Source organism: Pseudomonas sp. ICMP 8385, from assembly GCF_002699915.1.
Lineage (GTDB): Bacteria > Pseudomonadota > Gammaproteobacteria > Pseudomonadales > Pseudomonadaceae > Aquipseudomonas > Aquipseudomonas gessardii.
Window position 1 is genome coordinate 1 of sequence record NZ_LKBY01000093.1, and the last position, 56,849, is coordinate 56,849.

55 protein-coding genes and 3 pseudogenes (1 of these 58 running past the window's edge) are annotated in these 56,849 nt (G+C 61.5%); 31 read left to right on the top strand and 27 right to left on the bottom strand.

The features are described 5' to 3' along the window. Positions 1-187 (top strand): annotated as a pseudogene (locus tag AO268_RS33990) (IS110 family transposase); the annotation flags it as partial. Between the two features lie 8 nt (positions 188-195). Next, positions 196-329 (top strand): annotated as a pseudogene (locus AO268_RS33140) (IS110 family transposase); the annotation flags it as partial. A 198-nt stretch (positions 330-527) separates the two neighbouring features. Here AO268_RS33140 and fadD1 read toward each other — a convergent pair. Together fadD1 and fadD2 are read right to left on the bottom strand one after the other, a co-directional pair. Then, positions 528-2,219, bottom strand: a complete 1,692-nt coding sequence (gene fadD1 / locus AO268_RS11750) for a long-chain-fatty-acid--CoA ligase FadD1 (protein ID WP_099168789.1) — start codon at positions 2,217-2,219, stop codon at positions 528-530. A 397-nt stretch (positions 2,220-2,616) separates the two neighbouring features. Beyond that, positions 2,617-4,305 (bottom strand): long-chain-fatty-acid--CoA ligase FadD2, encoded by a 1,689-nt coding sequence (fadD2, locus tag AO268_RS11755; RefSeq protein ID WP_076962945.1) that lies wholly within the window; start codon positions 4,303-4,305, stop codon positions 2,617-2,619. Positions 4,306-4,514: 209 nt separating this feature from the next. On the opposite strand from fadD2, the gene AO268_RS11760 reads away from it, so the two are divergent. Then, on the top strand, positions 4,515-5,459 hold the full coding sequence (locus AO268_RS11760; protein ID WP_099168790.1) for an alpha/beta hydrolase: 945 nt from the start codon (positions 4,515-4,517) through the stop codon (positions 5,457-5,459). Between the two features lie 67 nt (positions 5,460-5,526). Next, complete coding sequence (locus tag AO268_RS11765; RefSeq protein WP_029296435.1) at positions 5,527-5,997, top strand: MaoC family dehydratase; 471 nt, start codon at positions 5,527-5,529, stop codon at positions 5,995-5,997. A 182-nt stretch (positions 5,998-6,179) separates the two neighbouring features. Here the strand turns inward: AO268_RS11765 and AO268_RS11775 are convergent, their stop codons facing one another. Next, a complete protein-coding gene (locus tag AO268_RS11775; protein ID WP_099168791.1) occupies positions 6,180-6,644 on the bottom strand; it encodes a ferritin-like domain-containing protein in 465 nt (154 codons plus the stop codon). A gap of 206 nt (positions 6,645-6,850) precedes the next feature. Between AO268_RS11775 and AO268_RS11780 the strand changes: the two genes are divergently transcribed. Further along, a complete protein-coding gene (locus tag AO268_RS11780; RefSeq protein WP_008056784.1) occupies positions 6,851-7,087 on the top strand; it encodes a DUF3820 family protein in 237 nt (78 codons plus the stop codon). A gap of 12 nt (positions 7,088-7,099) precedes the next feature. Then, positions 7,100-8,272: an aminotransferase class V-fold PLP-dependent enzyme gene (locus AO268_RS11785; protein WP_076962949.1), complete on the top strand. Its 1,173-nt coding sequence runs from the start codon at positions 7,100-7,102 to the stop codon at positions 8,270-8,272. A 153-nt stretch (positions 8,273-8,425) separates the two neighbouring features. Here AO268_RS11785 and AO268_RS11790 read toward each other — a convergent pair whose 3' ends face one another. From AO268_RS11790 to zwf, 3 genes are read right to left on the bottom strand one after another with little or no spacing between them, the layout of a single operon-like run. After that, positions 8,426-9,091, bottom strand: coding sequence for a bifunctional 4-hydroxy-2-oxoglutarate aldolase/2-dehydro-3-deoxy-phosphogluconate aldolase (locus AO268_RS11790; protein WP_076962950.1), 666 nt, complete (start codon positions 9,089-9,091; stop codon positions 8,426-8,428). 17 nt (positions 9,092-9,108) lie between these two features. Next, positions 9,109-9,822: a 6-phosphogluconolactonase gene (gene pgl / locus AO268_RS11795; protein ID WP_076962951.1), complete on the bottom strand. Its 714-nt coding sequence runs from the start codon at positions 9,820-9,822 to the stop codon at positions 9,109-9,111. Further along, the gene (gene zwf / locus AO268_RS11800; RefSeq protein ID WP_099168792.1) at positions 9,809-11,275 is read right to left on the bottom strand and encodes a glucose-6-phosphate dehydrogenase; all 1,467 of its coding nucleotides are present in this window, start codon (positions 11,273-11,275) and stop codon (positions 9,809-9,811) included. Before zwf ends, pgl begins: the two co-directional genes overlap by 14 nt. 219 nt (positions 11,276-11,494) lie before the next feature. On the opposite strand from zwf, the gene AO268_RS11805 reads away from it, so the two are divergent. Beyond that, on the top strand, positions 11,495-12,355 hold the full coding sequence (locus tag AO268_RS11805) for a MurR/RpiR family transcriptional regulator (protein WP_169866643.1): 861 nt from the start codon (positions 11,495-11,497) through the stop codon (positions 12,353-12,355). Between the two features lie 117 nt (positions 12,356-12,472). On the opposite strand, the gene AO268_RS11810 is transcribed toward AO268_RS11805, so the two are convergent. The 10 genes from AO268_RS11810 to AO268_RS11855 form a co-directional block, all read right to left on the bottom strand. Continuing rightward, positions 12,473-13,318, bottom strand: a complete 846-nt coding sequence (locus AO268_RS11810) for a D-hexose-6-phosphate mutarotase (RefSeq protein ID WP_076962953.1) — start codon at positions 13,316-13,318, stop codon at positions 12,473-12,475. A 102-nt stretch (positions 13,319-13,420) separates the two neighbouring features. Then, positions 13,421-14,767, bottom strand: a complete 1,347-nt coding sequence (locus AO268_RS11815; RefSeq protein ID WP_099168793.1) for a carbohydrate porin — start codon at positions 14,765-14,767, stop codon at positions 13,421-13,423. Between the two features lie 176 nt (positions 14,768-14,943). Continuing rightward, entirely contained in the window at positions 14,944-16,101 is a 1,158-nt protein-coding gene (locus AO268_RS11820; protein WP_076962955.1) for an ABC transporter ATP-binding protein, read from the bottom strand. A gap of 2 nt (positions 16,102-16,103) precedes the next feature. Beyond that, entirely contained in the window at positions 16,104-16,946 is an 843-nt protein-coding gene (locus tag AO268_RS11825) for a carbohydrate ABC transporter permease (RefSeq protein WP_076962956.1), read from the bottom strand. Beyond that, complete coding sequence (locus tag AO268_RS11830) at positions 16,939-17,847, bottom strand: carbohydrate ABC transporter permease (RefSeq protein ID WP_099168794.1); 909 nt, start codon at positions 17,845-17,847, stop codon at positions 16,939-16,941. Before AO268_RS11830 ends, AO268_RS11825 begins: the two co-directional genes overlap by 8 nt. Positions 17,848-18,016: 169 nt before the next feature. Continuing rightward, positions 18,017-19,303, bottom strand: a complete 1,287-nt coding sequence (locus tag AO268_RS11835; protein ID WP_099168795.1) for an ABC transporter substrate-binding protein — start codon at positions 19,301-19,303, stop codon at positions 18,017-18,019. A 105-nt stretch (positions 19,304-19,408) separates the two neighbouring features. Further along, positions 19,409-20,668, bottom strand: coding sequence for a D-mannose isomerase (locus AO268_RS11840; protein ID WP_099168796.1), 1,260 nt, complete (start codon positions 20,666-20,668; stop codon positions 19,409-19,411). Between the two features lie 141 nt (positions 20,669-20,809). After that, positions 20,810-21,652, bottom strand: a complete 843-nt coding sequence (locus tag AO268_RS11845; protein ID WP_099168797.1) for an ATPase — start codon at positions 21,650-21,652, stop codon at positions 20,810-20,812. Between the two features lie 111 nt (positions 21,653-21,763). Beyond that, entirely contained in the window at positions 21,764-22,762 is a 999-nt protein-coding gene (locus AO268_RS11850; RefSeq protein WP_099168798.1) for an NAD-dependent epimerase/dehydratase family protein, read from the bottom strand. A 52-nt stretch (positions 22,763-22,814) separates the two neighbouring features. Continuing rightward, on the bottom strand, positions 22,815-23,708 hold the full coding sequence (locus AO268_RS11855) for a LysR family transcriptional regulator ArgP (protein ID WP_076962962.1): 894 nt from the start codon (positions 23,706-23,708) through the stop codon (positions 22,815-22,817). Between the two features lie 102 nt (positions 23,709-23,810). On the opposite strand from AO268_RS11855, the gene AO268_RS11860 reads away from it, so the two are divergent. The 7 genes and pseudogenes from AO268_RS11860 (at position 23,811) to AO268_RS11890 (ending at position 31,458) form a co-directional block, all read left to right on the top strand. Then, the gene (locus AO268_RS11860) at positions 23,811-24,209 is read left to right on the top strand and encodes an ACT domain-containing protein (RefSeq protein ID WP_099168799.1); all 399 of its coding nucleotides are present in this window, start codon (positions 23,811-23,813) and stop codon (positions 24,207-24,209) included. A gap of 5 nt (positions 24,210-24,214) precedes the next feature. Beyond that, on the top strand, positions 24,215-24,814 hold the full coding sequence (locus tag AO268_RS11865) for a LysE/ArgO family amino acid transporter (protein WP_076962964.1): 600 nt from the start codon (positions 24,215-24,217) through the stop codon (positions 24,812-24,814). 178 nt (positions 24,815-24,992) lie between these two features. After that, positions 24,993-25,589: a superoxide dismutase gene (locus AO268_RS11870; protein WP_003212997.1), complete on the top strand. Its 597-nt coding sequence runs from the start codon at positions 24,993-24,995 to the stop codon at positions 25,587-25,589. Positions 25,590-25,745: 156 nt separating this feature from the next. Further along, positions 25,746-25,934, top strand: coding sequence for a hypothetical protein (locus AO268_RS11875; protein ID WP_099168800.1), 189 nt, complete (start codon positions 25,746-25,748; stop codon positions 25,932-25,934). Positions 25,935-26,151: 217 nt separating this feature from the next. Continuing rightward, positions 26,152-28,201, top strand: a pseudogene (locus AO268_RS11880) (putative bifunctional diguanylate cyclase/phosphodiesterase). 161 nt (positions 28,202-28,362) lie between these two features. Beyond that, positions 28,363-29,706, top strand: coding sequence for an imelysin family protein (locus AO268_RS11885; RefSeq protein WP_099168801.1), 1,344 nt, complete (start codon positions 28,363-28,365; stop codon positions 29,704-29,706). 297 nt (positions 29,707-30,003) lie between these two features. After that, complete coding sequence (locus tag AO268_RS11890; protein ID WP_076962968.1) at positions 30,004-31,458, top strand: TrkH family potassium uptake protein; 1,455 nt, start codon at positions 30,004-30,006, stop codon at positions 31,456-31,458. Here the strand turns inward: AO268_RS11890 and AO268_RS11895 are convergent. After that, the gene (locus AO268_RS11895; RefSeq protein ID WP_099168802.1) at positions 31,415-32,476 is read right to left on the bottom strand and encodes an AraC family transcriptional regulator; all 1,062 of its coding nucleotides are present in this window, start codon (positions 32,474-32,476) and stop codon (positions 31,415-31,417) included. The two genes, AO268_RS11890 and AO268_RS11895, sit on opposite strands and share 44 nt — an antisense overlap. A 172-nt stretch (positions 32,477-32,648) precedes the next feature. Here AO268_RS11895 and AO268_RS11900 point away from each other — a divergent pair, with 172 nt between their 5' ends. From AO268_RS11900 to AO268_RS11910, 4 genes are all read left to right on the top strand, one after another. Continuing rightward, the gene (locus tag AO268_RS11900) at positions 32,649-32,960 is read left to right on the top strand and encodes a DUF962 domain-containing protein (RefSeq protein ID WP_076962970.1); all 312 of its coding nucleotides are present in this window, start codon (positions 32,649-32,651) and stop codon (positions 32,958-32,960) included. Positions 32,961-33,140: 180 nt separating this feature from the next. Next, complete coding sequence (locus AO268_RS33145; RefSeq protein ID WP_257154369.1) at positions 33,141-33,269, top strand: hypothetical protein; 129 nt, start codon at positions 33,141-33,143, stop codon at positions 33,267-33,269. 74 nt (positions 33,270-33,343) lie between these two features. Further along, a complete protein-coding gene (locus tag AO268_RS11905; RefSeq protein WP_076962971.1) occupies positions 33,344-33,526 on the top strand; it encodes a hypothetical protein in 183 nt (60 codons plus the stop codon). Positions 33,527-33,631: 105 nt separating this feature from the next. Further along, on the top strand, positions 33,632-34,831 hold the full coding sequence (locus tag AO268_RS11910) for an MFS transporter (protein WP_099168803.1): 1,200 nt from the start codon (positions 33,632-33,634) through the stop codon (positions 34,829-34,831). Here the strand turns inward: AO268_RS11910 and arfB are convergent. From arfB to AO268_RS11950, 8 genes are all read right to left on the bottom strand, one after another. Continuing rightward, complete coding sequence (gene arfB, locus AO268_RS11915) at positions 34,828-35,241, bottom strand: alternative ribosome rescue aminoacyl-tRNA hydrolase ArfB (protein ID WP_029296355.1); 414 nt, start codon at positions 35,239-35,241, stop codon at positions 34,828-34,830. The genes AO268_RS11910 and arfB overlap by 4 nt on opposite strands. A 54-nt stretch (positions 35,242-35,295) precedes the next feature. Next, complete coding sequence (locus tag AO268_RS11920; RefSeq protein WP_099168804.1) at positions 35,296-36,717, bottom strand: amino acid permease; 1,422 nt, start codon at positions 36,715-36,717, stop codon at positions 35,296-35,298. 509 nt (positions 36,718-37,226) lie between these two features. Then, on the bottom strand, positions 37,227-38,465 hold the full coding sequence (gene rluB, locus AO268_RS11925; protein ID WP_076964731.1) for a 23S rRNA pseudouridine(2605) synthase RluB: 1,239 nt from the start codon (positions 38,463-38,465) through the stop codon (positions 37,227-37,229). A gap of 144 nt (positions 38,466-38,609) precedes the next feature. After that, the gene (locus tag AO268_RS11930) at positions 38,610-38,801 is read right to left on the bottom strand and encodes a DUF1289 domain-containing protein (RefSeq protein WP_076964730.1); all 192 of its coding nucleotides are present in this window, start codon (positions 38,799-38,801) and stop codon (positions 38,610-38,612) included. 130 nt (positions 38,802-38,931) lie between these two features. Beyond that, positions 38,932-39,840 (bottom strand): SMC-Scp complex subunit ScpB, encoded by a 909-nt coding sequence (scpB, locus tag AO268_RS11935; RefSeq protein WP_099168805.1) that lies wholly within the window; start codon positions 39,838-39,840, stop codon positions 38,932-38,934. 12 nt (positions 39,841-39,852) lie between these two features. Then, complete coding sequence (locus tag AO268_RS11940) at positions 39,853-40,551, bottom strand: segregation and condensation protein A (protein WP_169866642.1); 699 nt, start codon at positions 40,549-40,551, stop codon at positions 39,853-39,855. A gap of 120 nt (positions 40,552-40,671) precedes the next feature. After that, the gene (locus tag AO268_RS11945; protein ID WP_099168806.1) at positions 40,672-41,301 is read right to left on the bottom strand and encodes an L-threonylcarbamoyladenylate synthase; all 630 of its coding nucleotides are present in this window, start codon (positions 41,299-41,301) and stop codon (positions 40,672-40,674) included. A 13-nt stretch (positions 41,302-41,314) separates the two neighbouring features. Beyond that, positions 41,315-42,178, bottom strand: a complete 864-nt coding sequence (locus tag AO268_RS11950; protein ID WP_099168807.1) for a PHP domain-containing protein — start codon at positions 42,176-42,178, stop codon at positions 41,315-41,317. A gap of 87 nt (positions 42,179-42,265) precedes the next feature. Here AO268_RS11950 and AO268_RS11955 point away from each other — a divergent pair, with 87 nt between their 5' ends. From AO268_RS11955 to AO268_RS11985, 7 genes are all read left to right on the top strand, one after another. Then, positions 42,266-42,862, top strand: a complete 597-nt coding sequence (locus AO268_RS11955; protein WP_099168808.1) for a septation protein A — start codon at positions 42,266-42,268, stop codon at positions 42,860-42,862. Between the two features lies 1 nt (position 42,863). Further along, a complete protein-coding gene (locus tag AO268_RS11960; protein ID WP_076964724.1) occupies positions 42,864-43,163 on the top strand; it encodes a YciI family protein in 300 nt (99 codons plus the stop codon). A gap of 106 nt (positions 43,164-43,269) precedes the next feature. Then, positions 43,270-43,677: a translation initiation factor 2 gene (locus AO268_RS11965; protein ID WP_099168809.1), complete on the top strand. Its 408-nt coding sequence runs from the start codon at positions 43,270-43,272 to the stop codon at positions 43,675-43,677. Positions 43,678-43,684: 7 nt separating this feature from the next. After that, positions 43,685-44,362, top strand: coding sequence for a response regulator transcription factor (locus AO268_RS11970; protein ID WP_099168810.1), 678 nt, complete (start codon positions 43,685-43,687; stop codon positions 44,360-44,362). 160 nt (positions 44,363-44,522) lie between these two features. Next, on the top strand, positions 44,523-44,984 hold the full coding sequence (locus AO268_RS11975; RefSeq protein WP_099168811.1) for a Spy/CpxP family protein refolding chaperone: 462 nt from the start codon (positions 44,523-44,525) through the stop codon (positions 44,982-44,984). 64 nt (positions 44,985-45,048) lie between these two features. Next, positions 45,049-46,392 carry a sensor histidine kinase gene (locus AO268_RS11980; RefSeq protein WP_076964720.1) on the top strand — a complete coding sequence of 448 codons (1,344 nt, stop codon included), beginning with the start codon at positions 45,049-45,051 and terminating at the stop codon, positions 46,390-46,392. A gap of 40 nt (positions 46,393-46,432) precedes the next feature. Next, positions 46,433-47,782, top strand: coding sequence for a CoA transferase (locus tag AO268_RS11985; RefSeq protein WP_076964719.1), 1,350 nt, complete (start codon positions 46,433-46,435; stop codon positions 47,780-47,782). 119 nt (positions 47,783-47,901) lie between these two features. Here AO268_RS11985 and arcD (AO268_RS11990) read toward each other — a convergent pair whose 3' ends face one another. Next, a complete protein-coding gene (gene arcD, locus AO268_RS11990) occupies positions 47,902-49,329 on the bottom strand; it encodes an arginine-ornithine antiporter (protein WP_099168812.1) in 1,428 nt (475 codons plus the stop codon). 447 nt (positions 49,330-49,776) lie between these two features. Between arcD (AO268_RS11990) and arcD (AO268_RS11995) the strand changes: the two genes are divergently transcribed. The 6 genes from arcD (AO268_RS11995) to AO268_RS12025 all read left to right on the top strand — a co-directional run bounded on the left by arcD (AO268_RS11995) (position 49,777) and on the right by AO268_RS12025 (position 56,846). Then, the gene (gene arcD / locus AO268_RS11995) at positions 49,777-51,204 is read left to right on the top strand and encodes an arginine-ornithine antiporter (RefSeq protein WP_029296320.1); all 1,428 of its coding nucleotides are present in this window, start codon (positions 49,777-49,779) and stop codon (positions 51,202-51,204) included. 35 nt (positions 51,205-51,239) lie between these two features. Continuing rightward, positions 51,240-52,496: an arginine deiminase gene (arcA, locus tag AO268_RS12000; RefSeq protein ID WP_076964717.1), complete on the top strand. Its 1,257-nt coding sequence runs from the start codon at positions 51,240-51,242 to the stop codon at positions 52,494-52,496. A 69-nt stretch (positions 52,497-52,565) separates the two neighbouring features. Then, entirely contained in the window at positions 52,566-53,576 is a 1,011-nt protein-coding gene (locus AO268_RS12005; protein WP_032862522.1) for an ornithine carbamoyltransferase, read from the top strand. Positions 53,577-53,758: 182 nt separating this feature from the next. After that, the gene (arcC, locus tag AO268_RS12015) at positions 53,759-54,688 is read left to right on the top strand and encodes a carbamate kinase (protein WP_099168814.1); all 930 of its coding nucleotides are present in this window, start codon (positions 53,759-53,761) and stop codon (positions 54,686-54,688) included. A gap of 62 nt (positions 54,689-54,750) precedes the next feature. Beyond that, positions 54,751-55,113, top strand: coding sequence for a DUF5064 family protein (locus tag AO268_RS12020; RefSeq protein ID WP_076964716.1), 363 nt, complete (start codon positions 54,751-54,753; stop codon positions 55,111-55,113). A gap of 224 nt (positions 55,114-55,337) precedes the next feature. Next, on the top strand, positions 55,338-56,846 hold the full coding sequence (locus AO268_RS12025) for a sigma-54-dependent transcriptional regulator (protein WP_076964715.1): 1,509 nt from the start codon (positions 55,338-55,340) through the stop codon (positions 56,844-56,846). Here AO268_RS12025 and AO268_RS12030 read toward each other — a convergent pair whose 3' ends face one another. Beyond that, on the bottom strand, positions 56,847-56,849 hold the 3' portion of the coding sequence (locus tag AO268_RS12030) for a hypothetical protein (RefSeq protein ID WP_099168815.1). The gene runs 4,680 nt beyond the window's last position; 3 of the gene's 4,683 nt are visible here — the last part of the coding sequence; its start codon lies beyond the right edge, outside the window; the stop codon is at positions 56,847-56,849.

Here is a 56,849-nt window from a genome sequence, read left to right on the forward strand (position 1 = left end):
ACGGCAAATTTACGGAGGAAGAGGCCGCGTACGACATGCGTTGTACATGTCTAGCTGGGTTGTGATCCGCTATCAAGCTGACTTCAAAACCCGCTACGAGGCTCTGCGCGAGAGAGGCAAGAGCGCGAAAGTCGCGCTCATTGCCTGCATGCGGATACTGCTTATCAGACTGNTAGCTGGGTTGTGATCCGCTATCAAGCTGACTTCAAAACCCGCTACGAGGCTCTGCGCGAGAGAGGCAAGAGCGCGAAAGTCGCGCTCTTGCCTGCATGCGGATACTGCTTATCAGACTGAATGCCATGCTGCGTGACGGCACCGAATGGAGGTGACGAATGGCATGTTGAAGACAGTTGCTCATTGCCTGCATGCGGATACTGCTTATCAGACTGAATGCCATGCTGCGTGACGGCACCGAATGGAGGTGACGAATGGCATGTTGAAGACAGTTGCTCCCACATCAGCCCCACATTTGGATTGCATTCCAATCAGCGCCCAATAAAAAGCCCCGCATTCGCGGGGCTTTTTGTTTACTTCTTCAGGCCTAGCTTCTTCAGCTCTTCATCACGCAACTCGCGACGCAGGATCTTGCCCACGTTGGTGGTCGGCAGCGCTTCGCGGAACTCGACAGCCTTGGGTACTTTGTAGCCGGTGACATTGGCACGCATATGCTCCATTACCTGTTCCTTGGTCAGGGTCGCGCCCGGCTTGACCACGATGAACAGCTTGATGTGCTCGCCCGACTTCTCGTCCGGCACACCAATGGCCGCGCATTGCAGCACGCCTGGCAGGCTTGCCAGCACGTCTTCCAGCTCGTTGGGGTAGACGTTGAAACCGGAGACCAGAATCATGTCCTTTTTACGGTCGACGATGCGCATGTAGCCATCTGGCTGGATGATCGCGATATCACCGGTCTTCAACCAGCCTTCGCTGTCGAGGACTTCGGCGGTGGCGTCTTCACGCTGCCAGTAGCCTTTCATCACTTGCGGGCCCTTGACACACAGCTCGCCGATTTCGCCCAGGGGCAATTCGACGCCCTCATCCGAGATGACTTTGCACAGGGTCGAAGGCACCGGGATGCCGATAGTGCCGATCTGGATGTTCTGGATCGGGTTGACCGTGGCTACCGGGCTGGTTTCAGTCATGCCGTAGCCTTCACAGATGTTGCAGCCGGTCACGGCTTTCCAACGCTCGGCCGCCGCCAGTTGCAATGCCATGCCACCCGAGAGGGTAACCTTGAGCGCCGAGAAATCCAACTTGCGGAAGCCCTCGTTGTTGCACAGGGCCACAAACAGGGTGTTCAGGCCGACAAAGCCGCTGAACTTCCACTTCGACAACTCCTTGACCATCGCCGGCAGGTCGCGCGGGTTGCTGATCAGGATGTTGTGGTTGCCGATCAGCATCATCGCCATGCAATGAAAGGTGAAGGCATAGATGTGGTACAGCGGCAGCGGTGTGATCAGGATCTCGCAGCCCTCATTGAGGTTGGAGCCCATCAGCGCCTTGCACTGCAGCATGTTGGCCACCAGGTTGCGATGGGTCAGCATCGCACCCTTGGCCACGCCGGTGGTGCCACCGGTGTATTGCAGCACGGCCACGTCTTCGCTGGCAGGGCTGGCGTCGGTGACGGGTTGGCCATGGCCCTTGGCCAGGACGTCGTTGAACTTGATCGCCTGGGGCAAGTGATAGGCCGGGACCATTTTTTTCACGTACTTGATGACGCTGTTGATCAGCAGCCGCTTGAGCGGCGGCAACAGGTCAGCCACTTCGGTGACGATCACGTGCTTGACGCCCGTCTTGGGCACGACTTTTTCTGCCAGGTGCGCCATGTTGGCCAGGCAGACCAGGGCCTTGGCCCCGGAGTCGTTGAACTGGTGTTCCATTTCCCGCGCGGTGTACAGCGGGTTGGTGTTGACCACGATCAGGCCGGCGCGGATAGCCCCGAACACGGCGACCGGGTATTGCAGAAGGTTGGGCAATTGCACGGCGATTCGATCACCGGGCTGCAAGTCGGTATGCTGTTGCAGGTAGGCAGCAAAGGCACCGGACAATTCGTACAACTCACCGTAGGTGATTGTCTTGCCCAGGTTGCTGAAAGCCGGTTTGTCGGCGAAGCGTTGGCAGGACTGTTTCAGTACCGCCTGAATATTTTGATACTCGTCTGGATTGATGTCTGCAGCAATCCCGGCGGGGTACTTATCCTTCCAAAAGTCTTCGATCATGGAAGCCCACTCCTCAGCGACGCGAATTCATTCACCGCATTTGATGCGATTATTATTTGTGTGTGTTTTTTTAGGTGATTCTGGCTGTTTCAAGCAGGCCGAGAGGTCACAAAGCGCGCCGAGAGTAGCAGCTTTGCAAAGGGCCGCCTAGAGCCAAAAGAGGGCCCTACAGTCATAAAAATGACTCAAGAATATCCAATAGTCATTTTTAGAGCAAAGATTCTATAACACCTAAAACAGCTCTATTCCCAGGATGTACGCCGTCAAAATGTGGGAGCGGGCTTGCTCGCGATAGCGGTGGGTCAGGCAATCCATCTGGCACTGACACACTGCTATCGCGAGCAAGCCCGCTCCCACACAAGCCAGCTCCCACATTTGAATCGTATTTCAATTCAGGTCAGGCGATGTCGCGCAGCTCGCGCCGCAGGATCTTGCCCACCGGCGTCATCGGCAGCGAGTCCCGCAACACAATATGTTTGGGCACCTTGTAGCCGGTGAAGTTGGCCTTGCAGTAGCTCTTCAGCTCTTCAAGGCTGACGCCTTCGGCCCGTGCCACCACGAACAGTTTCACCGCCTCGCCGGTACGCTCGTCCGGCACGCCGATCACCGCGCAGTTGGCCACGTTGGGGTGGGCCATCACCACGTCTTCGATCTCGTTGGGGTACACGTTGAAGCCCGAGACGATGATCAGGTCCTTCTTGCGGTCGACAATGCGCACAAACCCATCCGGGTCGATCACCGCAATATCGCCGGTTTTGAGCCAGCCTTCGGCGTCCAGGGTCTCGGCAGTGGCTGCCGGTTGCTGCCAGTAGCCCTTCATGACCTGCGGGCCCTTGATGCACAACTCGCCCCGCTCGCCCAGCGGCAGCTCCTCGCCGGCGTCATCGATGACCTTCATCGCCGTACCCGGCACCGGAATGCCCACGGTGCCCAGGCGCGATTGATCACCGTAGGGGTTGGTGCTGGCCACCGGCGACGTCTCGGTCAGGCCGTAGCCTTCGCCGATGGAACAGCCGGTGACCTGCTTCCAGCGCTCGGCCGTGGCCTTGACCAGGGCGGTGCCGCCGGAGTTGGTGATCTTCAGGTGGGAGAAGTCCAGGGTCTTGAAGTCCGGGTGTTCCATCAGCGCGACAAACAGCGTGTTGAGCCCCAGCAGCCCGGTAAAGCGCCACTTCTTCAGTTCCTTGATAAAGCCGCCGATGTCCCGCGGATTGGTGATCAGCACGTTGTGGTTGCCGGTGACCATCATGCACATGCAGTTCGCGGTGAAGGCATAGATGTGGTACAGCGGCAGCGGCGCGATCATCACCTCCTGCCCTTCCTTGACCAGCGGATGCCCGTCTTCGCGCAGCTGGGACATGCACGCCCGCACCTGCTGCATGTTCGCCACCAGGTTGCCGTGGGTCAGCATCGCGCCCTTGGCCAGGCCGGTGGTGCCGCCGGTGTATTGCAGCACCGCGATATCATCGAGGGTCACCGGATGGCGGGTCACGGAAAGGCCCGCGCCCATGCGCAAGGCGCGCTTGAACGACACCGCCCGGGGCAGGCTGTAGGCCGGGACCATCTTCTTCACCTTGTCGACCACGGTATTGATCAGCCAGCCTTTGGCGGCGGGCATGAAGTCGCCCATTTTCGCTTCGATCAGGTATTCGATCTCGGTGTCGGCCGCCACTTCCTGGACCCTGGAACCGAACAAGTTGAGGTAGACCAGGGCACGAATGCCGGCGTCCTTGAACTGATGGCGCATTTCCCGCGGGGTGTACAGCGGGTTGGTGTTGACCACGATCAGCCCGGCGCGCAAGGCGCCGAACACGGCAATCGGGTAATGCAGGACGTTGGGCATCTGTACCGCAATACGGTCGCCCGGCTTGAGATCGGTGTGGTGTTGCAGGTAGCCGGCGAACGCCGCGCTCTGGCGCTCCAGGTCGGCGTAGGTCAGGGTGATCCCCATGTTGCTGAATGCCGGACGGTCGGCAAAGGCCTTGCAGGAACGCTCGAAGACTTCGATTACTGACTTGTACGCCGACAGGTCCAGCTCGTTGGGAACGCCTGCTGCGCGTTTGTCATTCCAGAAATCAGGTTGCATTATTCTTGTCCTCTACCTGAGTGTGCCCGACCGCTTCCAACAGCAGATGGGAAGCGGAGCTTCGGGGACGTTAGCAGTTATAGCCAAACTGGCAAATACACAAAAACGTGTCATTGATTGTATGAATCTTGTCCCTGAGGCCCGGGGTGATCAAACGCCGGCCTACAGATGAGCTATACACTGCAACGACCCTGAGCAAAGGAAGCGCCATGAACCACACCACTTTCTGGCTGACTGCCAATGACCACAGCCGCCTGTACGTCAACCAGTGGCTACCGGACGGGCCGCCCACGGCGCTGGTGATGCTGGCCCATGGCATGGCCGAGCACAGCGGCCGCTATGTGCGCCTGGCGCAGGCCTTGTGTGACGCCGGCTACGGGGTCTATGCCCCAGACCTGCGCGGCCATGGCCGCACCGCCGATGAAGGCACCCTGGGCCTGTTTGCCGAGCACGATGGCTGGAACAAAGTGGTGGGTGACCTGGCCGCGCTCAACCAGCACATCGGCCAGCAGGCCCCTGGCGTGCCGATCATCCTGCTGGGCCATAGCATGGGCAGCTACATCGCCCAGGCCTATCTGTTGCATCACAGTGCCAGCCTGCACGGGGCGATTCTCAGTGGTTCAAACTTCCAGCCGGTGGCCCTGTACCGCGCCGCCCGCCTGATCGCCCGCGCCGAACGCCTGCGCCAGGGCCTGCGGGGGCGCAGCGCGCTGATCGAATTCCTCTCGTTTGGTTCGTTCAACAAGGCCTTCAAGCCCAACCGTACGGCGTTCGACTGGCTGAGCCGCGACCCGGACGAAGTGGACAAGTACGTCAACGACCCGTTGTGCGGCTTTCGTTGCACCAACCAGCTGTGGATCGACTTGCTCGGTGGCTTGCAGCAAATCAGCAAAGCGTCCAATCTCAAACAGATTGATCCGGGCCTGCCGATTTTGGTGATGGGCGGCGAATGTGATCCGGTCAGCGAGGGCAAGCGTCTGACCCTTCTGGCCAATGCGCTGCGGGAGGCCGGCAGCCAGAACCTGCAATTGAATATTTACCCGCAGGCGCGCCACGAACTCTTCAATGAAACCAACCGCGACGCGGTCACCGCCGATGTACTGACCTGGATGGCACAGGCCGTGAACCATCACCGGCCGGCGCGCTGCGAGTAAACGCTTAACCATTTCGTTTAAAATCAACGAATCATGTTTATCGATTAGCCACAGGATGCAGGATTAGATGACCCAGGTTACCAACACTCCGTACGAAGCCCTTGAAGTCGGCCAGAAAGCCACCTACAGCAAAACCGTGGAAGAGCGCGATATCCAGTTGTTCGCAGCCATGTCCGGCGACCATAACCCGGTGCACCTGGATGCCGAATTCGCCAAGGCCACCATGTTCAAGGAGCGTATCGCCCACGGCATGTTCAGCGGCGCCTTGATCAGCGCGGCAGTCGCCTGTGAGTTGCCTGGGCCGGGCACCATCTATATCGGCCAGCAGATGAGCTTCCAGAAGCCGGTGAAAATCGGTGACACCCTGACCGTACGTCTGGAAATTCTCGAGAAGCTGCCCAAATTCCGCGTGCGGATTGCCACCCAGGTGTTCAACCAGCGTGATGAGTTGGTGGTGGATGGCGAAGCGGAGATCCTGGCGCCACGCAAGCAGCAGGTGGTGACTTTGACCCAGTTGCCGGCGATCAGCATCGGCTGATCAGGCATGTGAAATAAAAATGTGGGAGCAAGCCAGCTCCCACAGTGATTTATGGTGTATTCAAAATCGTCCTGCCGACGAGATCCCCTGTGGGAGCGGGCTTGCCCGCGATGGCGTCATGTCAGTCGGTATATCTGTCGACTGACACTCCGCTATCGCGGGCAAGCCCGCTCCCACATGTGTTACTGGGCGCGAGCCTGGTTACGCAGGGCTTTCACCTGGTCATGGTTGCGCTGCGCACCGTGGTACTGACGCTCAACCAGGTCACGAATACCCACCAGGTTGTGTTTGTTGATTTTCTCGAGGGCTTCCTTGTAAGCCTTCAGTGCGTGGTCTTCACCGCGCTCGGCTTCATTGAGGACGGCCTCTTCGTCCTTACCGGTGACCAGCGACTTCACATCGACCCAGCCACGGTGCAGTGCGCCGGCAACACTGCCGGAATCTTCCGGGTCACCACCCAAGGCACGCACGGCCGTCTGCAGTTCAGCAGCCGCAGACGCGCAGTCTGCCGAACGCTTGGTGAACAGCGCCTTGAGCTCTGGATGCTTGATGTCTTCTGCGCAGGTCTTGAAGCCTTCCTGGCCGTCTTTACTGGTTTCGATCAGGTCATTGAGTACGGAGATCGATTCTTTGTTGATATCAGTCATTGTTCAATTCCTTCGCGGGTTTAGAAACGTATTGGGGTAGTTGCAGTGCCCGTGCCAGGTCTTGAATCAAGTTTTAATACTTAAATTTCAATAACTTATAAAAATACCAAACATCTGTATCCGCTTTATTTGCATGATCTGTCATTTGGCCTTCATGCAGAATGCCTGTATTTTCCAAGGCATCCTCCTGATTGCCTGAAGCCCGTATGAACCCCGAAAAACTCGAACTGCTGATCACCCGCCAAATGCCGTTCGGCAAGTACAAGGGCCGGATCATTGCCGACCTGCCCGGCCCGTACCTGAACTGGTTTGCCCGCGAAGGCTTCCCCCACGGCGAGCTGGGTGGCCTGCTGGCCTTGATGCAGGAAATCGACCACAACGGCCTGTCCGAACTGCTCGAACCGCTGCGCGCCAAACACGGCAAGCCCGCCCCGCGCCACTAATCGAGCCCGACCATGCCCACTACCCGCGACGAAGCCTATTGGCAGGCCATTGCCCAGCGCTATGACCTTGAACCCGGCCCCATCAACCTGGAGAACGGCTATTTCGGCCGCATGAGCCGAACCGTGCTGGCGCAGTATCAGGAGCACGCGGCCTTTATCAACCGCAGCAACTCCGTGCACGTGCGCCAGCGCTTCGAGCAAGGGCAAAACATCGAGATTCGCCGGCATCTGGCCGAACTGATCAACGCCGACCCCGAGGCGGTGGCCTTCACCCGTAATGCCACCGAAGCCTTGCAGTCACTGATCCGCAACTACAACCGCCTGCAGCCGGGCGACCAGGTACTGATCAGCGACCTGGAATACGACACGGTCAAAAGTGCCATGCGCTGGCTGGCCAGCTACCGAGGGGTGGAGGTGATAGAAGTGTCCCACGCCCACCCGGCCAGTTTCGACAGCCTGGTGCAGACCTATCGCGACACCTTCAGCCGCTGTCCGCGCCTGAAGCTGATGGCGCTGACCTATGTCACCCACCGCACCGGCCTGGTCATGCCGGTCGAGGCCATTGCCCAGGCTGCACGGGAGCAGGGTGTCGATGTGATCCTCGATGGCGCCCATGCGCTGGGCCAGATCGACTTCGACCTGGCCCGGCTGGGCATCTCGTTTGCCGGCTTCAACCTGCACAAGTGGATCGGTGCGCCCCTGACCCTGGGCTTTCTCTATATAGCCCCGCAGCGGCTGGCAGACATTGACCCGGACATGGGCGAGTTCCACTACCCGCTCACCGATGTGCGGGCCCGTACACCCTACAGCACACCGAACTTTCCGGCGCTGATGACGTTGCCGCTGGTGCTCGAAGAGCACCGGGCCCTGGGTGGCGCGCAGGCCAAGGGGGCGCGGGTGAATTACCTGCGTGATCTTTGGGTGAGCCAGGTGCGGCCACTGCCGGGCGTCGAAGTGCTGACCTCGGATGATCCACGACTGTATTGCGGGATCACCGCGTTCAAATTCAGTGGGCGCGATCAGCAGGTGATGGCGGATCGATTGCTTGATGAGTACAACCTGTTTACTACCCTGCGCAGTGGGGCGGCGTTTGGCAGCTGCATTCGAGTGACGCCGGGGTTGGTGACGTCGGCGACGGACATCAGCGTGCTGGTCAACGCAATTACCCAACTGAACACGGATTAAAATGTGGGAGCAGGCAAGCCAGCTCCCACACAAGCCACCTACATTTGGATTGCGGTGATATTTCGCTTTTCTATAGGCAAAAAAAACGGCGCACCGACCAAGTGCACCGTAAACATGCCGTGAAGCACAGCAACAACGATTCGGTAAATCAGATCAATCCAGCAGCGCCAGCGCCTGGGCGGTGACGTCCTGGATGCGCGCCCAGTCGCCGTTCTTGATCCACTCGGGGTCAAGCATCCAGCTACCGCCCACGCACATCACGTTTTTCAACGCCATGTAGTGTTTGATGTTGGCCGGGCCAACGCCACCAGTGGGGCAGAATTTCACTTCGCCAAACGGGCCACCCAGGGCCTTGATGGCCGCCACGCCGCCGCTGACTTCCGCCGGGAACAGCTTGAAGCGGCGATAGCCCAGGCCATAGCCTTCCATGATGCCGGAGGCATTGCTGATGCCAGGCAACAGCGGGATCGGGCTGTCGACACTGGCTTGAAGCAGGTCGCGGGTAATGCCCGGGGTGACGATAAACTGCGAACCCGCCGCCTCGGCAGCCGCCAGCATGGTGCGATCAAGCACCGTGCCTGCACCGGTGACCAGCTCCGGGCGCTGCTCACGCAAGACCTGGATGGCCTTGAGACCGAACGGCGAACGCAGGGTCACCTCCAACGCGGTCAAGCCCCCCGCCGCCAAGGCATCGGCCAGGGGCAGAATGTCCTGTTCGCGGGCAATGGTGATCACCGGCAGGATCCGCGCCTTGGCGCAGAGGCTGTCGATCAGGGCAACTTTATCCGCCATGGACACGGTCGGGTGAGGGCTTTTCATAGCGGCTGATCCTTGGCTCATGGGCACCAGTAAATCTCTAGAGTAGGTTGCAAAAACGCGCGAATCGGCATGCCGGCAACATCGTCGCCAGCCAGCGCTTCGCTCAGGGTGTGGAGTTTTGAATCGCCGGCAATCGACAACACGGTGTAGCGGGCACTGGCCAACAGCGCACGGCTCATGGTCAGGCGCTGATGGGGCACGCTGGGCGCCAGCATCGGCCAGCAACGGCGGGTGCCATCGGGCTGCAGCGCTTGGGCCAGGTTCGGGCTGTTGGGGAACAGCGATGCGGTGTGCCCGTCATCGCCCATGCCCAACACCAGCACATCGATCGCCGGCAGTTCGGCCAACAGGCGATCCGCCTGCTCGGCAGCACCGTCCAGGTTCGCGGCGGCACTGTAGAGGCTCAAGAATCTGGCCTTGGCCGCCGGGCCTTGCAGCAGGTATTTCTTCAACAGGCCGGCGTTGCTGTCGGCATGCTCCACCGGCACCCAGCGCTCGTCGGCCAGGGTGATGGTGACCTTGGACCAGTCCAGGCCCTGCCTGGCCAGGTTCTGGAAAAACGCCACGGGGCTGCGGCCACCGGACACCACCAGGGTCGCCTCGCCACGGGCACTGATGGCCGCGCGCAGTTGTTCGGCCACGTCGTTGGCCAAGCCTTCGGCCAGCAGTACCGGCGTGCGGTACTCATGGGGTGTTACACCCTGGGGCAGTTTCAAATCAGATATCGCCATACCACGACCTCCCATCCCGCGTGATCAGTGCAATGGAGCTCATCGGCCCCCAGGAACCCGCCGCGTACGGCTTGGGTGCATCGCCGGACTTCTTCCACCCGGCAATCAACTGGTCACACCACTTCCACGCGGCTTCGATTTCATCTTTACGGACAAACAGGTTCTGATTGCCGCGCATCACTTCCAGCAACAACCGCTCGTAGGCATCGGGAATCCGCGCGCTACGGTAGGTGTCGGAAAAATTCAGTTGCAGTGGCCCGCTACGCAGTTGCATGCCTTTGTCCAGCCCCTGCTCCTTGGTCATCACGCGCAAGGAAATACCTTCGTCCGGTTGCAGGCGGATGATCAGCTTGTTGCTGATCTGCAGGCGCTGCTCGGGGGCGAAGATATAGTGGGACGGTTCCTTGAAATGGATGACGATCTGCGACAGCTTTTGCGGCATGCGCTTGCCGGTGCGCAAATAGAACGGCACCCCGGCCCAACGCCAGTTGCGGATATCGGCCCGCAGGGCGACGAAGGTTTCGGTGTCGCTCTGGGTGTTGGAGTTGTCTTCTTCCAGGTAACCCGGCACCGGCTTGCCGGCGCTGTAGCCAGCAATGTACTGGCCACGCACCACCTGGGTGGTCAGGCCTTCCGGGCTGATCGGCGCCAGGGCCCTGAGCACCTTGACCTTCTCGTCGCGGATGCTGTCGGCGGACAGGTCGGCCGGCGGGTCCATGGCGATCAGGCACAGCAGCTGCAACAGGTGATTCTGGATCATGTCCCGCAGTTGCCCGGCCTTGTCGAAATAACCCCAGCGGCCTTCGATCCCCACCTGCTCGGCCACGGTGATTTCCACGTGGGAGATGTAGTGCTGGTTCCACTGGGTTTCAAACAGGCTGTTGGCAAAGCGCAGGGCGATCAGGTTCTGCACCGTCTCCTTGCCCAGGTAGTGGTCGATGCGGTAGGTGCGGTTTTCCGGGAAAAACCGGGCCACGGCGTCGTTGACCTTGCGCGAGGACTCCAGGTCCGAGCCGATGGGTTTTTCCAGGACCACCCGGGTGTTTTCCGCCAGGCCGACCTTGGACAGTTTCTCGCAAATCGCGCCATACACCGCCGCCGGGGTGGCGAAGTAGGCGATCAGGCGTTGTTCGGTGCCGGCCTTGGCGGCCAGGGCCACATAGTCATCGGCCTTCATGAAATCGACATGCACATAGGCCAGGCGCGCCAGGAAGCGCTCCGCCACGGCTTCATCCAGTTCCTGGCCGACGTATTTGCGCAGTTCGTGTTCGATGTGGTCCAGGTGCTGCTGCTCGGAGCCGGCTTCGCGGGCCAGGGCCAGGATGCGCGTGTCGACGTGCAAGAGCCCGGCGCCATCGAGTTGGTAGAGGGCAGGAAATAACTTGCGCAGCGCCAGATCACCCAAGGCGCCAAACAGGGCAAAGGTGCAGGGTTCCACGGTTATCGAAGGCATGATGTTTGTTCTTTTATCAAGTTAAGCTACAAATACCTTTTTTCAAGGCATCACTCAAGGAAAAATGTAGTAATAACCACAACATTTTCCCAAAATACGCATTGCGAGTGGTGGTGTTCAACTACCCTCAGTAGGATAGGCCACCGCCAAGGGCCGCTCGCCGACCTTTTACTGGCTTTTACTTGCATCGTCGCCCGAAGGAAAGACTGAATGGACCGCGTGCGAAATCTTCTGGAACAGATCCGGAACCGCCTCGAAGAATTGAACAAGGCCGAGAAAAAAGTCGCCGAGGTCATCCTGCTCAACCCGCAGCAGGCGACCCGCTTCTCGATCGCCGCCCTCGCCCAGGCCGCCTCGGTCAGTGAACCGACGGTCAACCGTTTCTGCCGTTCGTTCGGCGTCAGCGGTTACCCTGAACTGAAATTGCAACTGGCGCAAAGCCTGGCCAGTGGCGCCGCTTATGTCAGCCGCGCCGTGGAGGCCGATGATAACCCCGAGGCCTACACGCAAAAGATTTTTGGCAGCGCCATCGCCTCCCTGGACAGCGCCTGCCAGGCCCTGGACCCGGCCCTTATCAGCAAGGCCGTGGACCTGTTGATCCAGGCGCGGCAGATCCACTTCTTTGGCCTTGGCGCCTCGGCCCCGGTGGCCATGGATGCCTTGCACAAGTTCTTCCGCTTCAACCTGTCGGTCACGGCCCATGCCGATGTGCTGATGCAGCGCATGATCGCCTCGGTGGCGCATACCGGCGAGCTGTTCGTGATCATTTCCTACACCGGCCGCACCCGCGAACTGGTGGAAGTGGCGCGCATCGCCCGGGAAAACGGCGCCTCGGTGCTGGGTGTGACCGCCGAAAACTCGCCACTGGCCAAGGTCAGCACGGTGAGCCTGAACATCCCGCTGCCGGAAGACACCGACATCTATATGCCGATGACCTCGCGGATCATTCAGTTGACGGTGCTGGATGTGCTGGCGACCGGCATGACCTTGCGCCGTGGTGTGGATTTCCAGCCGCACTTGCGCAAGATCAAGGAGAGCTTGAATGACAGCCGGTATCCGGTGGGCGATGAGTTCAACTAAAGCTGGAATCGCCCCCAGCAGGGCCGGCCCTATCGCAGGCAAGCCAGTTCCCACAAGCTGACCGAGCTCTACCTTGTGGGAGCGGGCTTGCCCGCGATGAGGCCCTGGACAACACCACTAAACCCCCGCCCGGGCCTGCAAACTCAAATACGCCCGCTCCCCCGGCGCCAGGCTGGCCCCGGCCATGGCCGACTCAACACACACAAACCCCGCCGCCTCGTTGAAGCTCACCCCCAGCAACGGCCGGCTCCCCGGGTGCCAGACCACCGTATCAGCACTGTCGCCGGTATCAATGCACAGTTCGCGCTGCCAGGCGTGGTCCTTGAGCTGCAATTCGCCCTCATGCTGGAACACGCGCTGGCAGCCGCCATCGACACGCAGTTCACCTTCCTGCTGGCAAACCTGGCGACTCAACTGGTCGTAACCCTGCGCCCCATCGAGCCCAGACAGCGCTATCTCACCCACGTTGCCAATCCGCCAGTAGGCGTGCAAAGCATGGCTCAATTGGCACGGCAGCTCATCCTGATGCTCGGTGCTCAAGCGCAGTTCGAGGGTTTCGCCCAAGTGTGCGTGCAAGTCCACCTGCCAGTCGCACAGTTGCAATTGCCAGTGCAGGCGCACGCCGTCATCGGCGGTGCTGCTGCCCAGCAGCTTCCAGTCAATCAAGCGCGCCCAACCATGGGACGGCCAGGCGTTTTCGCTGGGATGGCGGCCATACCACGGCCAGCATACGGGCACGCCGCCACGGATCGCCCCGACTTGCGGCCACCTGGCCGCGCACCACAACCAGGGTTTCTGGCCACGGGGCTGAAAATGCAGTAACTGCGCGCCCTGGCGACTGAACACCGCCTGGCACAGCGGGTGGTCGATCACCAATACGTCGCGCATCTGGAAGCGCTCCCAGGCAAACACCGGTCGCTCGCGCAGGGATTTGAAAAAGCGTTGCAGCGGTTGCTCATGCATGTGCCACGGTCCTGAATATCTTTACAGCGCAACCCAAAAAAAAGCGGATAGCCATGGCTACCCGCAAATGCGCACAGAGAGAAGGAGCTTATCGCAACAGCCTTAGAACACCGACTGAATTTTCAGGCCGGCCACCAGCGCGTTATCGACTTTATCCACGCCGCCCGGTTGCACGACGTATTGCAGGTTGGGACGCACGGTCAACCAGTTGGTGACGTGGAAGCCGTAGTTGATTTCAAAGTTGTACTCGGTTTCGCGGATCGGCGAGAACAACGCGTTGTCGTAGTCGCTCACGCCATTGGCAATGTTGCGCAGCTCGGCGTTTTTCTTCACGTCTTCGTTGACGTGCAGGCGAGCGGCACCAATGCCCACGTCATCTTTTGGACGCGCGTTGAATGGGCCTTTGTACACCAACATGATCGACTGGTAGTTATCGACGGTGTTGGTCTCTTTGTCGTGGAACGTGGCATTGGCGGCAATGTTCAGGCCACGGGAAGCGTCGCCGTTATGGGTGGTGAGTTGTTGCTGGGCAACGAACCAGTAGCCCTTCTTGCTGCTGCGGGTACGGTAGTCGGCGCCAGTGGTGGCCGCGTCATTGCCGTTGACGTCTTCACGCACATCGGGAGCATCGGCTGCGCTCTTGTAGTAGCCCACACGGTATTCGCCCGGCAGGTTATTGACCTTCGGCGACCAGACCAACTCCACCGGGATCACGGTGCCCTTGGTGCCACTGCCGCTGAGCTTGAAGCCGTTGCCGTGCTCCAGCTGCGAGGGGTTCTGGTTGTACGCGCCGATCTGCGCATACAGTTCCGGTGTGATGTGGTACTTCACGCGGATCGCGGCCTGGCTGACCGGCCAGTTGTACCAGGTGTTGACGTAGTTACCCACCTGGGAGCCACAGAACGACAGGTTCTGGAAGTCGCACGGGAAGGTGTTGAAGTCTTCGCCTTCACCGAAGTAACCGAGTTTCACATCCAGCTTGTTGTCGAACATCTGGTGCTGGATCCAGAACTGGGTCAGGCGCACCATATGGCCACGGCCGTACACTTCCTGAGACGAACTCAGGGTGCCAGCACGCGGGTCGCCGATACGGTCATTGGAAATGTTGCGGCCATTACGGCTGGTCATCTGGATCTTGGCCTGGGTGTTGTCCCAGCCCCAGAGCTTTTGCAGGTCCAGCGCAACGCCCAGACCGAACTGGTCGGCGTAACGCCCGGTCTTGTCATCGTTGTAGCCGCCACGGGCGTTGTAACCCGCTTCCCCCACGTAGTCGGCCTTGATGTCGATACCCTGCTCGATCAGCTTGGTCCGCTCGCCGCCCCAGTCGCCGGTCATCCACTTGGAATCGGCACTGAAGGCTTCGTCCGCCATCGCATTGGCAGACAAAACCAGCGCTGCCACTGCTGACAACTGGCAGATCAAGCGAGTGTTGTTGTGTTGCTTTTTCATCCCTACATCCTCGTCTTTATTGTTATTAACTGTTTTTATCTAACGCGGTTTACATCTAGTTGCGAAACACCAACATCGAATGTGGGAGCGGGCTTGTTCGCGATAGCCTCACTGCGGTGTGCCTGGTAGACCGCGTCGCCTGTATCGCGGGCAAGCCCGCTCCCACATTTTGATTTTCAGCGGCCTTTGAATTGGGTGACGTTGTCGGCGTGTTGCACTGGCACTGACGCGGCGGTGCCCAGGCGTTCGCCGGTCTTGGCGTCGAACAGCAGCACCTTGGCCGGATCGAACTGCAAGGTCAGGCTCTCGCCCACTTGCGGCGCCACGTCCGGGGCCAGGCGGCAGCAGACCTTGGTGTCATTGAGCTGGACAAACACCAGGGTGTCCGGGCCCGTGGGCTCGGTTACCTGGACTTCGGCGCGAATGCTCGGCAGGCCATTGCCCTCGGGGCTGGCCAGGACAATCTGCTCCGGGCGCAGGCCAAGGATCACGTCGCGGTCTTCCAGGCCGGCGTCGCTCATGCCCAATGGCAATTCGCAACGCGCCTGGCCGCTGTCGAGCAGGGCCAGCAGGCGGCCCTCCTGGCGTTGCAGGCGCAAGGGGATGAAGTTCATCGGCGGCGAGCCGATAAAGCTCGCCACGAACAGGTTGGCCGGATCGTTGTAGATCTCTTTCGGCGTGCCGAACTGCTGGATGATGCCGTCCTTCATCACTGCCACTTTGTCGCCCAGGGTCATGGCTTCGATCTGGTCGTGGGTCACGTAGACCGTGGTGGTTTTCAGGCGCTGGTGCATCAGTTTCATTTCGGTGCGCATCTCGACCCGCAGCTTGGCGTCGAGGTTGGACAGCGGTTCGTCGAACAAGTAGATCTTCGGCCGCCGCGCCAGCGCCCGGCCCATGGCCACGCGCTGTTGCTGGCCACCGGAGAGCTGGCCCGGCTTGCGGTTGAGCAGGTGTTCGATCTGCAACAGCTTGGCCACCCGCGCCACTTCCTCGTCGATGGCCGCCTGGCTCATCTTGCGGATTTTCAGGCCGAATTCGATGTTCTCGCGCACGCTCATGGTTGGGTACAGCGCGTAGGACTGAAACACCATGGCGATGTCCCGGTCCTTGGGGCTCATGCCGCTGACGTCCTGGTCACCGATCATGATCGCGCCGCCGCTGATGTTTTCCAGGCCGGCGATACAGTTCATCAAGGTCGATTTGCCGCAGCCCGAAGGCCCGACAAGAATCAGGAACTCGCCATCCTGGATCGACAGTTCGATGTTCTTCAGGGTGTCCGGCAGGCCGGCACCATAGGTCTTGTTCACGTTGCGAAGTTCGAGCGTAGCCATGATTACCCCTTGACCGCGCCGGCCGTGAGGCCGCGCACGAAATACTTGCCTGCGACCACATAGACCAGCAGGGTCGGCAGCCCGGCGATCATCGCCGCCGCCATATCCACGTTATATTCCTTGGCCCCGGTGCTGGTGTTGACCAGGTTGTTCAGCGCCACCGTGATGGGCTGCGAATCACCACTGGAGAACACCACGCCAAACAGGAAGTCGTTCCAGATCTGGGTGAACTGCCAGATCAGGCAGACCATGATGATCGGCGTGGACATCGGCAGGATGATCCGACGGAAGATGGTGAAGAATCCTGCACCATCCAGGCGTGCCGCCTTGACCAGCGCATCGGGAATGCTCACGTAGTAGTTACGGAAGAACAGCGTGGTGAACGCCAGGCCGTAGACCACATGCACAAACACCAGGCCGGTGGTGGTGCTGGCCAGGCCCATTTTGCCGAGGGTGAACGAGGCCGGCAGCAACACGGTCTGGAACGGCAGGAAGCAGCCGAACAGCAACAGGCCGAAGAACAACTGCGAACCGCGAAAACGCCACATCGACAGCACGTAGCCATTCAATGCGCCGATGGTGGTGGAGATCAGCACCGCCGGGATGGTGATCATGAACGAGTTCCAGAAGTACCCGTTGACCGTGGCCCAGGCCTTAACCCAGCCGATCCCGGTGATCACCGTCGGCCAGCTCAGCAGGTTGCCGGTGCTGATATCTTCCGGGGTCTTGAAGCTGGTCAGCAGCATCACCACCAGCGGCACCAGGTACAGCACCACGGCCAGGATCAGCACCCCATGGATCGCCAGGCGGCTGAAGCTGATGGCAGGTTTGGCGAGACTAGTCATGGCGCTTGGTCCTCAGCTCGGAGTACAGGTAAGGCACGATGATTGCGAGGATCGCGCCGAGCATCAGGATCGCACTGGCCGAGCCCATGCCCATCTGGCCGCGACTGAAGGTGAAGGAATACATGAACATCGCCGGCAGGTCGGACGAGTAGCCAGGGCCACCGGCCGTCATTGCCGCCACCAGGTCAAAGCTCTTGATGGCGATGTGCGCGAGGATCATCACCGCGCTGAAGAACACCGGGCGCAGGCTGGGCAGCACCACGCTCCAGTAGATGCGCGGCAGGCTCGCGCCGTCGATCTGCGCGGCCCGGATGATCGACTGATCAACCCCACGCAGGCCGGCGAGGAACATCGCCATGATAAAGCCCGAGGCTTGCCATACCGCCGCGATCACCAGGCAATACACCACGCGGTCCGGGTCGATCAGCCAGTCCAGGCGAAAGCCTTCCCAGCCCCAGTCGCGCAGCAGTTTGTCCAGGCCCATGCCGGGGTTGAGCAGCCATTTCCAGGCGGTACCGGTGACGATCATCGAGAGCGCCATCGGGTACAGGTAGATGGTGCGGATAAAGCCTTCGCGACGGATGCGCTGGTCGAGGAAAACCGCCAGCAGCACACCGATCACCAGGGTGATGCCAATAAACATGCCGCCGAACAGCGCCAGGTTTTTGCTCGCCACCCACCAGCGATCGTTATCGAACAACCGCGCGTATTGCGCCAGGCCTACCCATTTGTAGGTGGGCAGGAAGGTGGAGTTGGTGAACGACAGCACGAACGTCCACAGGATGTAGCCATAGAAGCCCACCAGGACGATGAACATGCTCGGCGCCAGCACCAGTTTGGGGAGCCAGCGCTGCAATGCATCGAACGGCGAGACCTTGCTGAACACAGCAACAGAACTCATGGGAAAATCCAGGGCAGGGAGTAAGGGGCTAACGGATAACCTTGTGGGGGCCGGCTTTAGGTGGGAGCTGGCTTACCTGCGATGGCATCACCTGGGTGTCACTGCTACACCGAGGCGCCTGCATCGCGGGCAAGCCCGCTCCCACACTGAAACCGATTCCCCCCAGGGGTTACTTGGCAGACTTGACCGCTGCGCCAAGCTTCTTGGCGGTGTCGGCCGGGTCGGCTTTCGGGTCGTTGATGAAGTTGGTCACCACATCAAAGAACGCGCCCTGTACCGCCAGCGTGGTCGCCATGTTGTGCGCCATGCTCGGCTGCAGGCCACCGGACTTGGCATCCGCGAGGAAATCCTTGGCCGCCGTCTGGGCACAGGCGTCGAAACCGTACTTGCCCATGTCGGCCAGCATGTCGTTGCGTACCGGGATCGAGCCTTTGTTGATGCTGAAGACCTTTTGGAAGTTCTCGCCCAACACCACCTTGGCGATGTCCTGCTGACCGGCCGAGGTGCCGGCATTTTTCTGCTTGAACACCGCCAGGGAGTCGATGTTGTAGGTGAAAGCCTTGTCGGTGCCCGGGAAGGCGACGCACTCGTAGTCCTTGCCGGCGACTTTCTTGGCGGCAGTCCACTCGGACTTGGCCCAGTCACCCATGATCTGCATGCCGGCCTTGCCGTTGATGACTTTGGCGGCTTCCAGGTTCCAGTCCTGGCCCTTGCCGTCGACATCCATATAGGTCGCGACCTTTTTCAGCTCGGTCAGCGCCTTGACCATCTGCGGGCCGGTCAGGGCCGCGTTGTCGAGGTCGACCAGGGCTTTTTTGTAACCGTCCACGCCCATGACCGAGAGCACCACGGCTTCAAACACCGTGCTGTCCTGCCAAGGCTGGCCACCGTGGGCGAGCGCAATGAAGCCGGCGGCCTTGAGCTTGTCACCGGCGGCATAGAATTCTTCAAGGGTCGTAGGATTTTTGCTGATGCCGGCTTTCTTGAACACTTGCGGGTTGATCCACAGCCAGTTGACGCGGTGGATGTTCACCGGCACGGCGACGTAATCACCTTCGTACTTCACCGTGTCGGAGACTTTCTTGTCGAGCAGCTCGTCCCACTTTTCAGCCTTGGCCACGTCTTTCAGGACGTCGGTGTCGAGCAGCCCGGTGGACGCCCATTCCTGGATGTCGGGGCCCTTGATCTGGGCAACGCCTGGCGGGTTGCCGGCGACCGCGCGGCTTTTCAGCACGGTCATGGCCGTGGCGCCACCGCCACCGGCGACGGCCCCGTCTTTCCAGGTGAAGCCGTCTTGCTCAACTTGGGCCTTCAGGACATCCACCGCCGCCTTCTCACCGCCCGAGGTCCACCAATGCACCACTTCAACCGTCCCTTTGGAGTCGGCGGCAAATGCACTGAGGGGAAACAACGAGGCCATGGAAATAGCGACGGCGAGGCGATTAATCGCGTTCATCTGAGTACCTTTTCTTGTTGTTATGCATGCAAGTCTGGCGCTTGCGCTGCATAGGATTCTAAACAGGGATTTTTGCCAGGCACGTAACAAAGGGATGGGTAAATGTCACCATTTGGTGACATAACAACCGGCCCCCAGCGCACTGGCCATGCTTGGCGATAACGGCAGGCCCGGCAGCAATACCGCCTGCCAGGCATGGTACAGGTCCGGCTTGCCACCCCAGATTCTGCTAGCGGGCTCGTTCTGCGGGTCGAGTTCGTGGTGCCAACTGCCCTGGACCCGATCAATGAAGCGGGTTTCGCAGAACTCCCAGAAGCGCCGGTACCAGAGTTCGTAATGCCACTCGCCGGTGCGTTTGAGCAGGGCCTGGGCGGCGGCGCTGGCTTCGGCGTGGGTCCAGTGCAGGCGCTCGCGCACCACCGGGCGGTAGTGCCAGTCCAGGGTGTAGACCAGGCCAGGCGCGCCATCCACCGACCAGCCGTATTCGCAGGCACTGGCGAACAACCCCCGGGCCGCCTCCAGCAACCACTCGGGGGTGATGAGCCCCGCCTGTTGGCGCGCGGCTTCAAGGTGCAGCACCAGGCGCGCCCATTCAAAACCGTGGCCCGGGGTGATGCCATAGGGGCGAAAGCCATCGGCCGGGTTGTCTTCGTTGTAACGGTGCACGGGCTGCCAGTAGCGGTCGAAATGCTCGATCACCATAAATTCATTGGCGCCGGCGTGCTGATGGATCACCCGTTCGACAATGCGCAGCGCCCGGCCCAGCCAGCGTGTGTCACCGGTGACATCGGCCAGGGCGAGAAAAGCCTCGGTGGCGTGCATGTTGCTGTTGGCACCGCGATAGGCTTCTTCGCCGCTCCAGTCCCGGGCGAAGGATTCAAGCATGGCACCCTCCTCCTCGCTCCAGAAATACTGGTCGATGATCTGGATGGCGTCCGCCAGCAAGGCTTGTGCCCCAGGGGCCCCCACCACCACCGCCGAACTGGCGGCCAGGGCGACAAAGGCATGCAGGTAGGCGGCCTTGCCCGTGTTGCCGTCACGCGCACCAGGGGCGGCAAACCAACCGCCATGCTCGGCGTCGCGCAGCGGGCCACTGAGGCTGGCCACACCGTGCTCGACGAGCCCGGCATACCCCGGCAGGCCTTGGGCGTGGGCCATGGCGAAGCTGTGGGTCATGCGCGCGGTGTTCATGGTTTCGGCGTGGGTATCGCTGGGCAGGTAGCCCTGGTCGTCGAGGTTGCCGAAGCCTTCAGGCAGCCGGGAGGCCTTGGCAAAGCCCAGCAGGCGCTGGCCTTCGGCGGCGAGCCAGGCATGATGGGCAGGTGCGTTCAGCCAACTGCTGGCAGGCAGTGGTTGCATGGTCATGGGGGGCCCTTTTTGTTTTAGTGGGATGACCGCAGTCTAAACAAGGGCCGGGAACGGGCAGGTAACGAAAGGGCGAGGAAATGTCACCATGTTGTGACATTTGTCGGCGCCGGTTTGCCGGCGCCGACCATCACAATGGGGTTACTGGCCCAGGGGCGCGACCCTGGCCGGCGCGCTCACTTCCCGTTGCAGGTTCTGCATCTGGGTCTGCAAGGTCGTGATGTTGCGGGTGGTCTGGATGCGGAACACGTCGAACTCTTTATTCGACGGCCCTTCGGTGGCGGTGCGGTTGTCCAGCTCGCTCTTGATCACCAGCAAGTCCTGCTCCAGGCGGGCAATGGCCGTGGCCGGATTGCCCTGCTTCTTCAAGGCGGCCACCTCCGTGCCCAGCTCCTTGACGTCGGCATTCAACTTGGCGGCTTCGGCCTGCGCGGCCTTGAGGGCCGTCAGTTCGGTGGCCAACGTTTGCACCTGGGCCTGCAACCGGGTATTGGCGGTGGTCAGGTCCGTGGTACTGGCACTCATCTGCGCCAGGCGCTTGTCCAGGTCGGTGGCCTGGCCCGCCACGCCCAATTGCTGCTTGCCCTGCTCCAGCAATTGGCTTTCCAGCTGCTTGATCTGCAGCTTCAGCGCTTCACTGCCGGTATTGACGTTGGCCTCACTGGCCACCACCTTGCCGGAAATGTCCTGCAAGCGGCCGGCGGCCTCCTCGCTGATGCGCGCAAAGCTTTCCTGGGTCGCCACCAGTTGCTGCCCCATCAGGGAGATCTGCTGGAAACTCCACCATGCCAGCCCCACGAAGGCAAACAGCAGCGCGCCGACCAGGGCCCACAACGGCCCGGTACTGGCACTCTTGACCTTGACCACCGGCGCCGGGCGCGAGCGTATGGACGTGGCCGCTGTCGGCACAAAATCATCGTCGTCGCCAACGTCGGCCCGCAGGCTCGGTACATTGTCGAAGTCGTCTTTACTGTCGTTACGCATGAATCAACCTTGAAATAGCCACATAAAAAGCCAAGCTGCGGGAGTATAAACCTCTGGCCCGTAGCCTTGGTCGACCTGCAATCGAAAAATCGCGTCCCGGTGTTACCGACGCTACTGGGCGCCCGGCGCCTGGGCTTTCCACCAATGGCAAAACTCATCGAGGGCCGTCCACAGGCTGACCTTGGGCTGGTAGTCGAGGTAGTGCCGTGCGCGGCTGATATCCAGGGTGAAGTCCTTGTTCATCACCTGCATCCCCAGGCGTGACAGCGACGGTTCCGGGCGCCCCGGCCACATCGCGCAACAGGCTTCATTGAGTGCCGCGATGCTGTAGGACAAACCGTAGGAACGGTAACGCGTGACCTGGGGCATTTCCATCTGGCGCATCACGTAGTTGACCACGTCCCACACTGGCACCGGCGTGCCGTTACTGATGTTATAGGCCTTGCCCAGCGCCGAGCCGGTGGCCAGCAGGCTGCTGAGCAGGGCCTCGTTGAGGTTGTGCACGCTGGTGAAATCGACCTTGTTCAGGCCATCGCCGACGATGGCCAGGCGCTTCTTGCGCTGCATGTTCAACAGGCGCGGGAAGATGCTCATATCCCCGGCACCGGTGACAAAGCGCGGGCGCAGGGCCAGCACTTCAAGGCCGAACTCCTGGGCGCCGAAAACTTTTTGCTCAGCCAGGTACTTGGTGGCCGCATAGGGGTGCTTGAAACGCTTGGGCACTTGCTCTTCGGTCAGCCCCAGGTGATCGCGGCCATCGAAATAGATCGACGGTGACGACAAGTGCACCAGGCGCCCGACCCGTTGCTTGAGGCAGGCTTCGACCACGTTTTCGGTGACCTGCACATTGCCCTGGTAGAAGTCCTGGTAACGCCCCCACATCCCTACGGCGCCGGCACAATGGACCACGGCTTCGACGTCGCGGCACAGGTCGCGCACCAGGTCTGGGTCATTCAAGTCACCCTGGATAAATTCAGCGCCACGCCGTACCAGGTGCTCGACGCCCTCGGCCCGCCGCCCGTTGACCCGCACGTCCAGGCCCTGCTCCAGGGCGAAACGCGCAAAGCGCCCGCCAATAAAGCCGCTTGCGCCGGTGACCAGAATTTTCATGTGTTACCCCGTGTTCTTTCATTTTTCATCGCAGTTGCGTTGACGCCGACAGTCACTCCAACGGCACCAGCCATTGGCCGGTTGCCCGTGCCAGATGCTCGGTCAGCAAACCGAGCAATTGCCCACCACTGCGCCAATGATGCCAGTACAACGGCACATCAATGGGTTTATCTGGCAATAACTCCACCAGCACGCCCCGTTGCAATTGCTCACGCACCTGCAACTCCGGCACCAACCCCCACCCCAGGCCGGCCTCGGTCAGGCGGATAAAACCTTCGGAAGACGGGCATAAATGGTGCTCGAAACCGCCGTCCACACCCAGCGACGCGAGGTAACGATGTTGCAAAAAATCATCCGGGCCAAATACCAGCGCCGGGGTCCGTGCCAGTTGATCGGCACGCACCCCGCCGGGAAAGTGCCGGGCGATAAACGCCGGGCTGGCCAGCGCCCGATAGCGCATGGCCCCCAGCAACAGGCTGCGGGCCCCGGCCACCGGGCGCTCGCTGGCGCAGACGCAGGCCGCCACTTCGCCGGCGCGCATGCGCTTGAGGCCGACGGTCTGGTCTTCAACCACCAGGTCCAGCAACAAATGTTGCTCGGCGCAAAAGTCGCCCACCGCCTGCGCCCACCACGTCGCCAGGCTGTCGGCGTTGATGGCAATCCGCAGGCGTTCAGGCATGCCCTCTTCATCCAGGGCTGGCACCTGGCTTTGCAGATCGCGCTCCAGCAGGCGCACCTGTTGCACATGGTTGAGCAGGCGCCGGCCGATTTCCGTGGGGGTCGGCGGCGTCGCGCGTACCAGTACCGGCTGGCCGATGCGCGCTTCAAGCAACTTGATGCGCTGGGAGATGGCCGATTGCGACACCCCCAGCACCTGGGCGCCGCGCTCGAAACCGGCCTGTTCCACCACCGCCGCCAGGGCAGAGAGCAATTTATAGTCGAACATCAGTTTTCCTAATGAGCGATGAGCAATATTGGTTTTTCTTATACAGCGCCAAACCGGAGAATGACCAGCATCCCGCGCCTCTCTTCTTTCAAGGATCCCCCAATGGCTGGCGAAACCGCCCTGGCAACCCTGCTGCGCAGCATGAGCCCACAGCTCAATACCGGCGACTATGTGTTCTGCACCCTGGCCGACAACCGCCTGCCCGATTGCGAGGTGATCGGCAGTTTTCGCGAACAGGAAGGGCTGACGGTGATTGTCGAGCGCCAACAGGCCGAACAGGCCGGCCTGACCTTCGAGTATGTGGCGGCGTGGATCACCTTGAATGTGCATTCGGCCCTGGAAGCGGTGGGCCTGACCGCCGCCTTCGCCAGCGCCCTGGGGCGTGCCGGGATCAGTTGCAATGTGGTCGCCGGCTACTACCACGACCACCTGTTTGTCGGCCGTAACGATGCGCAGCGTGCAATGCACGTGTTGCAACAACTGGCAGCGGGCGCGGAGTAAATCCTATGTGGCAGAGTTATGTAAACGGCCTGCTGGTGGCCCTGGGGCTGATCATGGCCATCGGTACGCAAAACGCATTTGTATTGGCACAGAGCTTGCGCCGCGAACATCACCTGCCGGTGGCGGCCCTGTGCGTGGTGTGCGATGCGCTGCTGGTGGCCGCCGGGGTGTTTGGCCTGGCGACGGTGCTGGCGCATAACCCTGTGCTGCTGGCGATTGCACGTTGGGGCGGGGCGGCGTTCCTGCTGTGGTACGGCGCCCTGGCCCTGCGCCGGGCCTGTTCGCGGCAAAGCCTGGGCCAAGGCGCAGGGCAAAAGGTCCGTTCCTTACGCGCGGTGATGCTCAGCGCCCTGGCCGTGACCCTGCTCAACCCCCACGTGTACCTGGACACCGTCTTGCTAATCGGCTCCCTGGGCGCCCAGCAAACCGAACCGGGGGCCTATGTGGCAGGCGCCGCCAGCGCTTCGTTGCTGTGGTTTTCCGCCCTGGCCCTGGGCGCGGCATGGCTGGCCCCGTGGCTGGCGCGCCCAGCCACCTGGCGCCTGCTGGACCTGCTGGTGGCGGTGATGATGTTCAGCGTGGCCTATCAACTGATCAGCGCCTGAGGATTATTCCAAAACGCTCTGGAACCTCTATTCCACACAGTTGTTGCGTGGTTTTGCCGCACCCCCGGTGCTATGATCCAGACCCTGCGCCGCAAAGAGTACAAACTCCCCGGCGCTTGTTTGGCCGCCCGTGATCGGCCTTGCGCTCACCGCAACTGACCTGATTAGGAGAATTATCATGGCTTTCGAATTGCCGCCGCTGCCGTATGCACACGATGCCCTGCAGCCGCACATTTCCAAGGAAACCTTGGAATATCACCACGACAAGCACCACAACACCTATGTCGTGAACCTGAACAACCTGGTGCCTGGCACCGAGTTCGAGGGCAAGACCCTGGAAGAGATCGTCAAGTCCTCTTCGGGTGGCATCTTCAACAACGCCGCCCAGGTCTGGAACCACACCTTCTACTGGAACTGCCTGGCGCCAAACGCCGGCGGTCAACCGACTGGCGCACTGGCTGAAGCCATCAATGCCGCGTTCGGTTCGTTCGACAAGTTCAAGGAAGAGTTCACCAAGACTTCCGTCGGTACCTTCGGTTCCGGTTGGGGCTGGCTGGTGAAAAAGGCTGACGGTTCCCTGGCCCTGGCCAGCACCATCGGCGCCGGCAACCCGCTGACCAGCGGCGACACCCCGCTGCTGACCTGCGACGTCTGGGAACACGCCTACTACATCGACTACCGCAACGTGCGTCCAAAGTATGTGGAAGCGTTCTGGAACCTGGTCAACTGGAAGTTCGTTGCCGAGCAGTTTGAAGGCAAGACCTTCACTGCGTAAGTAACCCTTGTAGTAAAAAAGAGCCCGGCGTTTGCCGGGCTCTTTTGTGCCAGATTGAAACCACCTCACCCCAACACCCGTGGAACTCACCGACAGGAATTGACCACTGAACCGGTGAGAGAAATAACTCCCTCATCTATTTTAGGAGTATGAACCATGCTTGGAATAATGGAACTCGCCAAGGGAGCCATGTCAGGGATCGGAGAGCTTGTGGGTGCCTTGGCGGGAGTGCTGGGGAAGGCAATAAAGGGCAAGTCAGGTGAAAACGAGGAGAAAGAACCCGGCAAAATAGCCGAAGATGTACACGCCAAAATCGATATGCAGATTACCTACCCGCCCCCTTAAGGCCATCGATGTGCTCTTGCGACAGGCAGAAAAGTCTACGCCTGTACGCCCGCCAGCCGTGCAAAAGGGCGGAAGATTTGATCCGCCCATCGCCTTCCAGATCTTGCCCCGCTAGCGTCCAGACGCCACGCACCGCAATGTTCCTTTGACTGCCACCACGGGATTGCCAATACTCATGGCATATTGAGGCTACCCGCATGGAACAAGGAATGACCCTTTGAAGCTGGAACTCAAAAACAGCTTGTCAGTGAAGTTGCTCCGGGTGGTGCTGCTGTCGGCACTGATAGTGGGCGTGGCACTGAGCGTGGCGCAGATCGTCTTTGATGCCTACAAGACACGCCAGGCGGTGGCCGGTGATGCCCAGCGCATCCTCGATATGTTTCGCGACCCCTCGACCCAGGCCGTCTATAGCCTGGATCGCGAAATGGGCATGCAGGTCATCGAGGGCCTGTTTCAGGATGATGCGGTACGCATGGCCTCCATTGGCCATCCCAACGAGCCGATGCTCGCCGAGAAGAGCCGGGATTTGCAGCACTCCCCCAGCCGCTGGCTGACGGACGTCATCCTGGGCCGGGAACGCACCTTCACCATCCCGCTGGTAGGGCGCGGGCCTTATAGCGAGTATTACGGCGACCTGAGCATCACCCTCGACACCGCCACCTATGGCCAGGGTTTTATCGTCAACTCGGTGATCATCTTTATCTCCGGGGTGCTGCGCGCCCTGGCCATGGGCCTGGTGTTGTACCTGGTCTATCACTGGCTGCTGACCAAGCCGCTGTCGCGGATCATCAGCCACCTGAGCTCGATCAACCCCGACCGTCCCAGCGAGCACAAGATCCCGCAACTCAAGGGCCACGAAAAAAACGAACTGGGGCTGTGGATCAACACCGCCAACCAGCTGCTGGCCTCGATCGAACGCAACACCCACCTGCGCCATGAAGCGGAAAACAGCCTGCTGCGCATGGCCCAGTACGATTTTCTCACCGGCCTGCCCAACCGCCAGAAACTGCAGGAGCAACTGGACAAGATCCTGACCGACGCCGGGCGCCGTCAACGCCGGGTCGCAGTGTTGTGCGTGGGGCTGGATGACTTCAAGAGTGTCAACGAGCAGTACACCTACCAGGCCGGCGACCAATTGCTGCTGGCCCTGGCCGACCGCCTGCGGGCCCACAGTGGCCGGCTCGGGGCCCTGGCGCGCCTGGGCGGCGACCAGTTCGCCCTGGTCCAGGCCGATATCGAGCAACCCTACGAAGCCGCCGAGCTGGCCCAAAGCATCCTCGACGACCTGGAAGCCGAGTTCGCCCTCGACCACGAACAGATCCGCCTGCGCGCCACCATCGGTATCACCTTGTTCCCCGAAGACGGCGACAGCACCGAGAAACTGCTGCAAAAGGCCGAGCAGACCATGACCCTGGCCAAGAGCCGCTCGCGCAATCGCTACCAGTTCTATATCGCCAGTGTCGACAGCGAGATGCGCCGCCGCCGCGAGCTGGAGAAAGACCTGCGCGACGCCTTGAGCCGCAACCAGTTTCACTTGGTGTACCAACCGCAGATCAGCTATCTCGATCATCGCGTGGTCGGTGTCGAGGCGCTGATCCGCTGGCAACACCCGGAACACGGCCTGGTGCCGCCCGATCTGTTTATCCCCCTGGCGGAACAAAACGGCACCATCATCCCCATTGGCGAATGGGTGCTGGACCAGGCCTGCCGGCAACTGCGCGAATGGCATGACCTGGGGTTTACCGAGCTGCGCATGGCGGTCAACCTGTCCACGGTGCAACTGCACCACGCCGAGCTGCCGCGGGTGGTCAACAACCTGCTGCAGATCTATCGCCTGCCGCCGCGCAGCCTGGAGCTGGAAGTGACCGAGACCGGCCTGATGGAAGACATCAGCACCGCCGCCCAGCACCTGTTGAGCCTGCGCCGCTCCGGCGCGCTGATTGCCATCGATGACTTCGGTACTGGCTACTCCTCCCTGAGCTATCTGAAAAGCCTGCCCCTGGACAAAATCAAGATCGACAAGAGCTTTGTCCAGGACCTGCTGGATGACGATGACGATGCCACCATCGTGCGGGCGATCATCCAACTGGGCAAAAGCCTGGGCATGCAGGTGATCGCCGAAGGCGTGGAGACGCCTGAGCAGGAGGCCTACATCATCAGCGAAGGCTGCCACGAAGGTCAGGGCTACCACTAGCAAACCCCTGCCGGCGCGCGAGCTGGCGGCCTACCTCAAGCAGGCCGAACGCAATAACGCGGCGATCCTCTAGGCCCATGCTGGCCACCCAGGGCGCGGCCTTGGGCGGCCGGGGCTGGCCTATTAAATTTTTACGGCGTTAACCCTTTACAGAAAATGCAAATCTTTCGCATTATGTTGCAGTTTTGCGCGCCGCATTGCGCCCCGATCCACTACCGAAGCAGGATGTTCGCCATGATTCGTATGCCCCTGGCCACCGCCAGTCTGCTGGCCATTGCCATTTCTCTCGCCGGCTGCGGCGAGGGTAAAGACAAGGCCGCCGCTCCCCAGGCGCCGACGCCAGCTGCCAGCACGGCCGCTCCAGCGGCTGGCGCTACCGCCGGCCAGGTTGACGAGGCGGCCGCCAAGGCGGTCGTCGCGCATTACGCAGACCTCGTGTACGCGGTGTACAGCGACGCCGAGGCCACCGCAAAAACCCTGCAGACCGCGATCGACACCTTCCTCGCCAACCCCAACGACCAGACCCTGAAGGCCGCCCGTACCGCCTGGATCGCCGCGCGCGTACCGTACCTGCAGAGCGAAGTGTTCCGCTTCGGCAACACCATCATTGACGATTGGGAAGGTCAGGTGAACGCCTGGCCACTGGACGAAGGCCTGATCGACTATGTCGACAAATCCTACGAACACGCCCTCGGCAACCCGGGCGCCACCGCCAATATCATCGCCAACACCCAGATCCAGGTCGGCGAAGACAAGATCGACGTCAAGGAAATCACCCCGGAAAAACTCGCCAGCCTCAATGAGCTGGGCGGCTCCGAGGCCAACGTCGCCACCGGCTACCACGCCATCGAATTTTTGCTGTGGGGCCAGGACCTGAACGGCACCGGCCCTGGCGCCGGCAACCGTCCAGCGTCGGACTACCTGCAGGGCGACGGCGCCACCGGCGGGCATAACGAGCGTCGCCGCACCTACCTGCGCGCCGTGACCCAACTGCTGGTCAGCGACCTTGAGGAAATGGTCGGCAACTGGAAACCCAACGTCGAAGACAACTACCGCGCCACCCTGCAAGCAGAACCAGCGACCGACGGCTTGCGCAAGATGCTGTTCGGCATGGGCAGCCTGTCCCTGGGTGAACTGGCGGGCGAGCGCATGAAGGTGTCCCTGGAAGCCAACTCGCCGGAAGACGAGCACGACTGCTTCAGCGACAACACCCACAACTCGCAGTTCTACGACGCCAAGGGCATCCGCAACGTCTACCTGGGCCAATACACCCGCACCGATGGCACCCAGCTGACCGGCGCCAGCTTGTCGTCCCTGGTGGCCAAGGTCGACCCGGCTGCCGATGAAGCCCTCAAGGCTGACCTGGCGGCTACCGAAGCGAAGATCCAGGTCATGGTCGACCACGCCAACAAGGGTGAGCACTACGACCAGTTGATCGCCGCCGGCAACACCGCCGGCAACCAGATCGTGCGCGACGCCATCGCCGCCCTGGTCAAGCAGACCGGCTCCATCGAGCAAGCGGCCGGCAAGCTGGGCATCGGCAACCTGAACCCGGACAGCGCTGATCACGAGTTCTGATCCGTATGGTTTGAATGAGGCGGCCTTCGGGTCGCCTTTTTTGTACTCACCACAAAACCCATGTGGGAGCTGGCTTGCCTGCGATGACGGTGGGTCAGCCAATGCATTTATCGTCTGATACACCGCCATCGCAGGCAAGCCAGCTCCCACACGGGTACATACCAGGCTTCAGAGATCAGCCCCCCTCCTACATAAGCCAAGTCCTACATCAGATCCGCACGCCCTTTGCAGCCCCCGGTTTACAAGCCCTGCCCCGTAGGTAGAATGGCGCCTCCGACTATCACCCGAGCGCAATACATGGCAATGCCGACCCTGCGGATCATTGGTTTCATCATCGGCATCTTCCTGATTACCCTCGCGGTCGCCATGGTCGTGCCCATGGCCACCCTGGTGTTTTACGAACGCACCAGCGACCTGCCGTCCTTTCTCTGGGCGAGCCTGATCACTTTTATTGCCGGCCTGGCCCTGGTGATTCCCGGGCGCCCAGCACAGGTGCAACTGCGCCCCCGGGACATGTACCTGCTGACCGTCAGCAGTTGGGTGGTGGTGTGTATCTTTGCCGCACTGCCGTTTCTGCTGACCCAGCACATCAGCTATACCGACTCGTTCTTTGAAAGCATGTCCGGCATCACCGCCACTGGCGCCACCGTGCTCAGTGGCCTGGACACCATGTCCCCGGGCATCCTGATGTGGCGCTCGATGCTGCACTGGCTCGGCGGCATCGGCTTTATCGGCATGGCGGTGGCGATCCTGCCGCTGCTGCGCATCGGTGGCATGCGCCTGTTCCAGACCGAATCCTCGGATCGCTCCGAGAAGGTCATGCCGCGCTCGCACATGGTGGCGCGCCTGATTGTGGCGGCCTATGTCGGCATCACCATCCTCGGCAGCCTGGGGTTCTGGTGGGCCGGCATGGGCCTGTTCGATGCGATCAACCACGCGATGTCGGCCATTTCCACCGGGGGGTTCTCCACTTCCGATGAGTCCCTGGCCCACTGGAAACAACCGGCGGTGCACTGGGTAGCCGTGGTGGTGATGATCCTCGGCAGCCTGCCGTTTGCCCTGTATGTCGCCACGATGCGCGGCAACCGCAAGGCGCTGATCAAGGACCAGCAGGTACAAGGCCTGCTCGGAATGCTGCTGGTGACCTGGATTGTGCTCGGCACCTGGTACTGGTGGACCACCAACCTGCACTGGCTGGATGCGCTGCGCCATGTGGCGCTGAACGTCACGTCCGTGGTGACCACCACCGGCTTTGCCCTGGGCGACTACAGCCTGTGGGGCAATTTCTCGCTGATGCTGTTCTTCTACCTGGGCTTTGTCGGCGGTTGCTCGGGCTCCACCGCCGGCGGGATCAAGATCTTTCGCTTCCAGGTCGCCTATATCCTGCTCAAGGCCAACTTGAACCAACTGATTCACCCCAGGGCGGTGATCAAGCAGAAATACAACGGTCATCGCCTGGACGAAGAGATCGTGCGCTCGATCCTGACGTTCTCATTCTTCTTTGCCATCACCATCTGCACCATCGCCCTGGCCCTGTCACTGCTGGGCGTGGACTGGATGACCGCCTTGACCGGCGCGGCCAGTACCGTCTCCGGCGTGGGCCCAGGGTTGGGCGAGACCATCGGCCCGGCCGGCAACTTCGCGACCCTGCCGGACGCCGCCAAGTGGATCCTGTCCCTGGGCATGCTGCTGGGCCGGCTGGAGATCATTACGGTGTTTGTGCTGTGCATTCCGGCGTTCTGGCGGCACTGACACTCGCCGACGCCTCCAGCAACCGCGCCCGGTATTCGCCGGGCGTGGCATCGAACCAGCGGCGAAAGGCGCGGAAGAAGTTGCTCGGGTCGGCAAACCCCAACAGGTAGGCAATTTCCAACAGGGTCATGCTCGGCTGCGCCAGGTACTGTTCGGCCAGTTCGCGGCGGGTGTCGTCGAGCAAGGTCTGGAAGCTGGTGCCCTCCTCCTGCAAGCGGCGCTGCAAGGTGCGCTGGGACAAGTGCAACGTCTGCGCCACCACCTCACGCTTGGGCTCGCCCTGGGGCAACAGCCGGCACAGCACCTGGCGGGCCTTGTGGGTCACCCGGCTCTCGGAGAACCTGGCCAGGTATTCCCCGGCAAACCGATCGTGCAGCAGCGCCATCGCTTCATTGGCGGTGGGCAGCGGCGCTTCCATATCGGCGCGCTCGAAGATCAGCGCGTCATACGGCGCATTGAACACCAGCGGCGCATGAAAGGCCTGCTTATAGGGTTCCAGGTCCACCGGCTGATCCCCCTGCACCAACACCTTGCGCGGCTGCAACGTGCGCCCGGTCAGCCAGCCACATAACGCCAGGGCACAGGCCAGCGAGGCCTCGGCGCTTTGCCGGGTCGGCGGCAAGTGGTCGCCGTGGACCGTGAGGATCAGGGCGTAGCCTTCGGGCAGCAGGCAAAAACTCAGGTCGGCACTTTCGGCGATGATCCGCTGGTAGCGCACCAGCCGGGCAAAGCCTTCGGCCAGGGTGCTGCTGGACATCAAGGCATACCCGGCCACATGGAACGACGCCGGGCGCACCACCTTGCCCATGTTCAGGCCGATGGCCGGATTGCCCGACACCTCCACCGCCCGCTGCCAGAGCCGGGTCATGGCGTCCTGGGGGAAACGCGCATCGGGGTCATCCAGGGCGCTGTAATCCAGGCCCAACTGTTTGAACAGGGCGCGGCAATCCAGGCCATCGAGCTCCAGCGCCTTGACTATCCCCATCGCCCAGCTTGCAGAAGTCGTTCGTTCGTTCATGGCGTTTTCTTGCACGCTGTCTATGACGGGACGGCTGAAACCGCAGCCTGGAACCCAAGGATACTAAAGTGGCGTCTATTGTCACTGGCCCTTGCCAGTGATGACTCTAGACTCAAATAAGCTCCCCGCCGAACACCCGCCGGGCACAACCACCACCAGAGGGCCAACCGCCATGGAAAATACCAGGCAATTCAATAGCTTCGCCGAGTTCTATCCGTATTACCTGAGCGAACACGGCAACAGTACCTGCCGACGGTTGCATTTTATCGGCACCAGCCTGGTGATTTTTATTCTCGCGTTCGCCATCGGCAAGGGCGCCTGGTGGCTACTGTGGGTCCTGCCAGTGGCCGGCTACAGCTTTGCCTGGGTCGGGCACTTCTTCTTTGAAAAGAACCGCCCGGCAACGTTCCAGCATCCGTTCTACAGCCTGCTGGGGGATTTCGTGATGTACCGCGACATGATTCTGGGCAAGGTGCCGTTCTGACCCCAGCGACAAGCCAGGCCGGCGTGTGACCTCTTGTCACTTGCGCCTTGCCGAGAAAGGTTCAGGCATTTGGCGAGATAAAAGTCTTTTTGTCATTTGCAGTGCTGTATCCTGCCCAGGCTTTGTGAAAAGCGCGGCACACCTGCAATTGCACAACAGACCTTGCGAGGAGCGACGACGATGCACGAGATCCCTAATCTCCCCTTCCCAAGCCTGCACGAGACCGAGCAGCCAACCCCGCAACAGGCCAGCAGCGACAAGCCAGCACCGGCACAGGCAACACCGGTCGAGAGCGATAGCGAAGACTGACCGCAACACCCAGACCGTGTGGAAAGCGTGACATTGCGCGCTTTCCACACCGCCTGAATCACGAGACACGCAACATGCCCGATACCCCCCGCAATCCCCCCGACGAAGCGTTACTCGGCACCGCCCTGCAAATGGTCGACGTGTGGAGCCGCCTCAGCCCGGAAAAACAGGCGCTGCTGCTCAAGCGCTTCGGCACCCAGGAAAATGCCCTGGCCGCGCTGGTGACCACGCGCATGCTCAACCCAGCCCCACTGTAGAGGCCGGCTCGCCAGCGATGGCGCCAGGTTTTAGGCCCTGCGCGCGCCAAAGCACCGGTATCATAAGCAGCCTATCTTTTCCTGCCGCGCCAGTGGACCTTTCCCATGCCAGATACCCAGCGCCCCATGGCGGTCACGCTGCAAGTCGTCTCCATCGTGCTGTTTACCTTTATCGGCTACCTGAATATCGGCATTCCCCTGGCCGTCTTGCCGGGCTATGTCCACAGCGACCTGGGCTTTGGCGCCGTGATCGCGGGCCTGGTGATCAGCGTGCAGTACCTGGCCACCCTGCTGAGCCGGCCCTACGCCGGGCGCATCATCGACAACCGCGGCAGCAAGCGCGCGGTGATGTACGGCCTGGCCGGTTGCGGCTTGAGCGGGGTGTTCATGCTGGCATCCGCCGCCCTGACCCACCTGCCGGCTCTGAGCCTGGCCAGCCTGCTGATTGGCCGGCTGGTGCTGGGCAGTGCCGAAAGCCTGGTGGGATCGGGCTCCATTGGCTGGGGCATCGGCCGGGTCGGCGCAGCGAATACCGCCAAGGTCATCTCCTGGAACGGTATCGCCAGCTACGGTGCCCTGGCGATTGGCGCACCGCTGGGGGTTCTGCTGGTCAGCCGGTTCGGGCTGTGGAGCATGGGTGTAAGCATTATTGCCCTGGCGGTGCTGGGCTTGCTGCTGGCCTGGCCCAAAGTCGCGGCGCCCATCGTGGTCGGCGAGCGCCTGCCCTTCATGCATGTGCTCGGCCGCGTGCTGCCCCACGGCTGTGGGCTGGCCCTGGGCTCCATCGGCTTTGGCACCATCGCCACGTTTATCACCCTGTATTACGCGACCCAGCACTGGGATAACGCGGTGCTGTGCCTGAGCCTGTTCGGCGCCAGCTTTATCGGGGCGCGCTTGCTGTTCGGCAACCTGATCAACCGCATCGGTGGGTTTCGCGTGGCGATTGCCTGCCTGTCGGTGGAAACCCTTGGCCTGTTGCTGTTGTGGCTGGCGCCAAGTGCCGAGCTGGCCCTGGCGGGCGCGGCCTTGAGCGGCTTCGGGTTTTCTCTGGTGTTTCCGGCGCTGGGGGTTGAAGCGGTCAACCTGGTGCCCGCCTCCAGCCGTGGCGCGGCGGTGGGGGCCTATTCGTTGTTTATCGACTTGTCATTGGGGATCACCGGGCCATTGGCCGGGGCGATTGCGGCGGGTTTCGGCTTTGCCTCGATCTTTCTGTTTGCCGCGCTGGCGGCCTGCGCCGGGCTGCTGCTGAGCCTGTACCTGTACCGCCAGGCGCCCAAGTACCGCGACGAACGTAACGCCGGCTAGAAATCCACCTTGCCGCGCCCGGCCTTGATGCTGCCGCGCTTGGTCTTGGATTCCAGGCGCCGCTTTTTCGAGCCCAGGGTGGGTTTGGTGGGGCGGCGTTTTTTCTCGACCTTGGTCGCGCTGAGGATCAACTCCACCAGGCGCTCCAGGGCATCGGCGCGGTTCTGTTCCTGGGTCCGGTATTGCTGGGCCTTGAGGATCAGCACGCCTTCGCTGGTAATGCGGCTGTCACGCAGTGCCAGCAAGCGTTCTTTGTAGAACGGCGGCAACGACGAAGCGCCGATATCAAAGCGCAAGTGCACGGCGCTGGAGACCTTGTTGACGTTCTGCCCGCCTGCGCCCTGGGCGCGGATGGCCGTCAACTCGATTTCGGCATCGGGCAGGTGCACGTTACTGGAGATCACCAACATGGAAAACGGGTCCGTGGGTTGCAGGGGCCGGCAAGCCGGCTCCTGCAGTGTGGGCTAGTTGTTCAGCGAGGATACAGCACTCACGTCGGCCAGCGCCTTGCGCTTGTTCTTGAGCACATAGCACACCCACATAAAGGCCACCCAGACCGGAATCGCGTACACCGAGACCTGGATCCCCGGAATCAGCAACATGACCCCCAGGATAAACACCACGAACGCCAGGCACACGTAATTGCCGTAGGGGTACCACAGCGCCTTGAACAACGGCACCTGGCCGGTGCGGTTCATGTGCTGGCGGAACTTGAAGTGCGAGAAGCTGATCATCGCCCAGTTGATCACCAACGTGGCCACCACCAGGGACATCAGCAGTTCCAGGGCGTGCTGCGGGATCCAGTAGTTCATCAACACCGCCACCAGGGTGACGGCCGCCGAGGCCAGGATCGAACGCACGGGCACGCCGCGCTTGTCGATCTTCGCCAAGGCCGCCGGCGCGTCGCCCTGCTCGGCCATGCCCAGCAGCATGCGGCTGTTGCAGTAGGTGCCGCTGTTGTACACCGACAGCGCCGCCGTCAGCACCACGAAGTTGAGGATATGCGCGGCGGTGTTGCTGCCCAGCATCGAGAACACCTGCACGAACGGGCTACCGCTGTAGGCATCGCCCGAGGCGTTCAAGGTCACCAGCAGGCTGTCCCATGGTGTCAGCGACAGCAACACCACCAGGGCGCCGATGTAGAAAATCAGGATGCGATAGATCACCTGATTGATCGCCTTGGGGATCACGGTGCGTGGCTGGTCCGCCTCGGCGGCGGTAAAACCGAGCATTTCCAGGCCGCCAAACGAGAACATGATGATCGCCATGGCCATCACCAGGCCGCCGACGCCATGGGGGAAGAACCCGCCGTGCTCCCACAGGTTGCTCACCGACGCCTGTGGCCCGCCGGTGCCGCTGACCAGCAGGTAGCTGCCCAGGGCGATCATGCCGACAATCGCCACCACCTTGATAATTGCAAACCAGAACTCGGCCTCGCCAAACACTTTGACGTTGGCCAGGTTGATCACATTGATCAGCACAAAAAACGCTGCCGCCGAGACCCAGGTCGGAATCTCCGGCCACCAGTAGTGCACGTACTTGCCGACGGCCGTCAGCTCCGACATACCCACCAGAATATAGAGGATCCAGCAGTTCCAGCCCGACAAAAAGCCCGCGAAACCGCCCCAGTACTTGTGGGCAAAGTGGCTGAAGGATCCGGCCACTGGCTCTTCGACGATCATTTCGCCCAATTGGCGCATGATCATAAAGGCAATGAAACCGCAGATGGCATAGCCGAGGATCATCGACGGGCCAGCTGACTTTAGCACCCCCGCCGAGCCCAGGAACAGGCCGGTACCGATCGCGCCACCGAGGGCGATCAATTGAATATGACGATTTTTCAGGCCGCGCTTCAGTTCGCCTGAATGCGAGTTGGGTCCACTCATGAAAAGGGTCTCACGCAAGGTTTGATGATGTTCACTACACGATGCTGCTTTGAAACCGGCTCAAGCAGCGCCGATCAAACCCCAGCGTAAACACCAGGAGTCCAGCGTCTTTCTAACGGTCATGCGTCACCTGTTTGTTTTTATCTGTGACGAAATCGAACCCGTCCGGCTTATGGCCAGGCGGAATTAACAAGGCAGCGAGCCTTGAAGGCCTTTTGCGTGGATACGCAAGGGGGGTCACAGTAAAACGCGGCGCATTGTACACCGCCCGATCCGTTAGGGAGGGTCGCGGGGGAGATTGTTCGCCAAGTGGAAGATTTTCCTTACAGAAAGACTCCACAGAGAGCCTGCCCTGCGTAGGCTCGACTCAATCGTAAAACAATCGTTACACCACGGAAGCCATTCCTGACACTTCACCGCACAAGCTGCAAGCAAAAAAAAGCGCCAACCCACAGGTTGGCGCTTTTTCTTACCGCTTGAAGCTTGCAACTTAAAGCTTGCCGCTGCCCTTAAGGCTTCTTACGCCCAAACCCCGGACGCTGGCCGGAACCCGCCGGTGCGCCACGGCGCTTGCCCGATGGCTCGTCCGCGACCAGTTTCAGCCCTGGGCGCTTTTTCGGCGCGGGCTTGGCTGGGCGCTTGGCACCTTCGGCTGGACGATCGGTCTGCGGAGCCCCACGGCCCGTCTCGCCACGGTTGCTGCGACCACCGGTGGGTGCCTCGCCACGACCGGCCGGACGCGGGGTGCGCGGTGCACGTTCGCCATCCTGACGGGCCGGCGCCGACGGACGACGATCGCCCTCGATCTGCGGCTGGCGGGAAATGCGACCGCCCGTGGCCGGTGCATCCAGCGCCGGGCGCAAGGTGCGGGCAACGCGTTCGGTGCGTGCCACCGGGCGCGACGATTTACGCTGCATGCGCTCCAGCTTGTCCTTGCTCTTGGCGTTCATCTGCGGCATGGCCACAGGGGTCAAGCCTACTTCAGCACTGAGGATGTCGACTTCGTACTGGCTCATTTCGCGCCAGCGGCCCATCGGCAGGTCGGAGTTGAGGAACACCGGGCCGAAACGCACGCGCTTCAGGCGGCTGACCACCAGGCCCTGGGATTCCCACAGGCGACGCACTTCACGGTTACGCCCTTCCATCACCACACAGTGGTACCAGTGGTTGAACCCTTCGCCACCGGGCGCCTGCTTGATGTCGGTGAACTTGGCCGGGCCGTCTTCCAGCACCACGCCGGCCTTGAGGCGTTCGATCATCTCGTCATCGACTTCGCCCCGTACACGCACGGCGTATTCGCGGTCCATCTCGTAGGACGGGTGCATCAGGCGGTTGGCCAGTTCACCGTCGGTGGTGAACATCAGCAAGCCAGTGGTGTTGATGTCCAGGCGGCCGATATTGATCCAACGGCCTTCTTTAGGCTTGGGCATCTTGTCGAACACGGTTGGACGGCCTTCCGGGTCGTCACGGGTGCAGATCTCGCCGTCGGGCTTGTTGTACATGATCACGCGGCGCACCGACTCGGCGGCCTCTTCACGCTTGATGACCTTGCCATCAATGGTGATCGCGTCATGCAGGTCGACGCGCTGGCCAAGGGTGGCTTCGACGCCATTGACCTTGATGCGCTTCTGGGTGATCCAGGCTTCTACGTCGCGGCGCGAGCCGACGCCGATACGGGCGAGGACTTTTTGCAGTTTCTCGCCGGCTGGGCCGATTTCCTGGCTGTCGTTCTGGTCTTGGTCTTTCATCTTAAGCACCTCCCGGTGTGTCGCTTCAGGCGTGGCCTGAAGAGTATGCAAATCTGGAGCTTGGGCGAACGCATCGCCAAAGGGTCGCGAATCATACGCGCATGGCGCGCATTGCGCATCAGAGACTAGTCGATATGTGCCGGCTCATTTGCTTTTCCGCCGACCGGTGGCCCCCAGGGCGATCAACCGTAGCTCGGCTTCGGCCAGCACTGCGCGCTTGTCGACCTTGTCGAGCTTCTTCCAGGCCCGGATCTCGCGCTTGCTGCGCCCGCAGCCTAGGCAGATATCGTCGCTGAACTTGCAGAGGCTGATGCAGGGGTCTTTGGTGGAACTCATATACATTCTCCCTGGTGCAGAAGATCCAATGTGGGAGCGGGCTTGCTCGCGATTGCGGTAGATCAGTCATATATCCAGTGGCTAACACTCCGCAATCGCGAGCAAGCCCGCTCCCACATTTGCTTCTGGGTCAGTCTTCGAATTCGCGGCGTTCGTTTTCGATGGCTTCGGCCAGTGCCCGGGCTTCGGCTTCTTCTTCGCTCAATGGGGGTTGTTCCAGGGCCGCAACGGCGGCCAGCAGCTTTTCACGGGCCGCCGCCACGCCGAGGATATCCTCCTCGGGGGCCGTTTCCACGCTTGCCTCAGGCTCCGGCTCCACGGCCCCATCACGCAGCAAATCATCAAAGTCGGTCTTGATCCCCTGCTCCATATCGTCCAGCTCCAGCAGCAAGGTATGGAAACTGGTCTCGTCCTTCGGCTCCTCCGGTTCGGCGCTGGCATCGGCCAGTTCCTGCAAGCCGGGCGGCACCGGGGCATCGTCGAAGTCGAGCACCGGTTCGGCCTCGATCTCGCGCAGCTCGGCCAGTGGCGGCAAGTCGTCGAGGTTTTTCAGGTTGAAGTGGTCGAGAAACACCTTGGTGGTAGCAAACATCGCCGGTTTGCCGGGCACGTCGCGGTAGCCGACGATGCGGATCCACTCGCGCTCCAACAGCGTCTTGACGATATGACTGTTGACCGCCACGCCGCGCACATCCTCGATTTCGCCACGGGTGATGGGCTGGCGATAGGCAATCAGCGCCATGGTCTCCAGCATCGCCCGGGAATAGCGTTGCGGGCGCTCTTCCCACAAGCGCCCGACCCACGGCGAAAATTTCTCGCGGATTTGCAGGCGGTAGCCCGAGGCCACTTCCCGCAGTTCAAAGGCCCGGCCGTCACAGGATTTGCGCAGGATTTCCAGGGCCTTCTTGAAGACCGGCGGTTCCGGGCGTTCGGCCTCTTCAAACAGTTCAAACAGGCGTTCCAGCGATTGCGGCTTGCCCGAGGCCAAGAGGAAGGCTTCCAACAAGGGCGCCAGTTCGCGGGGTTCAGTCAGATTCATCGATTCAGCTCGTTATTCGGCTCGCGCCCGCACGTGGATAGCCGCAAAAGGCTCATTCTGCACCAGCTCGACCAAGGACTCCTTGACCAGTTCGAGGACCGCCATAAAGGTCACCACCACGCCCAGCCGCCCCTCCTCGGCGGTAAACAGCTCGACAAACGGCACAAACCCACCACCCTTGAGGCGCTCCAGCACATCGCTCATGCGTTCGCGGGTGGACAAGGCTTCGCGGCTGACCTGGTGGCTTTCAAACATATCGCCACGGCGCAGCACCTCGGCCATGGACATCAGCAATTCTTCCAGACTTACATCTGGCAACAATTTTCGCGCCCGGGCCTCTGGCGCATCCAGCCTGGGCACCACCACGTCGCGCCCCACGCGGCTCAGGCCGTCGATACCTTCGGCGGCGGCCTTGAAACGCTCGTACTCCTGCAGGCGGCGGATCAGTTCGGCGCGGGGGTCATCCTCTTCCGCCTCGATCGTCTCCGAGCGTGGCAGCAGCATCCGTGACTTGATCTCTGCCAGCATCGCGGCCATCACCAGGTATTCGGCGGCCAGCTCCAGGCGCACCGACTGCATCAACTCGACATAGCCCATGTACTGGCGGGTGATTTCCGCCACCGGGATGTCGAGGATATTGATGTTCTGCTTGCGGATCAGGTACAGCAGCAAGTCCAGCGGGCCTTCAAAGGCCTCAAGGAACACTTCCAGGGCATCCGGCGGGATATACAGGTCCAGGGGCATTTCCATGACCGCCTGGCCATAGACCATGGCAAAGGGCAGCTCCTGCTGCGCGCCGGCCTGGCTGTCGACGGTTTCCACGGCCGACATTCAGGCCTCGACCCTGAACGGCGCCGGGTCGCCACAGCCCACGCGGATCACTTCAGGCTCGCCGTCGGCCAGGTTGATCACCGTGGACGCCTTGTTGCCGCCGTAGCCGCCGTCGATGATCAGGTCAACGTGCTTTTCCAGGAGTTGGCGCATTTCATAGGGATCTTCCAGCGGCTCAGTGTCGCCGGGCATGATCAGCGATACGCTCATCAGCGGCTCACCCAGCTCGGCCAGCAGCGCCAGGGCGATGGGGTGCTCCGGCACCCGCAGGCCGATCGTGCGCTTCTTGGGGTGCAGCAGCAGGCGCGGCACCTCGCGGGTGGCATTCAGAATAAAGGTGTAGGGCCCCGGCGTATGGGCCTTGAGCAGGCGGAAGGTGCCGGTATCGACCTTGGCGAACAGCCCCAGTTGCGACAAGTCGCTGCAGATCAGCGCGAAGTTGTGGTTCTTGTCCAGTTCGCGCAGGCGTCTTACGCGCTCCACGGCGTTCTTGTCGCCGATCTGGCAACCGATGGCATAGGAAGAGTCCGTGGGGTAGATCACCACCCCGCCGCCACGAATGATCTCCACCGCCTGCTTGATCAGCCGCGCTTGCGGGTTTTCCGGATGAATCTGGAAAAATTGACTCACGTTCTCTACCTGTTCAGACGGTGGCGGTAATGGGGTCATGCTTGAATCGCCCCCACAAAAGCGGCAGGTCTTCCGGGACCGGGCGGTATTCGCCGATCTCCGACCAACCGCCTGGGCCATGGAAATCACTGCCGGCACTGACCAGCAGACCAAATTCACGGGCAAGAATCGCCAGGCTGCCAACCTGTTCGGCGGGTTGATGCCCATTGACCACTTCGATGGCGTGGCCACCGGCTTGAATATAGTCGCCGATCAGCTTGCGACGCTTGCTGCGGGTAAAGTCGTAATGCCAGGGATGCGCCAGGCTGACCCAGGCCCCGGAAGCGCGCAGGGTTGCCACGGTGTCTTCCAGGGTCGGCCAGTGCAGCTTGACATCCCCCAGCTTGCCGGCGCCCAGCCATTTGCGAAAGGCTTCGGCGCGATCCTTGACGAACCCTTCGCGCACCATCCAGTCGGCAAAATGCGGACGGGCCGGCGCATTGCCGCTGTCGCCCAGCGCCTGCTGGATGGCACGAGCGCCCTCCAGGGCACCGGGCATGCCCTTGAGCGCCAGTTTGCGGCTTATTTCTTCGGACCGCAGCCAGCGGCCATCGTGCAAACTGGCAATGGCCGCCACCAACGGCGGGGCGGAGACATCAAAACCGTAGCCCAGTACATGAATGGTTGCGCCGCCCCAGGTGCAGGACAATTCGACGCCATTGACCAGGTGCATGCCCAGCGCCGTGGCGGCAAGCCGCGCCTCGTCCAGGCCTTCAAGGGTGTCGTGGTCGGTCAACGACAGGACTCGCACGCCTTTTTCAAACGCACGCGCAACCAGTACCGCGGGCGCCAGGGCGCCGTCGGAGGCCGTGCTGTGGCAGTGCAAATCAACATTCACGGGAGTGTGTAACCTCAAGTCAGCTGGCGCTTACGCTACCAAGGATGTTTGTTATTATGCCGCCACATCCAGCTTCTGGCTCTTACTGTGAAACAATTCATCGACTTCATCCCGCTGTTGCTGTTCTTCATCGTGTTCAAAACCGACCCACGGGTCCTCGAGATGGGTGGCCATGAGCTGTCGTTCGGCGGCATCTACAGTGCCACGGCGGTGCTGATCATCAGCTCCCTGGTGGTCTACGGGGCGATCTTCATCTCCCAGCGCAAGCTGGAAAAAAGCCAATGGCTGACCCTGGTCGCCTGCCTGGTCTTTGGCGGCCTGACCCTGGCCTTCCACAGCGAAACCTTCCTTAAATGGAAAGCCCCGGTGGTCAACTGGCTGTTCGCCCTGGCCTTTCTCGGCAGCCACTTCATAGGTGACCGCCTGTTGATCAAGCGCATCATGGGCCACGCCTTGAACCTGCCGGAGCCGATCTGGACCCGCCTGAACATCGCCTGGATCGGGTTTTTCCTGTTCTGCGGCGCAGCCAACCTGTTCGTGGCCTTTACCTTCCAGAACTACTGGGTCGACTTCAAGGTGTTCGGCAGCCTGGGCCTGACCGTGGTGTTCCTGGTTGCCCAGGGTATCTACCTGTCGCGCCACCTGCATGACACCGACCCCACCACGCCAAAAACCGAGGACTGACATGCTCTACGCCATCATTGCCACCGACGTCGCCAACTCCCTGGAAAAACGCCTGGCCGCGCGTCCGGCCCACGTGGAGCGCCTCAAGGGGCTGCAGGCCGAAGGCCGCATCGTGCTCGCTGGCCCGCACCCGGCAGTCGACAGCAATGATCCGGGAGAGGCCGGCTTCACCGGCAGCCTGATCGTGGCCGAGTTTGCCTCCCTGGCCGACGCCCAGGCCTGGGCCAAGGCCGACCCGTATGTGGCGGCCGGGGTGTATGCCGATGTCGTGATCAAACCCTTCAAGCAAGTCCTGCCTTGATCCGGGTGGCGCTGAACCTATTGGGTTCGGCGTACTCCTAATCGCTCATTATTCTCGGTAACCTGCCGACAACGTTCTGAATATTCGTGTGGAATCAGGAGTTCCGATGCGCTTACGTCAGTTGTGTCTGTTGGCAGTGTTAATGATCGGGGCTACGGCCCAGGCTGAAGAAACCTCGAACACCGGCAGTTCAACGCCCCTGTCCTTGAGTGCCGGCAGCCAGATCACCGAGTTGCAGCAACGCTTGAAAGAAAGCGAACGCCTGCGCGAAGAACTGGGCAAACAATTGCAAACTGCCGATGCCGCCCGCGAGAGTGCGCAACTGAGCCGGCTGCGCCAGGACAATCAGCGCCTGGCCCAGCAACTCAAGGACGCGCAAGGTAGCGCCCTGCCACGCTGGCTGACCGACCAGCAGCAATGGTTCGTGATTGGTGCGGGAGTTGCGTTGGTTTCCCTGCTGTGCGGTATCTTCGCCAGTGGTGGACATCGACGCCGTCGACAATGGCTAAATTGAGTGAGTCATGAGCGAGCTGTTACTGATAGATGATGACCAGGAGCTCTGTGAGCTGCTGACCAGTTGGTTGAACCAGGAAGGTTTCCAGGTGCGCGCTTGCCATGACGGCGTGAGCGCGCGCAAGGTCCTGGCCGAATCCGCTCCGGCGGCCGTGGTGCTGGACGTGATGCTGCCCGATGGCAGCGGCCTGGAGTTGCTCAAGCAATTGCGCGCCGACCACCCGGAACTGCCGGTACTGATGCTCTCGGCCCGGGGCGAGCCCCTGGACCGGATCCTTGGCCTGGAACTGGGCGCCGATGACTACCTGGCCAAGCCCTGCGACCCCCGCGAACTGACTGCCCGCCTGCGGGCGGTGTTGCGCCGCAGCCACCCGACGGCCGTGTCGACCCAGCTCGAACTGGGCGACCTGTGCTTCAGCCCGGTGCGTGGCGTCGTGATCATCGACCATCAGGAACTGACCCTCACCCTGTCCGAAAGCCGCCTGCTGGAAGCCTTGCTGCGCCAGCCGGGCGAGCCCCTGGACAAGCAGGAACTGGCGCAGATCGCCCTGGGGCGCAAGCTGACCTTGTATGACCGCAGCCTGGACATGCACGTCAGCAACCTGCGCAAGAAAATCGGCCCCCATGCCGATGGCCGCCCGCGGATCGTGGCCCTGCGCAGCCGCGGCTACTACTATAGCCTCTGACATCTCCTGTAGGAGCCGGCAAGCCGGCGCCTACAGGTTTTGTAAGCCCCCGCCCAATCTGTCTTTACTCAAGCTTTACCCTCCCCTGACCGCCGCTGACCTTGATCTTTGTAATCTACTCACATCCGGACTCACCGGAACCGAGACAAGGAGAAACACCATGCGCAAGACCCTTATCGCTCTGATGTTCGCCGCTGCCCTGCCTACCGTCGCCATGGCCATGCCAGAAGGCCAAGGCCCGATGGGCGGCCCGCAAGGCCACATGATGGGTGGCCCGGACCACGGCGGTGAACACGGCATGCGCGGCAAAGGCGGCCCCTTCAGCCAACTGGACCTGACCCGCGAACAGCGCCAGCAGATCGGCAAGCTGATGGGCGAACAACGGGAAGGCCGCCAGCAACTGGTCAAGAAGTACCTGGATAAACTCCCGGCCGCTGAGCAAAAAGCCATGAACGACGAAATGGCCGCCGCCAAGCAGAAAACCCAAGCCGATATCCGCGCCCTGCTCAAGCCCGAGCAGCAGAAGAAGTTCGACGACATGGCGAAGAAACGCGCCGAGCGCCAAGCCGAGTGGCAGCAGTTCCAGGCCTGGAAAGCGCAACAACCGCAAAAAGCGCAATAATGCGCTAGCGACCTCCCAGCCCAGCGGCCCGTGCCGCTGGGCTTTTCCTGTTTGAGGGTTTCCTGTGCGTTCACTCTTCTGGCGCATCCTTGCCAGTTTCTGGCTGGCCATCGCCCTGGTTGCCGGGCTGTCGATCCTGCTTGGGCATATGCTCAACCAGGACGCCTGGATTCTCAGCCGCCATCCCGGCCTCAAGAACCTGGCCGAAGAATGGACCCAGCGCTATGAAACCCAGGGCGAGGACGCCGCCCAGGATTTGTTGCAACAGCGCAAACGCCAGTACCACGTCGATGTGCAGGTGCTCAATGAGAGTGGCGACCCGATGGTACGTGGCACCTTCCCGCGCCGCGCCGCCGCCTTTGAAGCCCGCCAGCATGAGAGCCATGAGGGCCGGCTGCCGTGGCGCCGCCTGACGGCCGAGTACACCAGTGAGAAAACCGGCGATACCTACCTGCTGATCTACCGCATCGCCCTGCCGGAGTTGGACGCCTGGCATCGCAGCAGCCTGCTCTGGCCGCTGAGCGCCCTGGCGATTGCCCTGGTGGTGCTGACCCTGTTCAGCCTGCTGGTGACCCTGTCCATCACCCGTCCCCTCAGCCGTCTGCGCGGTGCGGTCCACGACCTGGGCCAGGCCACATACCAGCAAAACAGCCTGGCGCGCCTGGCCAACCGGCGTGATGAGTTCGGCGTGCTGGCCACCGACTTCAATCGCATGGGCGCACGCCTGCAAAGCCTGATCGGCAGCCAGCGGCAACTGCTCAGGGATGTGTCCCACGAACTGCGCTCGCCCCTGGCGCGCCTGCGGATCGCCCTGGCCCTGGCGGAACGGGCCACGCCCCAGGCACGAGAAAAACTCTGGCCGCGCCTGACCCTCGAATGTGATCGCCTCGAAGCCCTGATCAGCGAGATCCTGGTACTGGCGCGGGTCGACGCCGACAACGCCAGCGCCGAAGACATCGACCTCAACCCCCTGCTCAAGACCCTGCAAAAAGACGCCCAACTCAGCGCCCCGGACCAGCACGTGCAGTTGCACACCGACCCTGTGCTCAAGCTCAAGGGCTGGCCACATATGGTCGAACGGGCGGTGGACAACCTGCTGCGCAATGCGCTGCGCTTCAACCCACCCGCCCAGCCCATTGAAATGCACGCCCAGCGCGACGGCGAGCGCATCGTCATCAGCGTGCGCGACCATGGCCCGGGCGTCGACGCCGAGCACCTGCAGTCATTGGGCGAGCCGTTTTACCGCGCCCCCGGGCAAACCGCACAGGGTCACGGCCTGGGCCTGGCCATCGCCCGCCGGGCCGCCGAACGGCACGGCGGCAGCCTGACCCTGGCCAATCATCCCGAAGGCGGATTTATCGCCACCCTGGACTTGCCCTTGCAGCCGGGGATTGCAGCACACCCCTGAAGATCTTCTATGATGGCCCTTCTCTTATGGAGGGCCTTTGATGACTGATCTGCTCACCTCGATCCAGCGTGCACTCGATCTGCCGCCCACGCCGCTGGCGTGCACTGAAGCCGGCGCCCTGCCGTCAACCTTCGCCGTCACTGAGCTGGCCTGCGCCAGCCTGGGGGCTGCAGCTCAGGCCCTGGCCCGCCTGCTGGCACAACAGACCGGGCGCCTGCCCCTGGTCAGCGTTGACCGGCGCCTGGCCTCATTCTGGTTCTCCAGCTCCCTGCGCCCACAGGGCTGGAGCGTGCCGCCGTTGTGGGACCCGATTGCCGGCGACTATGCCTGCGCCGACGGCTGGATCCGCCTGCACACCAATGCCCCCCACCATCGCGCTGCCGCCGAACGGGTGCTGGGGCCGGTCGCGGACCGGGCGGCGATGACGCTCAAGGTCGCCCCGTGGAGCGCTGCCGAACTGGAGCAGGCGATTATCGATGAGGCTGGCTGCGCCGCGCAGATGCGCACCTGGCAGGAGTGGCAGGCCCATCCGCAAGGGTTGGCGGTCAATCAGGAACCGTTGGTTGCGCGCGAGCGCTTCGACACAGCCGGCAACACCCGCTGGCTCGGCAACGTGGCGCGCCCGCTGGCGGGGGTCAAGGTCCTGGACCTGACCCGCGTCCTGGCCGGCCCCGTGGCCAGTCGTTTTCTCGCGGGGCTTGGCGCCGACGTCTTGCGCATCGATGCCCCCGCCTGGAACGAACCTGGGGTCGTACCGGAAATGACCCTGGGCAAGCGCTGCGCACGCCTTGACCTTAAAACCGCCAACGGCCGGCAATTATTCGAAAATTTACTCAAGGATGCCGACATTCTGTTTCACGGTTATCGGGCAGATGCCTTGGAGCAACTGGGTTACAACGCCACTGCACGCCAGCAACTGGCCCCCGGCCTGATCGACGTCAGCCTCAACGCCTACGGCTGGAGCGGCCCGTGGCGCAATCGCCGGGGCTTCGACAGCCTGGTGCAGATGAGCAGCGGCATCGCCCACGCCGGCATGCAGTGCAAGCAGGCAGATAAACCCGTGCCGCTGCCGGTGCAGGCCCTGGACCACGCCACCGGCTACCTGATGGCGGCCAGTGCGATACAGGCCTTGGCCGAGCGCTTAAGCAGCGGGCACGGCGGTTCGGCACGCCTGTCACTGGCGCGTACGGCGAAGCTGTTGGTCGAGGCGGGACAAGGCGTGAAGCAGCCCGCCTTGCGTGAGGAAGAGCCCGGTGATCAGGGGCTGCTGGTGGAGCAGACGGCCTGGGGGCCGGCGCATCGGCTGCTGGCGCCGGTCACTGTTACCGGGACCCCGTTGCAGTGGGATTTGCCGGCGGGGGAATTGGGGGCGCATCGGGCACAGTGGTGACCTTGAAAGGGTCATCGCGGCGATGCGGCGACCCGACAAGCCCGCTCCCACAGTTGACCGTGTACAACTTATGTGGGAGCGGGCTTGCCCGCGATAAGGCCCGCCCAGGCACAACAATTTCACAAGGTCAGCACACCACTGTACAACCCATACGCCGCCAGGCTGGCGCCAGCGATCACGCAGCTGAAAATGCCCTTTTCCAACAAGGTAAACAGCGGCTGGCCCTGTTCGCGCTTGGCCTGGGCAAACAGGATCACCCCCGGGGCATACAGCAGCGCCGACAGCAGCAGGTATTTCAAGCCTCCGGCATACAACAGCCACACCGCATAGCCAAGGGCAATCACCCCCACCAGCAGGTCCTTGAGCCGCTGGCCATGGGCCCCCTCGTAGGTTTCCCCCCTCCCGCACAGCAGCACGGCATAGGCCGCCGACCATAAATACGGCACCAGGATCATCGACGACGCCAGGTAGATCAGCGTGGTGTAGGTGCTGGCCGAAAACAGGGTGATCACGAGGAACAGCTGGATCATCACATTGGTCAGCCACAGCGCATTGACCGGCACACGGTTGGCGTTTTCCTTTTTCAGGAAGGCCGGCATGGTCTTGTCATGGGCGGTGGCGTAGAGAATCTCGGCGCACAGCAAGGCCCATGACAGCAACGCGCCCAGCAGCGACACCGCCAGGCCGATGCTGATCAACATCGCGCCCCAGGGGCCGACAATATGTTCCAGCACGCCCGCCAGGGACGGGTTCTGCAAGTTGGCCAGGTCAGGCTGGCTCATGATCCCCAGAGACAGTACGTTGACCAGCACCAGCAGGGCCAAGACCCCGACAAACCCGATCACCGTGGCACGGCCCACGTCTGAGCGTTTTTCCGCGCGCGCCGAGTACACGCTGGCGCCTTCGATGCCGATAAACACAAACACGGTGACCAGCATCATGTTGCGCACCTGGTCCATCACCCCACCGAATTGCGGGTTACCCAGGCCCCAGATATCCCGGGTGAAAATGTCTGCCTTGAACGCCACGGCGGCGATCACGATAAACATCAGCAGCGGCACGATCTTGGCCACGGTGGTGACCTGGTTGATAAACGCGGCCTCCTTGATCCCGCGCATCACCAGAAAATGCACGGCCCACAGCAGCAGCGACGCGCAGCCGATCGCCACCGGCGTGTTGCCTTGGCCGAATACCGGAAAAAAATAACCCAGGGTGCTGAACAGCAATACGAAATAGCCGACGTTGCCCATCCAGGCACTGATCCAGTAGCCCCAGGCCGACGAGAAACCCATGTAGTCGCCAAACCCGGCCTTGGCGTAGGCATACACCCCCGAATCCAGGTTGGGCTTGCGGTTGGCCAGGGTCTGGAACACAAACGCCAGGGTCAACATGCCTATGGCGGTGATGCCCCAACCGATCAGGATCGCCCCCACCTCGGCCCGCGCCGCCATGTTCTGCGGCAACGAGAAGATCCCGCCGCCAATCATCGAGCCCACTACCAATGCCACGAGGGCGCTGAGGCGCAGCTTTTGTGCCGGTTGCGACATAGGAACTCCTGTTGATCAAACAGTCGTCAAGCTAACAACTGCACACACGGCTAATTTATCGAAAACAGGCAACGTTTATTAGCTATAGCGAATAAAACTGCTCGCCTCATAACTTAATGACATTTCTGTTAGGCGAGTTTAGGCAAATTTAGAATTTAAATACCACTTGTGTTTATCCATGAGAGGTATTCGGCAAAGCCTTTTGAAAAAGTTTGCACATCCGCGAAAACGGGCTAGCTTCAAACATCCACGCCTTGCGTCTATAGGCTGAACCCAAACGGGCCAAAGCTCTGGGACATGCTTATCCGGGCGATTATACGCCTGTGGCATTTATTCATAAGTCTTTAATTCACAATGGAATGTGCCAATGAAGTGATCTGAGTCAGTTGTTTGAATAGCGCACAGTTTTATTCTGTGATCTCTCTTCTCCTGCATTGGAGTCACGCAATGTCTGAATCTCCCGGAAAACTTCGATTAGGCGCCCTTGTTGCTCTTGTTGTGGGCTCAATGATTGGCGGCGGGATCTTCTCGTTGCCGCAAAACATGGCCGCCAGCGCCGATGTCGGTGCGGTACTGATTGGTTGGGTCATCACGGCCGTCGGTATGTTGACCCTGGCGTTTGTGTTCCAGACCCTGGCCAATCGCAAACCTGACCTGGACGGCGGTGTATATGCCTACGCCAAGGCCGGTTTTGGCGACTACATGGGCTTCTCGTCCGCCTGGGGCTACTGGATCAGCGCCTGGCTGGGCAACGTCGGCTACTTCGTGCTGCTGTTCAGCACCCTCGGTTACTTCTTCCCCATCTTCGGCGAAGGCAATACCCCGGCGGCGGTGATTGGTGCCTCGGTGCTGTTGTGGGCCGTGCATTTTTTGGTGCTGCGCGGGATCAAGGAAGCGGCGTTTATCAACCTGGTGACCACCGTCGCCAAGGTCGTGCCGCTGGTGCTGTTTGTGCTGATTGCGCTGTTCGCCTTCAAACTGGACATCTTCACCGCTGATATCTGGGGCGTGAAAAACCCCGACTTGGGCAGTGTGATGAACCAGGTGCGCAACATGATGCTGGTCACCGTCTGGGTGTTTATCGGCATCGAAGGCGCGAGCATCTTCTCGTCCCGTGCCGAAAAACGTTCGGACGTGGGCAAGGCTACCGTCATCGGCTTTATCACCGTGCTGTTGTTCCTGATGCTGGTGAACGTGCTGTCCCTGGGCATCATGACCCAACCGGAACTGGCCAAGCTGCAGAACCCGTCGATGGCGGCCGTACTGGAGCATGTGGTCGGCCATTGGGGCGCGGTGCTGATCAGCGTCGGCCTGATCATCTCCCTGCTGGGCGCGCTGCTGTCGTGGGTGCTGCTGTGTGCAGAGATCATGTTCGCCGCCGCCAAAGACCACACCATGCCGGAGTTCCTGCGTAAGGAAAACGCCAACCATGTGCCGGTCAACGCCCTGTGGCTGACCAATGCCATGGTGCAGATCTTCCTGGTGATCACGCTGTTTTCCGCCAGTACCTACCTGTCGCTGATCTACCTCGCCACCTCGATGATCCTCGTGCCCTACCTGTGGTCGGCGGCCTACGCGCTGCTGCTGGCGGTACGCGGCGAGACCTACGAGGCGGCCCTGGCCGAACGCAAGAAAGACCTGTTTATTGGCGCCATCGCCCTGATCTACGCGGTCTGGCTGCTGTATGCCGGCGGCACCAAGTACCTGCTGCTCTCCGCCCTGCTCTACGCCCCTGGCGCGATCCTGTTCGCCAAGGCCAAGCGTGAACTGGGCAAACCGATTTTCACCAACGTCGAGAAGCTGATTTTCGCCGCAGTGGTCATTGGCGCCCTGGTGGCGGCCTATGGGCTCTACGACGGCTTCCTGACCCTGTAACACCCTTATTGTTTATGTTCACTGGAGGATCTGTAATGACCACGGAAAAAGTTAAGTACGGCGTACATTCCGAAGCCGGCAAACTGCGCAAAGTCATGGTGTGTTCCCCAGGTCTGGCCCATCAGCGGCTGACCCCCAATAATTGCGACGAGCTGTTGTTCGATGACGTGCTCTGGGTTGCCCAGGCCAAGCGGGACCATTTCGACTTCGTCACCAAGATGCGCGAGCGCGATATCGATGTGCTGGAAATGCACAACCTGCTGACCGATATTGTCGCCATCCCCGAAGCCCTGGACTGGATCCTGGAGCGCAAGATCACCGCTGATACGGTTGGCCTGGGCCTGGCCGATGAAGTCGGCTCCTGGCTGCGCAGCCTGGAGCCGCGCAAGGTCGCCGAGTTCCTGATCGGCGGCGTGTCGGCCGATGACCTGCCGAGCAGCTTCGGTGGCAAGACCATCGAGATGTTCCGCGACTTCCTCGGCCACTCAAGCTTTATCCTGCCGCCACTGCCCAACACCCAGTTCACCCGCGACACCACGTGCTGGATCTACGGTGGCGTGACGCTCAACCCGATGTACTGGCCAGCGCGACGTCAAGAAACCCTGCTGACCACCGCCATCTACAAGTTCCACCCCGAGTTCACCAACGCCGACTTCCAGATCTGGTACGGCGACCCTGACCTGCAACACGGTGCCGCCACCCTGGAAGGCGGCGACGTGATGCCGATTGGCAACGGCGTGGTGTTGATCGGGATGGGCGAGCGCTCGTCTCACCAGGCCATCGGCCAACTGGCGCGCAACCTGTTCAAGAACAAGGCGGTGGAAAAGGTGATCGTGGCCGGCCTGCCGAAGTCCCGTGCGGCGATGCACCTGGACACCGTGTTCAGCTTCTGCGACCGCGACCTGGTGACCATCTTCCCCGAAGTGGTCAACCAGATCGTCCCATTCACCCTGCGCCCTGACGAGAGCAAGCCCCACGGTATCGATATCCAACGGGAGAAAACCAACTTCCTCGACACCGTGGCCGCCGCCCTTGGCCTCAAGGCCCTGCGCGTGGTGGAAACCGGCGGCAACAGCTTCGCCGCCGAACGCGAACAGTGGGACGACGGCAACAACGTGGTCGCGGTAGAGCCTGGCGTGGTGATCGGTTACGACCGCAACACCTACACCAACACCCTGCTGCGCAAGGCCGGTGTGGAAGTCATCACCATCAGCGCCGGCGAACTGGGCCGGGGCCGTGGCGGCGGCCACTGCATGACCTGCCCGATCATCCGCGACCCTATCGACTACTAAACGACCATCTCCCCGGCGGCATCCACCCGATGCCGCACGGGCCGATTACCGAATCCAAGGAGAATCATCATGGCGTTCAACATCCACAACCGTAACCTGCTGAGCCTGGAACACCACACCCCGCGCGAACTGCGCTACCTGCTGGACCTGTCCCGCGACCTCAAGCGCGCCAAGTACACCGGCACCGAGCAGCAGCACCTCAAGGGCAACAACATCGCGCTGATCTTCGAGAAAACCTCGACCCGCACCCGATGTGCCTTTGAAGTCGCGGCCTATGACCAGGGCGCCAACGTTACCTATATCGACCCGAACTCATCGCAGATCGGCCATAAAGAAAGCATGAAAGACACCGCCCGCGTACTCGGGCGCATGTACGACGCCATTGAATACCGTGGCTTCAAGCAGGAAATCGTCGAAGAACTGGCGAAATTCGCCGGGGTCCCGGTGTTCAACGGCCTGACCGACGAGTACCACCCGACCCAGATGATCGCCGACGTGCTGACCATGCGTGAACACGCAGACAAGCCGATCCACGACATCAGCTACGCCTACCTGGGCGACGCCCGCAACAACATGGGCAACTCGCTGCTGCTGGTCGGCGCCAAGCTGGGCATGGACGTGCGCATCTGCGCGCCCAAGGCCCTGTGGCCCCACGATGATCTGGTGGGCCGCTGCAAAAAATACGCCGAAGAAAGCGGCGCCCGCATCACTCTCACCGAAGACCCGAAAGCGGCAGTCAAGGGCGTGGACTTTATCCACACCGACGTCTGGGTCTCCATGGGCGAACCAGTGGAAGCCTGGGCCGAGCGTATCGAGCAACTGCTGCCCTACCAGGTCAACAGCCAGTTGATGAAAGCCACCGGCAACCCACGCACCAAGTTCATGCACTGCCTGCCGGCGTTCCATAACAGCGATACCAAGATCGGCAAACAGATTGCCGAGCAGTATCCGCACCTGGCCAATGGCATCGAAGTGACCGACGACGTGTTCGAGTCCCCGGCCTGCATCGCCTTCGAGCAAGCGGAAAACCGCATGCACACCATCAAGGCGATCCTGGTTTCGACGCTGGCTGACCTGTAACCCAACACCGCTCCCACTGATGTAACACGGTCAATGTGGGAGCCGGGCTTGCCCGCGATGCCGTCACCTCGGTCTGCCAGACCTAGTGAGGTGATGCCATCGCAGGCAAGCCAGCTCCCACATAAAGCCCGTTCCCACATTTGGTCCGGTGTTCACAAGCAGAATTCTAGAAGGATTGCATTATGCGTATCGTCGTTGCTCTGGGCGGTAACGCCCTGCTCCGCCGTGGTGAACCCATGACTGCGGACAACCAACGCGCCAATATCCGGGTCGCCACCGAACAGATTGCCAAGATCCATCCCGGCAATGAGCTGGTGATCGCCCACGGCAATGGGCCGCAAGTCGGCCTGCTGTCATTGCAGGCCGCCGCCTACACCCAGGTTTCGCCGTACCCGCTGGACGTGCTGGGCGCGGAAACCGAAGGCATGATCGGCTATATCATCGAACAGGAACTGGGCAACCTGCTGGACTTCGAGGTGCCGTTCGCCACCCTGCTGACCCAGGTTGAAGTGGACGCCAACGACCCGGCCTTCCAGAACCCGACCAAGCCGATCGGCCCGGTCTATTCCAAGGCCGAAGCGGAAAAACTGGCCGCCGAAAAAGGCTGGGCGATTGCCCCCGATGGCGACAAATATCGCCGGGTGGTGGCCAGCCCTCGGCCCAAGCGCATCTTTGAGATCCGCCCGATCAAGTGGCTGCTGGAAAAGAGCAGCATCGTGATCTGCGCCGGCGGCGGCGGCATCCCGACCATGTACGACGAAAACGGCAAGCTCAAGGGCATCGAGGCCGTGATCGACAAAGACCTGTGTTCCTCGCTGCTGGCCCAGCAACTGGAGGCCGACCTGCTGGTGATCGCCACCGACGTCAACGCGGCCTTTATCGACTTCGGCAAGCCGACGCAAAAGGCCATCGGCCAGGCGCACCCCGACGACATGGAAAAACTCGGTTTCGCCGCCGGCTCCATGGGGCCCAAGGTCCAGGCCGCCTGCGAGTTCGCCCGCAACACTGGCAAAACCGCAGTGATCGGTTCACTCTCGGACATCGAAGCCATTGTCCAGGGCACCGCCGGCACCCGTATCAGCACGGCAAAACCTGGCATCACCTACTTATAAATACACCCCGGGCGGCTGTTTGCAGCCGCCCTTCTCCAATGCCTTGTTAAGGAGAAACGCCTATGGCCATTTTTGAACCCGGTCACTTGCATGTTGAACGCCACGCGTTGAATGCCCAGGATCACAGCTACGACCTGTGCATCGACTATGAAATCAGCCAGGATCCAAAGGAAGGCAAGGGAATGCTCTTCAAGATGCACGGTTCGGTGCAGGGCAAAGAGCTCAAGGAAGAATTCTTCCTGCCCAAGGACCAGGCCTTCGACTTTGCCCGCCATGCCATGAACATCGCGCAGAAATACGGCATGCCGAAAACCGCGGTGCTCAACGGGAGCATGCATAAACAGTACGACCTGATGTTCGAGGATGTGCGCCACCAGCTGGATGTAAAGCCGGGCGACCCGATCAAGCCTGAACACCTGGAATAACAGGTTTTTACTGACACAACAGACCCCAATGTGGGAGCGGGCTTATGTGGGAGCGGGCTTGCTCGCGATAGCGGTGTTTCAGTCAGAGTTGCATTAACTGCCCCACCGCCATCGCGAGCAAGCCCGCTCCCACATTTTGAGCTGTGTTACCTGTCAGATTTCACCTCTGCCCTGCTCCAAGGCATACTGGCCACCCTCCGCATTGCAGAATCAACATCCACCCCATGCGTATCCACGTCAGCTTCATCGACCGCGTCGGCATCACCCAGGAAGTCCTGGCCCTGCTCGGTGGGCGCAATCTCAACCTGGATGCGGTGGAGATGATCCCGCCCAACGTGTATATCGACGCGCCAACCCTGAGCGTGCAAGTGCTGGAAGAGTTGCGCGACGCGCTGTTCAGCGTGCAGGGCGTACAGGCGGTGACGGTGGTGGATATCCTTCCCGGCCAGCGCCGCCACTTGCAACTCGACGCCCTGCTGGCCGCCATGACCGACCCGGTCCTGGCCCTGGACAGTGCCGGCAAGGTGCTGCTGGCCAACCCGGCGCTGATTGCCCTGTATGGTCGCGAACCGGCGGGCGAAAGCATCGCCGAGCTGTTTGACGACCCGGCGCTGCTGGTGGCCTTGCTCGAACATGGCTTTCGCCTGCCCCTGCGCGAGATCAGTGTCAACGGCCAGACCTTGCTGCTGGACGCCACGCCGATTACCGATGCCGGTGCGCTGCTGACTTTGTACCAACCCAACCGCATCGGCGAACGGCTGTCGGCCCTGCACCATGACCATGCCGAAGGTTTCGACGCACTTTTGGGCGAGTCCCCGGCGATCCGCACCCTCAAGACCCGTGCGCAACGAGTGGCGGCCCTCGATGCCCCGCTGTTGATCCAGGGCGAGACCGGCACCGGCAAAGAGTTGGTGGCCCGCGCCTGCCATGCCATCAGCGCGCGCCACAGCTCACCGTTCCTGGCGCTGAACTGCGCGGCCCTCCCGGAAAACCTCGCCGAGAGCGAGCTGTTCGGCTACGCCCCCGGTGCCTTCACCGGTGCCCAGCGCGGCGGCAAGCCGGGGCTGATGGAGCTGGCCAACCAGGGCACGGTATTTCTCGATGAGATTGGCGAGATGTCGCCGTACTTGCAGGCCAAGCTGTTGCGTTTTCTCAATGACGGCAGCTTTCGCCGGGTCGGCGGCGACCGCGAGGTCAAGGTCAATGTGCGCATCCTCAGCGCCACCCACCGCGACCTGGAGAAAATGGTCAGCGAAGGCACCTTCCGCGAAGACCTGTTCTACCGCCTCAATGTGCTGAATGTGGAAGTGCCGCCCCTGCGCGAACGCGGCCAGGACATCCTGCTGCTGGCCCGCTACTTCATGCAGCAGGCCTGCGCGCAGATCCAGCGCCCGGTCTGCCGCCTGGCACCGGGCACCTACCCGGCGCTGCTGGGCAACCGCTGGCCGGGCAATGTGCGCCAGTTGCAGAACGTGATTTTCCGCGCCGCCGCCATTTGCGAAAGCAACCTGGTGGACATTGGCGACCTGGATATCGCCGGCACCTCGGTCGCGCGCCAGAGCGACGGCGAAGTGGCCAGCCTGGAGCAGGCGGTGGAGGACTTTGAACGCAGCCTGCTGGAAAAGCTCTACACCACCTACCCCTCGACACGTCAGTTGGCCAACCGCTTGCAAACGTCTCACACCGCTATCGCCCATCGATTGCGCAAGTACGGCATCCCCGGCAAACCCTGATCA

Excerpts from the sequence above, each read along its gene's own strand:
- AO268_RS11865 (WP_076962964.1), top strand. The coding sequence starts at position 24,215 with ATGTGGCAGAGTTATGTAAACGGCCTGCTGGTGGCCCTGGGGCTGATC.
- AO268_RS11830 (WP_099168794.1), bottom strand. The coding sequence starts at position 17,847 with ATGAGTTCTGTTGCTGTGTTCAGCAAGGTCTCGCCGTTCGATGCATTG.
- arcC (WP_099168814.1), top strand. The coding sequence starts at position 53,759 with ATGCGTATCGTCGTTGCTCTGGGCGGTAACGCCCTGCTCCGCCGTGGT.
- AO268_RS11785 (WP_076962949.1), top strand. The coding sequence starts at position 7,100 with ATGCCCACTACCCGCGACGAAGCCTATTGGCAGGCCATTGCCCAGCGC.
- AO268_RS11890 (WP_076962968.1), top strand. The coding sequence starts at position 30,004 with ATGGCAATGCCGACCCTGCGGATCATTGGTTTCATCATCGGCATCTTC.
- AO268_RS11965 (WP_099168809.1), top strand. The coding sequence starts at position 43,270 with ATGCGCTTACGTCAGTTGTGTCTGTTGGCAGTGTTAATGATCGGGGCT.
- AO268_RS11860 (WP_099168799.1), top strand. The coding sequence starts at position 23,811 with ATGGCTGGCGAAACCGCCCTGGCAACCCTGCTGCGCAGCATGAGCCCA.
- rluB (WP_076964731.1), bottom strand. The coding sequence starts at position 38,465 with ATGAAAGACCAAGACCAGAACGACAGCCAGGAAATCGGCCCAGCCGGC.
- AO268_RS11975 (WP_099168811.1), top strand. The coding sequence starts at position 44,523 with ATGCGCAAGACCCTTATCGCTCTGATGTTCGCCGCTGCCCTGCCTACC.
- AO268_RS11810 (WP_076962953.1), bottom strand. The coding sequence starts at position 13,318 with ATGCATGAGCAACCGCTGCAACGCTTTTTCAAATCCCTGCGCGAGCGA.
- AO268_RS11835 (WP_099168795.1), bottom strand. The coding sequence starts at position 19,303 with ATGAACGCGATTAATCGCCTCGCCGTCGCTATTTCCATGGCCTCGTTG.
- AO268_RS11815 (WP_099168793.1), bottom strand. The coding sequence starts at position 14,767 with ATGAAAAAGCAACACAACAACACTCGCTTGATCTGCCAGTTGTCAGCA.
- AO268_RS33145 (WP_257154369.1), top strand. The coding sequence starts at position 33,141 with ATGCACGAGATCCCTAATCTCCCCTTCCCAAGCCTGCACGAGACCGAG.
- AO268_RS11905 (WP_076962971.1), top strand. The coding sequence starts at position 33,344 with ATGCCCGATACCCCCCGCAATCCCCCCGACGAAGCGTTACTCGGCACC.
- fadD1 (WP_099168789.1), bottom strand. The coding sequence starts at position 2,219 with ATGATCGAAGACTTTTGGAAGGATAAGTACCCCGCCGGGATTGCTGCA.
- AO268_RS12005 (WP_032862522.1), top strand. The coding sequence starts at position 52,566 with ATGGCGTTCAACATCCACAACCGTAACCTGCTGAGCCTGGAACACCAC.
- AO268_RS11790 (WP_076962950.1), bottom strand. The coding sequence starts at position 9,091 with ATGAAAAGCCCTCACCCGACCGTGTCCATGGCGGATAAAGTTGCCCTG.
- AO268_RS11970 (WP_099168810.1), top strand. The coding sequence starts at position 43,685 with ATGAGCGAGCTGTTACTGATAGATGATGACCAGGAGCTCTGTGAGCTG.
- AO268_RS11875 (WP_099168800.1), top strand. The coding sequence starts at position 25,746 with ATGCTTGGAATAATGGAACTCGCCAAGGGAGCCATGTCAGGGATCGGA.
- arcA (WP_076964717.1), top strand. The coding sequence starts at position 51,240 with ATGACCACGGAAAAAGTTAAGTACGGCGTACATTCCGAAGCCGGCAAA.
- AO268_RS11895 (WP_099168802.1), bottom strand. The coding sequence starts at position 32,476 with ATGAACGAACGAACGACTTCTGCAAGCTGGGCGATGGGGATAGTCAAG.
- arcD (WP_099168812.1), bottom strand. The coding sequence starts at position 49,329 with ATGTCGCAACCGGCACAAAAGCTGCGCCTCAGCGCCCTCGTGGCATTG.
- AO268_RS11820 (WP_076962955.1), bottom strand. The coding sequence starts at position 16,101 with ATGGCTACGCTCGAACTTCGCAACGTGAACAAGACCTATGGTGCCGGC.
- AO268_RS11775 (WP_099168791.1), bottom strand. The coding sequence starts at position 6,644 with ATGACTGATATCAACAAAGAATCGATCTCCGTACTCAATGACCTGATC.
- AO268_RS12020 (WP_076964716.1), top strand. The coding sequence starts at position 54,751 with ATGGCCATTTTTGAACCCGGTCACTTGCATGTTGAACGCCACGCGTTG.
- scpB (WP_099168805.1), bottom strand. The coding sequence starts at position 39,840 with ATGAATCTGACTGAACCCCGCGAACTGGCGCCCTTGTTGGAAGCCTTC.
- fadD2 (WP_076962945.1), bottom strand. The coding sequence starts at position 4,305 with ATGCAACCTGATTTCTGGAATGACAAACGCGCAGCAGGCGTTCCCAAC.
- zwf (WP_099168792.1), bottom strand. The coding sequence starts at position 11,275 with ATGCCTTCGATAACCGTGGAACCCTGCACCTTTGCCCTGTTTGGCGCC.
- AO268_RS11780 (WP_008056784.1), top strand. The coding sequence starts at position 6,851 with ATGAACCCCGAAAAACTCGAACTGCTGATCACCCGCCAAATGCCGTTC.
- AO268_RS11840 (WP_099168796.1), bottom strand. The coding sequence starts at position 20,668 with ATGACCATGCAACCACTGCCTGCCAGCAGTTGGCTGAACGCACCTGCC.
- AO268_RS11760 (WP_099168790.1), top strand. The coding sequence starts at position 4,515 with ATGAACCACACCACTTTCTGGCTGACTGCCAATGACCACAGCCGCCTG.
- arcD (WP_029296320.1), top strand. The coding sequence starts at position 49,777 with ATGTCTGAATCTCCCGGAAAACTTCGATTAGGCGCCCTTGTTGCTCTT.
- AO268_RS11920 (WP_099168804.1), bottom strand. The coding sequence starts at position 36,717 with ATGAGTGGACCCAACTCGCATTCAGGCGAACTGAAGCGCGGCCTGAAA.
- AO268_RS11985 (WP_076964719.1), top strand. The coding sequence starts at position 46,433 with ATGACTGATCTGCTCACCTCGATCCAGCGTGCACTCGATCTGCCGCCC.
- AO268_RS11765 (WP_029296435.1), top strand. The coding sequence starts at position 5,527 with ATGACCCAGGTTACCAACACTCCGTACGAAGCCCTTGAAGTCGGCCAG.
- AO268_RS11900 (WP_076962970.1), top strand. The coding sequence starts at position 32,649 with ATGGAAAATACCAGGCAATTCAATAGCTTCGCCGAGTTCTATCCGTAT.
- AO268_RS11845 (WP_099168797.1), bottom strand. The coding sequence starts at position 21,652 with ATGCGTAACGACAGTAAAGACGACTTCGACAATGTACCGAGCCTGCGG.
- AO268_RS11930 (WP_076964730.1), bottom strand. The coding sequence starts at position 38,801 with ATGAGTTCCACCAAAGACCCCTGCATCAGCCTCTGCAAGTTCAGCGAC.
- AO268_RS11910 (WP_099168803.1), top strand. The coding sequence starts at position 33,632 with ATGCCAGATACCCAGCGCCCCATGGCGGTCACGCTGCAAGTCGTCTCC.
- arfB (WP_029296355.1), bottom strand. The coding sequence starts at position 35,241 with ATGTTGGTGATCTCCAGTAACGTGCACCTGCCCGATGCCGAAATCGAG.
- AO268_RS11850 (WP_099168798.1), bottom strand. The coding sequence starts at position 22,762 with ATGAAAATTCTGGTCACCGGCGCAAGCGGCTTTATTGGCGGGCGCTTT.
- AO268_RS11855 (WP_076962962.1), bottom strand. The coding sequence starts at position 23,708 with ATGTTCGACTATAAATTGCTCTCTGCCCTGGCGGCGGTGGTGGAACAG.
- AO268_RS11870 (WP_003212997.1), top strand. The coding sequence starts at position 24,993 with ATGGCTTTCGAATTGCCGCCGCTGCCGTATGCACACGATGCCCTGCAG.
- AO268_RS11825 (WP_076962956.1), bottom strand. The coding sequence starts at position 16,946 with ATGACTAGTCTCGCCAAACCTGCCATCAGCTTCAGCCGCCTGGCGATC.
- pgl (WP_076962951.1), bottom strand. The coding sequence starts at position 9,822 with ATGGCGATATCTGATTTGAAACTGCCCCAGGGTGTAACACCCCATGAG.
- AO268_RS11960 (WP_076964724.1), top strand. The coding sequence starts at position 42,864 with ATGCTCTACGCCATCATTGCCACCGACGTCGCCAACTCCCTGGAAAAA.
- AO268_RS11885 (WP_099168801.1), top strand. The coding sequence starts at position 28,363 with ATGATTCGTATGCCCCTGGCCACCGCCAGTCTGCTGGCCATTGCCATT.
- AO268_RS12025 (WP_076964715.1), top strand. The coding sequence starts at position 55,338 with ATGCGTATCCACGTCAGCTTCATCGACCGCGTCGGCATCACCCAGGAA.